Source organism: Desulfuromonas sp., from assembly GCF_002868845.1.
In the GTDB taxonomy this organism is placed as follows: domain Bacteria; phylum Desulfobacterota; class Desulfuromonadia; order Desulfuromonadales; family BM501; genus BM501.
The window spans coordinates 57,672-115,342 of the sequence record NZ_PKUB01000009.1 but is presented as its reverse complement, the minus strand read 5'-3'; the positions used below and the strand labels follow the sequence as shown (position 1 = coordinate 115,342).

General features: G+C 60.4%; 49 protein-coding genes and 3 pseudogenes (2 of these 52 cut by a window edge). 41 read left to right on the top strand and 11 right to left on the bottom strand.

All coding sequences use genetic code 11. The features are described 5' to 3' along the window. The 6 genes from C0617_RS02700 to C0617_RS02675 all read left to right on the top strand — a co-directional run. A protein-coding gene (locus C0617_RS02700) for a GNAT family N-acetyltransferase (RefSeq protein WP_291315480.1) crosses the window boundary here: on the top strand, positions 1–479 show its 3' portion. The gene continues 385 nt to the left of window position 1, outside the view; only the last 479 of its 864 coding nucleotides appear in the window; the start codon falls outside the window, past its left edge; it ends in the stop codon at positions 477–479. 66 nt (positions 480–545) lie between these two features. Then, positions 546–1,460: a hypothetical protein gene (locus C0617_RS02695; protein ID WP_291315479.1), complete on the top strand. Its 915-nt coding sequence runs from the start codon at positions 546–548 to the stop codon at positions 1,458–1,460. A 791-nt stretch (positions 1,461–2,251) separates the two neighbouring features. Beyond that, the gene (locus C0617_RS02690) at positions 2,252–4,204 is read left to right on the top strand and encodes a nucleoside-diphosphate sugar epimerase/dehydratase (RefSeq protein ID WP_291315478.1); all 1,953 of its coding nucleotides are present in this window, start codon (positions 2,252–2,254) and stop codon (positions 4,202–4,204) included. Between the two features lie 102 nt (positions 4,205–4,306). Next, a complete protein-coding gene (locus C0617_RS02685; RefSeq protein WP_291315477.1) occupies positions 4,307–5,107 on the top strand; it encodes an SLBB domain-containing protein in 801 nt (266 codons plus the stop codon). A 51-nt stretch (positions 5,108–5,158) separates the two neighbouring features. After that, positions 5,159–7,447, top strand: coding sequence for a polysaccharide biosynthesis tyrosine autokinase (locus tag C0617_RS02680; RefSeq protein WP_291315476.1), 2,289 nt, complete (start codon positions 5,159–5,161; stop codon positions 7,445–7,447). Positions 7,448–7,943: 496 nt separating this feature from the next. Then, positions 7,944–8,837 carry a selenium metabolism-associated LysR family transcriptional regulator gene (locus C0617_RS02675; RefSeq protein WP_291315475.1) on the top strand — a complete coding sequence of 298 codons (894 nt, stop codon included), beginning with the start codon at positions 7,944–7,946 and terminating at the stop codon, positions 8,835–8,837. 76 nt (positions 8,838–8,913) lie between these two features. On the opposite strand, the gene C0617_RS02670 is transcribed toward C0617_RS02675, so the two are convergent. Further along, a complete protein-coding gene (locus tag C0617_RS02670) occupies positions 8,914–10,299 on the bottom strand; it encodes a sigma-54 dependent transcriptional regulator (protein ID WP_291315474.1) in 1,386 nt (461 codons plus the stop codon). Positions 10,300–10,462: 163 nt separating this feature from the next. On the opposite strand from C0617_RS02670, the gene C0617_RS02665 reads away from it, so the two are divergent. The 3 genes from C0617_RS02665 (at position 10,463) to C0617_RS02655 (ending at position 16,588) form a co-directional block, all read left to right on the top strand. Then, entirely contained in the window at positions 10,463–11,824 is a 1,362-nt protein-coding gene (locus C0617_RS02665; protein ID WP_291315473.1) for a nodulation protein NfeD, read from the top strand. A gap of 46 nt (positions 11,825–11,870) precedes the next feature. After that, entirely contained in the window at positions 11,871–12,638 is a 768-nt protein-coding gene (locus C0617_RS02660) for a slipin family protein (protein WP_291315472.1), read from the top strand. A 497-nt stretch (positions 12,639–13,135) separates the two neighbouring features. Beyond that, positions 13,136–16,588 (top strand): pyruvate carboxylase, encoded by a 3,453-nt coding sequence (locus C0617_RS02655; RefSeq protein ID WP_291315471.1) that lies wholly within the window; start codon positions 13,136–13,138, stop codon positions 16,586–16,588. A gap of 160 nt (positions 16,589–16,748) precedes the next feature. Here C0617_RS02655 and C0617_RS02650 read toward each other — a convergent pair whose 3' ends face one another. The 10 genes from C0617_RS02650 to C0617_RS02605 all read right to left on the bottom strand — a co-directional run bounded on the left by C0617_RS02650 (position 16,749) and on the right by C0617_RS02605 (position 25,060). Further along, the gene (locus tag C0617_RS02650; RefSeq protein WP_291315470.1) at positions 16,749–17,627 is read right to left on the bottom strand and encodes a triphosphoribosyl-dephospho-CoA synthase; all 879 of its coding nucleotides are present in this window, start codon (positions 17,625–17,627) and stop codon (positions 16,749–16,751) included. Further along, positions 17,563–18,102: a citrate lyase holo-[acyl-carrier protein] synthase gene (locus C0617_RS02645; protein ID WP_291315469.1), complete on the bottom strand. Its 540-nt coding sequence runs from the start codon at positions 18,100–18,102 to the stop codon at positions 17,563–17,565. Before C0617_RS02645 ends, C0617_RS02650 begins: the two co-directional genes overlap by 65 nt. Continuing rightward, positions 18,077–19,618: a citrate lyase subunit alpha gene (citF, locus tag C0617_RS02640; protein WP_291315468.1), complete on the bottom strand. Its 1,542-nt coding sequence runs from the start codon at positions 19,616–19,618 to the stop codon at positions 18,077–18,079. The genes C0617_RS02645 and citF overlap by 26 nt, the downstream gene beginning before the upstream one ends. Then, positions 19,605–20,525 carry an aldolase/citrate lyase family protein gene (locus C0617_RS02635; RefSeq protein ID WP_291315467.1) on the bottom strand — a complete coding sequence of 307 codons (921 nt, stop codon included), beginning with the start codon at positions 20,523–20,525 and terminating at the stop codon, positions 19,605–19,607. Before C0617_RS02635 ends, citF begins: the two co-directional genes overlap by 14 nt. 2 nt (positions 20,526–20,527) lie before the next feature. After that, on the bottom strand, positions 20,528–20,998 hold the full coding sequence (locus C0617_RS02630; RefSeq protein ID WP_291315466.1) for a PPC domain-containing DNA-binding protein: 471 nt from the start codon (positions 20,996–20,998) through the stop codon (positions 20,528–20,530). After that, positions 20,999–21,262 (bottom strand): citrate lyase acyl carrier protein, encoded by a 264-nt coding sequence (citD, locus tag C0617_RS02625; RefSeq protein WP_291315465.1) that lies wholly within the window; start codon positions 21,260–21,262, stop codon positions 20,999–21,001. Further along, positions 21,262–22,275, bottom strand: coding sequence for a [citrate (pro-3S)-lyase] ligase (citC, locus tag C0617_RS02620; protein WP_291315464.1), 1,014 nt, complete (start codon positions 22,273–22,275; stop codon positions 21,262–21,264). The genes citD and citC overlap by 1 nt, the downstream gene beginning before the upstream one ends. Positions 22,276–22,576: 301 nt before the next feature. Continuing rightward, positions 22,577–22,952 (bottom strand): 50S ribosomal protein L11 methyltransferase (locus C0617_RS02615; protein ID WP_291315463.1); only part of this gene is annotated, 376 nt, incomplete at its 3' end. 159 nt (positions 22,953–23,111) lie between these two features. Beyond that, the gene (locus C0617_RS02610) at positions 23,112–24,116 is read right to left on the bottom strand and encodes a glycosyltransferase (RefSeq protein WP_291315462.1); all 1,005 of its coding nucleotides are present in this window, start codon (positions 24,114–24,116) and stop codon (positions 23,112–23,114) included. Beyond that, entirely contained in the window at positions 24,116–25,060 is a 945-nt protein-coding gene (locus C0617_RS02605; protein WP_291315461.1) for an AEC family transporter, read from the bottom strand. Before C0617_RS02605 ends, C0617_RS02610 begins: the two co-directional genes overlap by 1 nt. A 217-nt stretch (positions 25,061–25,277) precedes the next feature. On the opposite strand from C0617_RS02605, the gene C0617_RS02600 reads away from it, so the two are divergent. From C0617_RS02600 to C0617_RS02440, 32 genes and pseudogenes are all read left to right on the top strand, one after another. Next, a complete protein-coding gene (locus C0617_RS02600) occupies positions 25,278–26,357 on the top strand; it encodes an ATP-binding protein (RefSeq protein WP_291315460.1) in 1,080 nt (359 codons plus the stop codon). Between the two features lie 39 nt (positions 26,358–26,396). Further along, a pseudogene (locus tag C0617_RS02590) lies at positions 26,397–27,800 on the top strand (sigma-54 dependent transcriptional regulator). 13 nt (positions 27,801–27,813) lie between these two features. Continuing rightward, entirely contained in the window at positions 27,814–29,118 is a 1,305-nt protein-coding gene (locus C0617_RS02585; RefSeq protein ID WP_291315457.1) for a trypsin-like peptidase domain-containing protein, read from the top strand. Positions 29,119–29,134: 16 nt separating this feature from the next. Beyond that, a complete protein-coding gene (locus C0617_RS02580) occupies positions 29,135–29,596 on the top strand; it encodes a PaaI family thioesterase (protein WP_291315456.1) in 462 nt (153 codons plus the stop codon). A gap of 23 nt (positions 29,597–29,619) precedes the next feature. Beyond that, on the top strand, positions 29,620–29,982 hold the full coding sequence (locus C0617_RS02575; RefSeq protein ID WP_365888858.1) for a metallopeptidase family protein: 363 nt from the start codon (positions 29,620–29,622) through the stop codon (positions 29,980–29,982). A gap of 77 nt (positions 29,983–30,059) precedes the next feature. After that, positions 30,060–30,596, top strand: coding sequence for a TlpA disulfide reductase family protein (locus C0617_RS02570; RefSeq protein ID WP_291315455.1), 537 nt, complete (start codon positions 30,060–30,062; stop codon positions 30,594–30,596). Positions 30,597–30,600: 4 nt separating this feature from the next. After that, the gene (locus C0617_RS02565; protein ID WP_291315454.1) at positions 30,601–31,350 is read left to right on the top strand and encodes a cytochrome c biogenesis protein CcdA; all 750 of its coding nucleotides are present in this window, start codon (positions 30,601–30,603) and stop codon (positions 31,348–31,350) included. A 71-nt stretch (positions 31,351–31,421) separates the two neighbouring features. Beyond that, positions 31,422–31,859, top strand: coding sequence for a transcriptional repressor (locus tag C0617_RS02560; protein WP_291315453.1), 438 nt, complete (start codon positions 31,422–31,424; stop codon positions 31,857–31,859). A 65-nt stretch (positions 31,860–31,924) separates the two neighbouring features. Continuing rightward, the gene (feoB, locus tag C0617_RS02555) at positions 31,925–33,889 is read left to right on the top strand and encodes a ferrous iron transport protein B (protein WP_291315452.1); all 1,965 of its coding nucleotides are present in this window, start codon (positions 31,925–31,927) and stop codon (positions 33,887–33,889) included. 183 nt (positions 33,890–34,072) lie between these two features. Then, a complete protein-coding gene (locus tag C0617_RS02550) occupies positions 34,073–34,720 on the top strand; it encodes a metal-dependent transcriptional regulator (protein WP_291315451.1) in 648 nt (215 codons plus the stop codon). Positions 34,721–35,108: 388 nt separating this feature from the next. After that, the gene (kdsB, locus tag C0617_RS02545; RefSeq protein WP_291315450.1) at positions 35,109–35,870 is read left to right on the top strand and encodes a 3-deoxy-manno-octulosonate cytidylyltransferase; all 762 of its coding nucleotides are present in this window, start codon (positions 35,109–35,111) and stop codon (positions 35,868–35,870) included. Positions 35,871–35,960: 90 nt separating this feature from the next. Next, positions 35,961–37,565, top strand: a pseudogene (locus C0617_RS02540) (CTP synthase). After that, positions 37,566–38,402: pseudogene (kdsA, locus tag C0617_RS02535) on the top strand (3-deoxy-8-phosphooctulonate synthase). Between the two features lie 25 nt (positions 38,403–38,427). Continuing rightward, the gene (locus C0617_RS02530) at positions 38,428–39,390 is read left to right on the top strand and encodes a KpsF/GutQ family sugar-phosphate isomerase (protein ID WP_291315449.1); all 963 of its coding nucleotides are present in this window, start codon (positions 38,428–38,430) and stop codon (positions 39,388–39,390) included. Then, positions 39,390–39,911, top strand: coding sequence for an HAD-IIIA family hydrolase (locus tag C0617_RS02525; protein ID WP_363324356.1), 522 nt, complete (start codon positions 39,390–39,392; stop codon positions 39,909–39,911). Before C0617_RS02530 ends, C0617_RS02525 begins: the two co-directional genes overlap by 1 nt. 80 nt (positions 39,912–39,991) lie before the next feature. After that, positions 39,992–40,576 carry an LPS export ABC transporter periplasmic protein LptC gene (gene lptC, locus C0617_RS02520; protein ID WP_291315447.1) on the top strand — a complete coding sequence of 195 codons (585 nt, stop codon included), beginning with the start codon at positions 39,992–39,994 and terminating at the stop codon, positions 40,574–40,576. 17 nt (positions 40,577–40,593) lie between these two features. Further along, entirely contained in the window at positions 40,594–41,070 is a 477-nt protein-coding gene (gene lptA / locus C0617_RS02515) for a lipopolysaccharide transport periplasmic protein LptA (RefSeq protein ID WP_291315446.1), read from the top strand. Further along, positions 41,067–41,792: an LPS export ABC transporter ATP-binding protein gene (gene lptB / locus C0617_RS02510; protein WP_291315445.1), complete on the top strand. Its 726-nt coding sequence runs from the start codon at positions 41,067–41,069 to the stop codon at positions 41,790–41,792. The genes lptA and lptB overlap by 4 nt, the downstream gene beginning before the upstream one ends. A 60-nt stretch (positions 41,793–41,852) precedes the next feature. Then, complete coding sequence (gene rpoN / locus C0617_RS02505) at positions 41,853–43,301, top strand: RNA polymerase factor sigma-54 (protein ID WP_291315444.1); 1,449 nt, start codon at positions 41,853–41,855, stop codon at positions 43,299–43,301. Positions 43,302–43,383: 82 nt separating this feature from the next. Continuing rightward, positions 43,384–43,932, top strand: a complete 549-nt coding sequence (gene raiA / locus C0617_RS02500; protein WP_291315443.1) for a ribosome-associated translation inhibitor RaiA — start codon at positions 43,384–43,386, stop codon at positions 43,930–43,932. 117 nt (positions 43,933–44,049) lie between these two features. After that, complete coding sequence (locus tag C0617_RS02495) at positions 44,050–44,475, top strand: PTS sugar transporter subunit IIA (RefSeq protein ID WP_291315442.1); 426 nt, start codon at positions 44,050–44,052, stop codon at positions 44,473–44,475. 106 nt (positions 44,476–44,581) lie between these two features. After that, positions 44,582–45,556, top strand: coding sequence for an HPr(Ser) kinase/phosphatase (hprK, locus tag C0617_RS02490; RefSeq protein WP_291315441.1), 975 nt, complete (start codon positions 44,582–44,584; stop codon positions 45,554–45,556). Beyond that, entirely contained in the window at positions 45,553–46,419 is an 867-nt protein-coding gene (gene rapZ, locus C0617_RS02485; RefSeq protein ID WP_291315440.1) for an RNase adapter RapZ, read from the top strand. Before hprK ends, rapZ begins: the two co-directional genes overlap by 4 nt. Positions 46,420–46,422: 3 nt before the next feature. Further along, positions 46,423–46,824, top strand: a complete 402-nt coding sequence (locus C0617_RS02480; protein WP_291315439.1) for a PTS system fructose subfamily IIA component — start codon at positions 46,423–46,425, stop codon at positions 46,822–46,824. Between the two features lie 18 nt (positions 46,825–46,842). Then, entirely contained in the window at positions 46,843–47,331 is a 489-nt protein-coding gene (locus C0617_RS02475; protein ID WP_291315438.1) for a PTS sugar transporter subunit IIB, read from the top strand. Position 47,332: 1 nt separating this feature from the next. Beyond that, positions 47,333–48,025, top strand: a complete 693-nt coding sequence (locus C0617_RS02470; protein ID WP_291315437.1) for a PTS sugar transporter subunit IIC — start codon at positions 47,333–47,335, stop codon at positions 48,023–48,025. 7 nt (positions 48,026–48,032) lie between these two features. After that, positions 48,033–48,785 carry a PTS system mannose/fructose/sorbose family transporter subunit IID gene (locus C0617_RS02465; protein WP_291315436.1) on the top strand — a complete coding sequence of 251 codons (753 nt, stop codon included), beginning with the start codon at positions 48,033–48,035 and terminating at the stop codon, positions 48,783–48,785. Between the two features lie 17 nt (positions 48,786–48,802). Continuing rightward, entirely contained in the window at positions 48,803–49,069 is a 267-nt protein-coding gene (locus C0617_RS02460; protein WP_291315435.1) for an HPr family phosphocarrier protein, read from the top strand. Beyond that, positions 49,047–50,834, top strand: a complete 1,788-nt coding sequence (ptsP, locus tag C0617_RS02455) for a phosphoenolpyruvate--protein phosphotransferase (protein WP_291315434.1) — start codon at positions 49,047–49,049, stop codon at positions 50,832–50,834. The genes C0617_RS02460 and ptsP overlap by 23 nt, the downstream gene beginning before the upstream one ends. 264 nt (positions 50,835–51,098) lie before the next feature. Further along, positions 51,099–52,571: an IMP dehydrogenase gene (guaB, locus tag C0617_RS02450; RefSeq protein WP_291315433.1), complete on the top strand. Its 1,473-nt coding sequence runs from the start codon at positions 51,099–51,101 to the stop codon at positions 52,569–52,571. Between the two features lie 17 nt (positions 52,572–52,588). Next, entirely contained in the window at positions 52,589–54,151 is a 1,563-nt protein-coding gene (guaA, locus tag C0617_RS02445) for a glutamine-hydrolyzing GMP synthase (protein ID WP_291315432.1), read from the top strand. A 782-nt stretch (positions 54,152–54,933) separates the two neighbouring features. Further along, positions 54,934–57,671, top strand: the 5' portion of a protein-coding gene (locus C0617_RS02440) for a LamG-like jellyroll fold domain-containing protein (RefSeq protein ID WP_291315431.1). 3,271 nt of this gene lie beyond the right edge of the window; the window shows 2,738 of its 6,009 coding nt (coding positions 1–2,738); its start codon is at positions 54,934–54,936; the stop codon falls past the right edge of the window.

The following is a 57,671-nucleotide window of genomic DNA, read 5'->3' as shown; positions in this document are numbered from 1 at the left end:
AACAGGGTTATGAGGTTTTAATCTCTAACGTTCAGCGCACTGGGTTCGGTAAAGTGCCTACTTACGTTGATTACAAAAAGGATGTAGAGCAGTACTTCATTCACCATCCGGGAGTTCTGATTGGAGGTCTTATTGATGGGAAACTTGCCGGGTACGCTTTTGCCTACGCAATAGGATCGACAGCCTACATAGATTCTTTGTACCTGACAACGGAGAGTCTGTCCTCAAATATTGGAACGGCTATGGTCTTTGAACTTATCCAGATGTTCCGCCGTTCAAATGAAATTAAAGAAGTCATCAACAGTCCACATATTATTGAGAATGCCAGTTTGAGTAAATTTAAGAAGGAGATGGGCTTCTCGGTACTTCATGTTCCAACCAGGAGGTGGTTCGCTCCACCGCTGGAGAAAATTCTTATAGAGGGATACATGCGTAAAAAAAGACCCCACGGATATTATCGTTTGTGCGGCCATTATTGAGTAATTATTGTTGGGGTAAGTGAACTTATCACCATATGCAATCTTTTTGAAGGGACGTGGGATCTTATGCCTGAGTTGGAAAGCGCCAGTGTTTTAAGAGGTTACTGGGGGAGGGGTGAAATAGTGCAGACTCCAATGCGGCCTGCTTTTGACGCGACAATCAAATCCTTGACCGAAGCGGAGATGGCCTTTTGGCTGAAAGAAAGGGGATCGTTTGTCGTCAACCATCGGGGGCGCTACTGGTTGGGAGGCCCTCCCGGGTTTTTTCAGGCAGTCGATTGGCTGGCGAGGATGGATAGCGAAGAGGCCACGCGGCCAAAAGCCTGGTGCTGGGGATTCCGAACCCCCCTTTGTGAAAAGGATGCCCATCTTGCCAACGCTACATTGCCTGTCCATTTGATGAAGGATATAGAAGGCTATGGGATGGATTCCCTCAGTTCACGCCAACGGAACAAGGTGCGCAATTGCCAGAAGAGGGTTGAGTTTGTCCAAATTCTCCAACCTGACCTGCTGCATGAACAGGGGTATGAAGTTGTTCTGTCCGCTCAAAAACGAAACGGCTATGGAAAGGTTTTAACATTAAGACAATACCGAAAGGACATAAGACACTATTTTAACCCTTCTCGCAGTTTAGTTCTTGGGGGACTCATTGATGGAAAACTGGGAGGATATATCGTCAGCCATGCCGTCGGTTCGACGGCGTATGTCGACCAAATTCACCTTGCAACAGAGAGTTTACATACCAATATCGGCTTGGGTTTGTTCTTTGAGTGGATGCAGGTGTGCCAGCGTTCCGGAATTATACGTGAGGTTGTTCACAGTCCGCATGTTCCGGAAAATGCCGGCCTGACTCGACATAAAAAGGAGTTGGGCTTTTCCGTTACCCATATCCCCACCCGAGTTTGGTTTATGCCCATGGCGGAGGAGTTCATTCGAAAACGGCGACCCCATGCGTATTATCGTCTTACTGGGCATGATTAGACTTGGTTAGATCTGAAAAACAACTCCCGCCTTGACGCTTTTTCAAAAACAGATTGGGCATCTAATCTGAGCAAAGTCCATGGATCGCAATCGATGGTTTGGCTCTGCCATGGACAATTCTTTCTGCCCTTACTCCTTTAGTGTGATTACGTTCAGGGAATGGTTGTTTTTAGATTTCTTTCCATTGGGCGTTTCTCCTCGAGTCCGGATAAGAATCCGGACACGTTCTTCGTTTGGGAGGGTTTTGCATAAACCGGGTTCTTCATCTCAGAACAGGTGGGCCTCACAGGCTACCCGATTATCTTCCCAAGGGAATTCCGACCTCTGAAGCAGAAGAATCCAAAACGGCAAAAAGTCTTTTTGCCTAACCGGTTGCCAGGGTGACGATAGTCCATCGGATGCCTAGGTCGTCGCTGTTCGCACCCAGTGGTCCTCTGCTTGGTTTCCCATCATTGATATTCGCATTGTGAAATCGAACCTTGGTTCGCCCGGTTGAAGAACCAGGGTGAATCTCCTGGGGGAGGCAGGGATGCTGTTCTGGGGGCGAGAATTCGATGTTTGCCTCGGTCATCTCTAGCCTTCTGGAACTGGTGACGCGCAAACCCTGAGCAGGGTGGTTTCTGTTTATAAATATTTGATTAAAAAGTCGGTTTTGTTGAGAGACTAAAGTTATAGATTTTTTTTATTTTTTTCATACTTCCAGTCGATTGAAACCCTCCTGAAACCTTATATGCTGGTTGAGAATTAGTGAAAATTTAGCAAAAAAGTCGATTTCAGGGAGGGGCAATTTAATGATAAAGCTTGAGGCTCTTGTAAATAAAAATCGCAAATTCTTCGTTTTATCGTTTGACCTGATTCTTGTCGCTACGGCCTTTTTGCTCGCATTTGCCGTGAGATTCGACCTCAGTATCCCCGGGCGATATTGGACTACTATTGGTTTAGTTCTTCCACTCCTTATGGCCACAAAAATGGCGGTCTTTTGGGGGATGGGGATTTTCGGGGGTTGGTGGAGATATGTGTCGGTATCCGATATGCTGGTCATTTTGAAGGCCAACATTATTGGCAGCCTGGTCTTTAGTTCTTTGGTTGTTTTTGTTTGGCCATTCGGAACGCTTCCCAAGTCTGTACTGATTTTAGACGGAATCTTGTGCTTCTTGTTCTTCAGCGGCGTTCGGATTTTTACCCGAATTTGTCTTGAAAGATACAACGTAAGCCTGAAGGGGAAAACAGGAAGACAAAAGCGGATTCTAATTGTCGGGGCCGGAGCGGTAGGGCAGACGATCGTGCGCGAAGTTCGCCAGTGTCCGAAATTGAAGGGGGAGGTCGTGGGTTTTCTTGACTCGGATCCCCAACGGTTGCGCAAGCGATTCCAGGGGGTTTCTGTCCTCGGCGCTCCTAATGACCTGCAGTCGGTATGGAGAAAGAAGGGCATTGATCTGGTGATTATTGCTCAGCAGGCAGTTGACCCCAAGGATCTTCGGACCATTATGGATTTTTGTCAAAAGACCAAGGTCGAAGCGAAGATCCTGCCTCCGGTCGGGGATATTATCGGTGGGGGCGTTTCGATTCAGCATATCAGGGACGTGGAATTGGAAGACCTTCTCGGGCGCGAACCGGTGCGACTGGATGTCAAGGACATCCAGGAATACCTCAGGGGAAAGAGAATTCTGGTCTCCGGGGCCGGTGGCAGTATCGGCAGCGAAATATGCCGTCAGGTGGCAGGTTTTATGCCGGAAAGCATTGTACTTTTTGATCAGGCCGAAACCCCCTTGTTCCAGATAGAAAAGGAGCTTGCGGAGAATTATAAGAATGTGAAAACGCATCCTACTTTTAGTGATATCCGTGATCGGTCAAGGGTTGAATTTATTTTCGAAAAGTTCAAACCCCAAGTCGTTTTTCACGCCGCAGCATACAAGCATGTCCCGCTGTCGGAACAAAATCCGATAGGGGTTGTGGAAAATAATGTCCTTGGAACCCGCATCCTTGCCGATGCCGCAAACCTCTTTGGCGTCCAGCACTTCGTTATGGTGTCCACGGACAAGGCAGTCAATCCGACAAACACGATGGGCGCCAGCAAGCGTGTCGCAGAAATTTATGTCCAAAACATGGCCAGGCAAGGCCTGACACAGTTTGTCACGGTCCGTTTCGGTAATGTGCTGGGCAGCAGCGGGAGTGTTGTGCCTATTTTCAAGGAACAGATCAAGAGGGGAGGGCCGGTCACCGTGACGCACCCGGAGGTGATCCGCTTTTTCATGACGATACCCGAAGCGGTACAGCTGGTGCTCCAGGCGGGAAGTATGGGGAAGGGTGGAGAGATTTTCCTCCTGGATATGGGGGAGCCGGTCAAGATTGTTCAAATGGCCGAGGAAATGATACGACTCTCGGGATTCCGTTCTTATGAGGATATCGACATTGTCTTTACCGGTCTGCGCCCAGGAGAAAAGCTTTACGAGGAACTCGTCGGTGCCGGAGAGGGGGTATTGCCCACGGACCACGAGAAAATACGCGTGGTGCGCGCGACTTCACATAGTTCTGCCCTTTTGGGTGGGCTTCTGGAGAGGCTTGATCGCGCGATCCAGCTGATGGACAGGGAAGAGGTTCTAAACGTGTTGGAGGAGATTGTGCCTGAATACCAGCCGGAAAGGGACCGTTTGGCTCGCGGCAAGGTTGTTAAGCCCGTGCCAGTGAGGCAGGCCATGGTGGTGGCGATGGCAGGACCCGAAGCCCTGGGTTCAGAACAGTAAAAATATTTGAAGGGTTCAAAGTTACAAGGCGCTTTGAGCCAAAACAAAATATAAGGTCGGGTATTGTTCAGGTCCTTGGCTGGGCCAGGAAAGAACCTAATTATGAAAAATATCGTATTCTTGTCATTGTTTTTGACCTTTCTGCTCTCTGCGGGATCTGCACTGTCGGCTGAGAGGGGTTATCGGGTGGGTGACGGGGACGTTCTCAAGGTTACGGTCTACGACCACCCGGACCTCACGACCACTGCCCGGATCAGCAGTAGCGGTACGATTCTCTTTCCGCTGATTGGTCAATTGCAGGTCGGCGGGATGACCGGTGAGAAGGTCGCTGGGAAAATTTCTAATTATCTGGAAGACGGTTTTATTGTCAATCCCCAAGTTTATGTTTTTGTTGAAGATTTTAGAAGCAACAAGGCGATTATCAATGGACAGGTGAGAAAGCCCGGCCTTTACGAACTAAGTGGTCCAACGGCACTTTCCGAATTGATATCCAAAGCCGGAGGATTGGGGGCGGAGGCCGGGGACACCATCACAATAAAGAGAAAGATCTCTTCGCAGGGCAAGGAGGAGAAACTCCTTTCGGTCAGTTTGAAGAGCCTTATGGGAGAGGGGAATGCCAGCTTGGACATCCCCATAATGGACGGTGACAGCGTTTTTGTTGCGAGGGCAGGAATCGTTTATGTAACAGGGCAGGTAACCAAGCCGAATGCATACACAATGGATGAGAAGACATCGGTCATTAAGGCCATTACCATGGCGGGGGGGTTCTCGGAGTTAGCTGCTAAGGGGAAGGTGAAAATCATCAGGAAAGTAGGGGGGTCCGAGAGGATGTTGGAAAATGTTTCCATGCACATGGCGGTGCTTCCTGAAGACGTGATTGTGGTGCCAGAGAGTTTTTTCTGACCAAGTCGTCTATTTCTTTTTAACTTACGCAACGGAAGAAGGGCGGTCACCATGCGTACAAAGGGCCAAGATCTGCATCTGAGGGATGCACTGAGGGTGGTCAACAAGCGCCTGAAGATTGTGTTGATATTCTTTTCAGTCACTTTGTTGCTGGTGTTGGTCGGGACCTTCTTGGTTACCCCAAGGTACGAAGGGATGACCAAGGTCATGATCGAGAGGAGCCAATCGAGCGACCTGACCTCGCGGTCTCGAGCAGTATCGAGTGATCCGGAGTTTTATGAAACCCAGTTTCAGTTAATAAAAAGCTGGGCGGTCAGTCGGCGAGTTGTGGAGATGCTCTCCCAGAGGGAGAATTACGCCGAACTTTTTTCCGAGGGACAGGAAGGTTTTTCTCTGGTTCAATCGGGTTTGGACTGGGCCAAAGGGGGGTGGTCTGCAGTTCAATCTCTCTTCGGCGTCGATGATGGCGGCACAGAGGGGGAGTCTCTGATTCCCTCGGAGGGGCATTTGGCCGAAACGATCAGTCGGGGGATGAGGGTTCGACCCATCGCAGACAGCAGGATTCTTACCATCAGTTTTCTTTCTCCTAACCCGGAATTTGCTGCCCTTGTCGCAAATACCACCGCCAAGGCTTACATTGATGTCATTCTTAATATGAAAATGGAGGCATCCAAGAGCAGTCTGGATTGGATGACCAATAAAGCTGAGGCCGAGAAGAAAAAGCTGGATGAAGCGGAAAAGTCTTTGCAGGACTTTATGAAGGCAAATGATATCGTAACGGTTTCGAACCGAATTGCGGTTAATCCAGAGAAACTTTCAGAACTCAGTGTTCAACTCGTGCGAGCCGAGTCTAAACGTAAAGAGTTGGAAGCCTTGTATAGCAAGATCAAAAATGGCGCCGAAAATCCTCAGTTTGCATTGACCGTCGAAGCTATCGCCTCGGATGCCACCCTGCGGGTCCTGCGCTCCCAGGTTGTAGAATCTGAAAAAAGAATAATGGAACTTTCCAACAAGTACGGTCCCAGACATCCCGTTATGATCAAGTCTCACGGAGATCTGAAGGTTCTGGAAGAAAAGGTTAAAGAAGAAATCAGGCGGCACGTTCACTCCATAAAAAATGAATACGACTTTTCTTTGGCGAAAGAAACCGGTTTGAAGAAGCAGTTGAGAGAAGCCCGGTCTGAAACAATTGGTTTAAATGAAAAATATGTACAATATGGTGCGCTGAAAAGAGATGTCGAAACTAGTCGCAAGCTCTATGATGCCCTCATGCTTAAACTTAAAGAACAAGGCATTACCGAAGAGAATCGACCGGTTAATCTTTGGATCGTGGAGGAAGCCGGTATACCGACCCATCCGGTTAAGCCCAATAAAGTTCTCAATATGTTTATCGGGCTAATCCTTGGTCTTTTCGGCGGCGTCGGTCTGGCCTTTTTCCTTGATTATCTGGATAACAAAATAAAAGACCCCGAGGAAGCGGAAGCCGCCTTGGGAACGCTTGTGCTGGGTATGATCTCCCTTTGCCGTGGAAAAGACCGGGAAATCGAGGGTATCGAGCTGAAGGAACCGCTCTCCCCTGTTTCGGAGGGTTATAAGGCCCTTCGGACAGCTCTCATGCTTTCCTCGGACCATGATCCGCCACGGAAAATCCTCGTCACCAGTCCATCACCCGGAGAGGGGAAAACGTCTACAGCTGTTAACCTTGCTTTGGGCCTGGCTCAATCGGGAAAACGGGTCGTCTTGATCGATGGTGACCTTCGTAAGCCCCGTGTTCATAAGGTCTTCCAGATCAACCCGGAAATCGGGTTGAGTACTTATCTGGCCGGAGACAACAATGGCGGCATTTTGCAAAAGGGACTTATTTCGAACCTCTCTGTTTTGCCGTGCGGTCCGATTCCATCTAACCCTACGGATTTGCTTGCTTCTTCTCGAATGCAGGCTTTGCTTGAGAAGCTTGAGAGTTCCTTCGACATAATTATCTGTGATTCTTCACCTCTCTTGTCGGTGACCGATTCCAGAATTTTAAGCAAACTTTTCGATGGAACCCTGTTGGTGGTTCGCGGTGAACAGACGACTTACGACATGGCGCAGAGGGCCTTGAAGTCTCTAAAGACTGTGAGGGCCAACGTGCTCGGAATTGTAATTAATGCACTCGATTTCAAAAAAGGCGAAAATTATTATTACAACGATTATTACACTTCATTCGAGGATGAGGACGAAGTTGAGCCGGAAAAGGCGGCAACCTTGACACAGGTGTTTGCTGGAAATTCGGAAACTTTTTTAAAACAGCGCCATGAAGACAGCAGCTCATTTGAGGAGAAATTCCAGCCGAGAATCTAGCTTGAAACGGTAAGCTCTTGGGTTGCTTGTTTCATCCCATAGCGATTACCGCATTTCATACTCAATAATCCTTATCTCATTGAATTTGTGAGGCTGTCCTGAGTGCTTATTCTCATACAGGACAGCCTCATTGTTTTTAAATAAATCAAGTATATTTCAATTGTTGATTGGGCGACGTATTTGGACAGGTGGGGAATTTCTCCGTCAAGGGAAGTCGATTCAATGCAAAGTGTTTCAAACAAGTATCAGAATACAAAGATTCCCCCCTCTTACCGGATATCTCACCCCTTGGGCAACCTTCTGGTATTTCACTCTTTCGCTTAAGGAGGTCTTGCTTCTCCTCATTTCCAATTGGAAAGGAGGTTCCAGGGAGTTCTCGATAGGATGGCAAGGTGAATTTCGCCGGAATATACCCTGTTGCCAGACGCTGATTTTTCTGTTATTTGTGAACCCTGCTATCGGAAAAAGCGATGATTGAGGACTCTCTGGGGGGACGATGGATATCAAGAGGCTTGAGGTATTTTGCAAGGTCGTCGAACAGGAGAGTTTCACCAGGGCCGCAGATGCCGTTGGGCTCTCCCAGCCCACGGTCAGTGAAAATATACGCATCCTGGAGGAGGCTTTAGACGAGAAACTCCTCGACCGGCTCGGCCGCAAGGTGCTTCCCACCGGGGCAGGGAAGATTCTGTACCGCCATGCCAGGCGGATTATCAAAATGCGCGACGAGGCTTTTCAGGCCATTGAAGAATACAAGGGCAACCTCAGTGGCCACCTCTCTCTAGGCGCCAGCACTATTCCCGGGGCCTATATCCTGCCCAAAGTGATCGAAGCCTTCAAGGCTCGTCACGCCGCCATCCAGGTGACGGTCAAAATCGCCGGAACGGCCCGGATCGTTGAGGATCTGCTGCAGGGGAACCTTGAACTGGGGATCGTAGGGGCAAGGCCCAAAGATGCCACTCTGGAGTGCGAGGAGATTTTCTCCGACGAACTGGTCCTGACCGTTTATCCAGACCATCCATGGGCCGGCCGCCAGGCTGTTTCCCCAGAGGAACTGGAGGACCATCCCTTTATTGTCCGGGAGTCGGGGTCCGGGACCCGGACCGTCATGAACCAAACCCTCAAGGGGGTCGGATTCGATCCTGACAGGCTGAGTCTGGTGGCGGAGATGGGAAGCACCGAGGCGGTTCGACAGGGGATCAAGGCCCGCATCGGTGCCTCGATTATTTCCTTTCTGGCGGTCGCCGAGGACATTCATCAAGGCACTCTGGTCACCGTGCCCGTCGAGGGACTTCAGATGTCCCGTACCTTCCATCTCATCCAGCGCAGAAACCGGCGATTGTATCCTCTGGGGCTGGCCTTTCGGCATCATCTTCAGGGGGGGGCGTTTTAGAGGGTGCGAATGTTTCCACTTCAACGCAAAAAGGACAGCCTGCCGGCTGTCCTTTTTGCGTTGAACTCTTCCTTACCTATAGATTCAGACCCAGGCGCTTGATTTTCTCTACCAGGGTGGTGCGGTTGATGGTCAGTAGGGCAGCCGCCCGGGCCTTGACGCCGCCGGCCAAGTCCAAGGCTTCCTTGATCATGCTTCGTTCTATTCCCTCCATGATTCTGGCCATATCGATCCCTTCGGCAGAGACACGGGGGTGGATGATCTGCAGGGACTTCCCATCGGCAGTTTTGCCGATGGGCTGGGGAAGATCGTCTCGTTGGATGGTCTCCCCATCGGTCAGGGCGACAGTTCGCTCAATGACGTTTTCCACTTCGCGCACGTTTCCGGGCCAGTCGTAACCTTCGAGGGCCACCATGGCATCCCTGGAGAGGGACATAAGAGGCCGCGTCATCTCCTGGCAGCTTTTTTCCAAGAAATGACGGCACAGCAGGGCAATGTCCTCACGCCGGTCTCTCAACGGAGGGAGGGCGATAGGGATGACGTTGAGGCGGTAGTAGAGGTCTTCGCGAAAGTTTCCACTTTTCACCTCTTCCTCGAGATCGGCGTTGGTCGCGGAGATGACTCGTACGTTGAACTTGGTCTTTTTGCTCGAACCGACGCGTTCCACTTCCTGTTCCTGCAGTACGCGCAGCAGTTTCATCTGGAGGTGCATCGGCATGGTGCCGATCTCGTCCAGGAAGATAGTGCCGTTGTGGGCCAGTTCGAACTTTCCCGGTTTATCGGCAACGGCCCCGGTAAAGGCCCCCCGGGTGTGGCCGAAAAGTTCGCTTTCAAGCAGTGCGGCCGGGATGGCGCCGCAGTTGATTGCCACAAAGGGTTTGTCTTTGCGGTTGCTGTTGAAATGGATGGCCTTTGCTACAAGTTCTTTGCCCGTGCCGGATTCGCCGAGTATGAGAATGGTCGAATCGGTGTGAATGATTTTCTCCATGCGGGAGAATACCTGTTGCATCGCCAGGCTGTTGCCGATGATGTTGTCGAACTTGTATTTGCCCCTCAATTGTTGACGCAGGTAGAGGTTCTCCGCAACGAGGCGGCTCTTTTCGAAGGCCTTGGAGACGACGATTTTCAGCTTCTCGAAATTGAAGGGCTTGGTGACGTAGTCGAACGCCCCCTCCTTCATGGCCTCCACAGCACTCTCCGCCGAAGCGTTTCCTGTGATGACGATGACGTTTGTGTGGGGCGAATCCTCCTTGACCTTCTTGAGGATGTCGATGCCGCTGACTCCGGGCAGGAAAAGGTCGGTAATGACAACCTCGAAGTTCGTCTTTCGCAGAATCCCCAGGGCGTCCTCGCCGGAAGGGGCTGTTTGGACCTGATAACCAGCATTGGTCAGCAACAGCGAGAGGGCTTCGAGGTTGTGGACCTCGTCATCGATCAGGAGGATCTGGGACAGGGTTTTCATGAGGCGGCTCCCGAAAGGGGGTATGCGTCATCTCATTGACGGAAATTTACCTTAGCATGAGGCCATCGGCAGTGCAAGGGGGAATTTGACCCGCAGGACGGCGCTCGCCAAAGACTCCAAGTGGCTGAATTGACGTGGCTCATGACCCTGCTAAACTCAATCTATGTCGATATGGCGCCATCCTATCACTCTGCCCCTATTTTTGCTGGTCGCCCTGCTGTTTACGGCCCAGGTGTGCTTCGGGGTCGAGGAACTTTCCTCCCGGGACGTGGTACGCGTCGTTCCCGTGGCCGGTGTCATCAACCCTGTGGTTGCCGGGTTCGTGGGTGCGGAACTTGTACGGGCCAATGGGGATGGGTCCCGCGCTCTCCTTATCGAGTTGGATACTCCCGGCGGGCTCGACAGCGCCATGCGCTCCATCATCAAAGAGATCCTCGCTTCCGAGATCCCGGTGATCGTCTATGTCTATCCTTCCGGGGCTCGGGCCGCTTCGGCAGGGGCTTTGGTCACTCTCGCTGCTGATTTCGCCGTCATGGCTCCCGGGACCAATCTCGGTGCGGCCCACCCGGTGGCCATCGGTCCCGGGGCGGGCGGGGGGGACGATGTCATGATGGGGAAGGTCGTGGAGGATGCCGCCGCCTATGCACGCAGCATCGCACAGCAGCGCGGGCGCAATGTCGATTGGGCCGAAAAGATCGTGCGGGAGAGCGTCTCCACCCCCGCCGAGGAGGCCCTCGAGCTCAAAGTCATCGATCTTGTCGCCGAGGACGAACAGGCAATGCTCTTGGAACTCGACGGCCGGCGCTATTTGAGGGGAGGGCAGGAGCGCGTTCTCAAGACTGCCGGGGCGCTCCTGGTCCGGAGTGAAATGACCTGGCGGCAGGAAATCCTCAATACCATCAGCAACCCCAACGTCGCCTACCTGCTTCTGATGCTCGGCATTCTGGGGATCTTTTTCGAGATTTCCCAGCCCGGGGTGATTCTGCCGGGGGCGGTGGGGGCCATCGCCCTGCTCCTGGCTTTCTTCGCCTTTCAGACACTTCCGGTCAACTATGTCGGAGTGTTGCTGATCCTGCTGGCCTTCGTTCTTTTCATTCTGGAGATCACCGTTCCTTCTTTCGGCATGCTGACGGTGGGCGGAATCGTCTCCCTGACCCTGGGATCCCTGATGCTGGTGGAGACCTCCGAGCCCTACCTCCAGATCTCCCGAGTGGTGATCTTCGCCACCGTCGCGGTCTGCGGGAGCTTCTTTGCTCTGGTTCTGTATTTCGTAGTGCGCACCCAGAAGACCCGCTATGTGTCCGGGATCGAGGGGATGGTGGGAGAGCGCGGGGAGGCTGTCAGCGATGTCGGGATAAAGGGAAGGGTTTTTGTGCACGGCGAATACTGGGATGCCTATGCGGAGGTTCCCATCCGAAAAGGGGCGCCCATCGAAGTCGTCCGAGTGGAGAGGAATATGAAGCTGGAAGTCAGAGAATCGGCCATGGAGGGCGAATGGATGGAGGGCGGCGGAGAGAGGTTTTAAACCTGGAGATCGGGAAGTTGGATTCCTTTGTTAAGGAGACGTTGTCATGATACCTGTCGGTCTGGTCGGTTGGGTCGTGGCCCTGGCGCTAGTGGTCAGCATCATCGCCAGTGCTGTTCGAGTTCTGCTCGAGTACGAGCGCGGGGTTGTGTTTCGGCTGGGAAGGTTCTCCGGCGTGAAGGGCCCAGGTCTGCGTTTCATCATCCCGGTGGTCGACAAACTGGTCAAAATCAGCCTGCGCACCGTGGCCATGGATGTGCCGCCCCAGGATGTCATTACCAAGGATAACGTATCGGTGAAGGTGAACGCGGTTCTCTATTTCCGGGTCGTTCAGCCGGAAAAAGCGCTTATCGAGGTGGAGAATTACCTTTACGCCACCGGGCAACTGGCCCAGACCTCTCTGCGCTCGGTTCTCGGTCAGTCGGAACTCGACGACCTGCTGACCCAGCGGGACCGGATCAATCAGCACCTGCAGGAGATCCTTGACCGGCAGACCGACCCCTGGGGAGTCAAGGTCTCCAACGTGGAGATCAAGCATGTCGACCTGCCGGCCGAGATGCAGCGGGCAATGGCCAAACAGGCCGAGGCCGAACGGGAGCGGCGCTCCAAGGTCATTCATGCCGAGGGCGAGTTCCAGGCATCGCAGAAGCTATCCGAGGCCGCCCGTATCATTTCCAGCGAAGAGGGGGCCCTACAACTCCGCTTTCTCCAGACCCTGACCGAAGTTTCGGCCGAGCGCAACTCCACCATTATATTCCCCATTCCTCTGGACCTTATTCGTCCCTTCATGAAGAAAAGGGAGGGGGAACCTTAAGAGACCGTACAGGCCGAGAACCATGATCGGTCGGGAAAGGGGGCGGGCCCCCTTTCCCGGGATGTTCTCGTCTTCTGGCTTGACAAACGGTTAAGACTCTTGTGCTCACCGTTGCTAATCCTTCCGTGAAGCGGCTCTTTCCTTTGTGTCGTCTTTTCTGAGTATTTGAAAATTTATGAGAGTCTCCTTTTCGAAACTGGATGGCGTTATGGCTGCTGATGTCCTGTGTGTGATCGGCTTGACAGATGTGGTAAAGATTATGAAAAAGCAGTTGAAAGTGAGAGTCAAATTGAACCCTTATGAAATAAAACAATATTTTATATTGACATGAGATATCTTGTCTGGTTTGATATGCGTGATCGTGGGTGGGTCGCTAAGTGTTTAAAAAGGTTAAAAATTTTCAGTCAAACTAAAAAAACCAACCTGACGTTATCCGTTTTGTTTTTAAAAAGAATCGTAGTGTCGGCCAGCATGATGAGCCGAACGGAGGAGGTTTGATGGCTGTGAAAAAATTCAAGAAGATTATGGCGGCGAATCGCGGGGAGATCGCCATCCGCATCTTTCGGGCCTGTACCGAGCTTGGGATCAGCACCGTGGCGATCTACTCGGAGCAGGATCGGCTTTCACTGCATCGTTACAAGGCCGACGAGGCCTACCTGATCGGCAAGGGCAAGGGGCCCATCGATGCGTACCTGAGCATTGACGAGATCATCGATCTCGCGCGCAAGAAGGACGTGGACGCCATCCACCCCGGCTACGGTTTTCTGTCGGAAAACCCGGAATTCGCCGAGGCCTGCGAGCGGGCGGGCATTGCCTTTATCGGTCCCACCCCTGAAATCCAGCGCCGCCTGGGGGACAAGGTTTCCGGCCGCCAAGTTGCCAACGAAGCCGGTGTTCCGATCGTGCCCGGCACTGAAAAGCCGATCCAGAGCGAGGAGGATGCGCTGATCTTCGCCAAGGAGGCCGGCTACCCGGTCATCGTCAAGGCCAGCGCCGGCGGCGGCGGACGCGGCATGCGCGTCGCCCACAGCAAGAAGGAGCTGGTCGAAGGGCTCAAGTCGGCGGCCTCCGAGGCCCAGGCGGCCTTCGGCAACGCCGCGGTATTTCTCGAAAAGTACATCGAGAAGCCGAAGCACGTGGAGGTCCAGGTTCTGGGCGACAAGCACGGCAACCTGGTCCACTTCTACGAGCGCGACTGCTCCATCCAGCGCCGCCACCAGAAGGTTATCGAGATCGCGCCCTCGCTCTACCTGACCAAGAAGAAGCGGGACGAACTCTGCGCCTACGCCCTGAAGATCGCCAAGGCCGTCGATTACGTCAACGCCGGCACCATCGAGTTCCTGATGGACAAGGAGGGCAACTTCTACTTCATCGAGGTCAACCCGCGTATTCAGGTGGAGCACACCGTCACCGAACTGGTGACCATGCGCAACCTGGTGCAGGCCCAGATCCGCATCGCCGAGGGGCACAAGCTCTCCGACCCCGAGATCAACATCAAGGGGCAGAAGGACATCGAGCTGCGCGGCTACGCCATCCAGTCCCGGATCACCACCGAGGACCCGACCAACAACTTCGCTCCCGACTTCGGAACCATCAAGGCCTACCGCACCGCGGCCGGCTTCGGGGTGCGCCTCGACGCCGCAGCGGGCTACGCCGGGGCGCAGATCACCCCCCACTACGATTCGCTGCTGGTGAAGATATCCACCTGGGGCCTGACCTTCCCCGACGCCGCCCGCACCATGGACCGGGCTCTGCGAGAGTTCCGCATTCGCGGGGTGAAGACAAACATCGGCTTCCTCGAGCGGGTCATCACCCACCCGGTCTTCCTTGAGGGCAAGTGCGACACCTCGTACCTCGACGAGCATCCGGAGCTCTTCCAGCTGCCGGTGAAGAAAGACCGGGCCAACAAGATCCTCAACTTCATCGGCCACACCTCGGTCAATGGCTACCCGGGGATCGCCGAGGCGAAGCGGCTGCACTTCAAGGACCTGCGTGAGCCGGAGGTGCCGGAGATCCCCTACGGCCAGCCTCACCCCCGCGGTACCCGGGACATTCTGCGGGAGAAGGGCCCGGAAGGACTTGCCGAGTGGGCGCGCAACCACAAACAGCTGCTGATCACCGACACCACCATGCGCGACGCCCATCAGTCGCTGATGGCGACCCGCTTCCGCACCTTTGACCTCGACCGCATTGCCGAGGCGACGGCGCATCTCGGCGGCGGGCTCTTCTCCCTGGAGATGTGGGGGGGAGCGACCTACGATGTTTCCATGCGTTTCCTCTCCGAGGATCCCTGGGAGCGTCTCGACCGGTTGCGCGAGAAGGTGCCCAACATCCTCTTCCAAATGCTGCTGCGCGGCTCCAATGCCGTCGGCTACACCAACTACCCCGACAACGTGGTGCAGGAGTTCGTCGCCAAAGCGGCTGAATCGGGGATCGATATTTTCCGCGTCTTCGACTCTCTTAACTGGACGAAGGGGATGCAGGTGGCCATGGAGGCGGTACGCAAGTCCGGCACCGTGTGCGAGGCTTCCATGTGCTATACCGGCGACATCCTCGACCCCAAGCGGGACAAGTACCCCCTGGAGTACTATGTCAGCCTGGCGAAGGAGCTCGAGAAGATGGGCGCCCACATCCTCGCCATCAAAGACATGGCCGGCCTGCTCAAGCCCTTCGCCGCCGAAAAGCTTATCAAGGCCCTTAAACAGGAGATCGGGATTCCGGTCCACCTGCACACCCACGACACCTCCAGCAACGGGGGCGCCATGCTGATGATGGCCGCCCAGGCCGGATGCGACATCGTCGACGCGGCACTCTCCTCCGTCTCCGGCCTGACCGCCCAGCCCAATCTCAACGCCCTGCTCTCGGCCCTGGAAGGCTCGATCTGGGACCCCCAGCTCGACATGGCCGGCATGCAGAAACTGACAAACTACTGGGAGACGGTTCGCACCTACTACGCCCCCTTTGAGTCAGAGCTGCGCTCGGGGACGGCGCAGGTCTACTATCACGAGATTCCCGGTGGCCAGTACTCCAACTACAAGCCCCAGGTCGAGGGGCTCGGCCTCGGCCATCGCTGGGAGGAGTGCAAGGAAATGTACCGTAAGGTCAACGACATGTTCGGCGACCTGGTGAAGGTCACTCCCTCGTCGAAGATCGTCGGCGACATGGCCATGTTCATGGTGCAGAACAACCTGGAACCCGAGGACGTTTTCGAGCGCGGTCACGATTTGACCTTTCCGCAGGGGGTGGTCGACTTTTTCAAGGGGATGATCGGCCAGCCTTACGGGGGCTTCCCGGAGAAGCTGCAGAAGATCATCCTCAAGGACGAGAAGCCCCTGACCCATCGCCCCGGCGAGCTGCTCGAGCCCGTCTACCTCGACGCCAAGAAGGCGGAGCTGGAGAAAAAACTCGGCCACGTCGTTTCCGAACGGGACGTTCTCTCCGCTGTCCTCTACCCCGGGGTTTTCGAGGAGTTCGACCGTCACCGCCAGGAGTACAGCGACACATCTTTTCTCCCGACGCCGGTCTTCTTCTATGGCCTCGATGTTGGGGACGAGGTGAGCATCGACATCGAGGCGGGCAAGACCCTGATTATCAAGCTTAACGCCATTGGCCGCGTCCACGAGGATGGAACCCGTAACATCTATTTCGAACTCAACGGCGAGCCGCGCCAGGTGAAGGTCACGGATCTGTCGGTCGAGACCGAGGAGGTCAGCCATGTCAAGGCCGACCCTGATGATACAAAGCAGGTCGGGGCGCCGATGCCCGGCAAGATTTTCAAGATGCTCGTCAGCGTAGGCGACGAGGTCAAGGAGGGTGAAACCCTCCTCTCCACCGAGGCGATGAAGATGGAGACGAACGTCAAGGCCAAGAGGGACGGTGTTGTCAAAGAGATCTTTTTCAAGGAGAGCGATCAGGTGCAGCAGGACGACCTGCTGGTGACTCTCGATTGAATTTTGTCGATTGAAATAGGAGAGAGGCACAAGAGCCGGGTCCCCAGGGGCCCGGCTCTTGTGTGTTCAGGCGGCAAGGCCTCTTGGCCTGGAAAAGCGTGGATGGGGGTTCACGCGCTTTTCAGATGCGCGCGGACAGGGGCTGGGAGACGCCCCTCGTTCAGGTTGCACCTGGGGGGCGGCCGGCGAGAAGAACGGCGGGGACGGGCCGGGAAAGGGTTGCGGATGGGGCTTCCAGGTGGTCGAGGGTGGCGAAGGTGAGGCCGAGAAGGTCGGCGACCCCCCCCATGGTCAGGTTCATCCGTCGGTAATCGGCATTGAGGTGAAGAAGAAGCGGCACAGGGGAGTCTCCCTGCAGCAGCACCGCTTCCAGGCGGCGGCCGTCGTCCTGCAGGCGGGCCAGCCCCGCTTCGCCGCAACGGTGCAGGGCGGTTGTGTCCTCCACGCTTTGCATGAGGCGGCTCATGACGAGTAAGGCGGCCTTTTCGTGACCGAAGCCCAGTTGCTTACCCTGGTGGTATGCCGGCATGGCCACGTCGAACAGAGCTGGCAGGCCTGCGAGGCACTCGCCGCGGATGCCGGACGCCCCGAGTTCCCGCCGGGCTCTCTCGCCGTTGGTGCCCTCCGGGGCATGGAAGGCAAAGAACTCGCTGGCCACGGCGCGCACCGCGTGGCGCAGCTGCTCGGGAGAGTCGCCGGCGCACCGGGCCCGGGCGCTCAGCAGCAGCCCTCCGAGAAAAATGCCCCCCTTGTGGGTGTTGCCGCCAAAAGCGGCCAGCAGGCGTCGCTCCGCGTCCCTGCCGATGGCGACCAGCCTCGGAAGGGACTCCCCCGCACAGAGGGCGGAGGCCATTTCCCGAAAAAAGTCCCCCACCATCTTCACGGAGGCGAGCATCCTGAAGAAGGAGAGATCCCGGTGGGAGCCGCTGTCGAGCAGGTCGACCAGGCCGGGCTTGGGGGTGAGCCGGAGCTCCTTACGCAGCCCCTCGGTCAGGGCGGCGCACAGCTTTTCCAGGGCGAAACGGCGCGAGCAGGTCATCGATCCTCCTCTGCAGGGCAGGCTGGTCGTGGCTGCCGGTGCGGATGCACTCCTTGGCCGGCCGGGAGCAGGCCAGGCAGGTTCGCTGGGACAGCCCCAGAAGGGCGCGGTCGATGGGGCGGCCGAGGCGGTCGAAAACGTCGAGGTCGAGGAGCCGGGCGGCGGGGCGGCTTTCTTCCAGTGCCAGGCAGCGCACCTTGGCGAGGAGGGGGGCGGTTCCCAGCAGGAAGAGGGCGTAATGGCCGGCCGCATCCTCCCCCCCTTGAAACTCCACCAGGCCCGAGAAGGAGCGTTCGAGGCGGTCGCGTCCCCAGCAGAAGAGTTCCGCGCTTCCGGTAGGGGTTTTCCCCTGCCCCGGGATGTTCAGGGCGAGGGACAGGACCGCCGGTGTCCGGACCGTAAGGGCCCTGAGCAGGGCCCGGTGGCGGCTGTCCCGGGCTTCGAGAAGCTTATTCCTGAACGTGACGAACAACATCGATGATGGTCCCGTCCCGGTACTCGATGAGGGCGGCGATCTGCTCCGAAAACTCCAAGGGGCGGGGCCGCCCGGTGACCTGGAGGATCTCCCGCTGCAACGCGCGGATGTCCTTGACCGGCATCTTTCGTTTTTTCAGCTCCCTTTTCAGGTCAGGGTGACGTTCGCTGACGGCGATGCCCCGTTCGGTGACCACCACGTCCACTGTCTCGCCGGGGGTGGTGACCGTGGTCACCGCGTCGCGGACGATAGGGAGGCGGCCGCGGATGGAGGGGGCGACGATGATGGCCAGGCTGGCCCCGGCCGCGGTGTCCGAGTGCCCCCCGGTGTTGTGCAAAAGGTAGCCGTTGGACTCTGTGTTGACGTTGACGTTGAAGTCCACGTCGATCTCCGTGGCCCCGAGGATGACGCAGTCGAGGCGGTTGACCACCGCCCCGGCGTTGAAGGGGTTGGCGTACATGTCGGCGCTGATCTCCAGGTGGCCCGCGTTTCGGCCGATGGAGGCGACGGCCTGAAGGTCGAAGCACTGCACGTCGAACAGGGCCTGGAACAGACCCTCCTCGAGCATCTCCACGAAGTAGCCGGTGATGCCTCCGCAGCCGAAGCTTCCCATGATTCCCTGCTCGCGCATCCTCCTTCGGACCTGATCGGCCACGGCGAGGGAGGTGCCGCCGCTGCCGGTCTGGAATGAAAAACCGTCCCTGAGCAGGCCGGCGGCCTCGATCACCTCTGCGGCGTAACGGGCGATCTGCAGCCCGACGGGGTCGGTTGTGATGCGGGTTGTCGTCGAGACGATCTTTGCCGGGTCGCCGAGGGTGTCCACCTCCACCACGTAGTCGATCAAAGTCTGGTCGATGGCGATGGGGGTGGCGGGGTAGGGGACGAGGTTGTCGGTGACGGCCACAACTTGGCGGGCATGCAGGGCGTCGGTGTGGGCGTAGCCGAGGCTGCCGCAGGCGCTCGGGCCCCGGTGCCCGTTCATGTTGCCGTAGGCGTCGCAGCAGGGCGCCGCGATGAAGGCGGCGTCCACCGTCACCTCCCCGGTGATGAGGGCGCGGGCGCGGCCGCCGTGGGTGCGCACCACGATGGGGCAGGACAGTTCCCCCCGCGAGGCCATCTCGCCGATGGGTCCGTTGACCCCGCACTCGAACCGGGTGATCGTCCCCTTCTCGATGAAGGGAACCAGTTCGGCGTGGACCGGGTGAATCGAGCTGGAGGCGATCCCGATATCGCGGATGCCTAGAACGTCGATTTCCCGCACCAGGGCGGCCAGGAGGGCATCGCCGTTGCGCAGGTGGTGGTGGGTGGCCACGGTCATTCCGTCCTTCAGGCCGACCGCGGCGATGGCCTCGCGAAGCCCGCCGGCGAGCAACTTGTCCGCACCGGGATTGACCCGGCGCAGGGGGCGGGTTGCCCGCGGGCCGTCGGGCTGTCTGGAAAAGGGTCCATCGTAGGGGAGGATGTTCTTTCCGTGGTAGGACCCGGGAAGTTCCCGGCCCAGGCTATTCCTTGCCATAGACCACCTCTTCGTCGAGTTCGATGTCGGTCAGGCCGTGAGCGCGGGCGGTCTTGAGGACCCGCACGGCCCGTTTGACCACTGGGGCGTCGACCATTTTCCCCTCCAATGAGATGACCCCGGTGCCCATCTGGCGGGCCTTGCCGATGGCCTCGACAACCTGCAGGGCGTAGTCGATCTCCTTCTGTTTTGGCGCGAAAACCTCGTGGACAGCCTCGATCTGGCGGGGATTGACGAGGGACTTGCCGGTGAAACCGAGTTTTTTGATCAGTTCGGTTTCGACCCGCAATCCTTCCATGTCGGCGGTGTCGGCGAAGATGGTGTCGATGGCCTGGATGCCGGCGGCCTTGGCGGCCCAGACGATGCGGGTGCGGGCATGGAAGAGTTCTTCTCCCCCCCTGGTGCGCTCGATCTCCAGGCTGGCGGTGTAGTCCTCGGCCCCGAAGGCCAGGCCGATGAGACGCGCGGTGCTTCGGGCGATCTGGACGCAGTTCAGGACCCCCGCGGCACTTTCGATGGAGGGCAGAATCGTGAAGCGGCCCACCTCCAGTTCCAGTTCCTCCTCGTACTCGGTAAGCAGGGTGTCCAGGGTCTCGACGATCTCGGGGGTGTCCGCCTTGGGCAGGCGGATGCCGTCAGGCAGGGCCGGCAGGACTTCTTTCAGGTCGGCGTAGCCGCGGGGAGAATCGAGGGGGTTGATCCGCACCAGGACCTCCTTGTCCCGCTCCCGGTAGTCCCGGAGGAAGTTCCGGACCAGGCCCCGGGCCGCATCCTTCTCGCTCAGGGGGACCGCGTCCTCCAGGTCGATCATGACCGCATCACAGCCGAAGATGGGAATGTTCTGCAGCATCGAAGGCATGTTTCCCGGGACGTAGAGCAGGCTGCGGCGCAGCTGGAATCCGGCCATCGCTATCGCTCCTCGATAAAGAGGGTCGGCACGCCGCCCCGTTCAGAGGTGTGGCGCTCAACCCCCTCGACCAAGACCTCGGTGATGAGAATCTCGCAGGACGCGAAGACCTCCGCGTCGAAGAGGTGGCCGCCGCAGACCTCTCCGGAGGATTTGCTCACCAGGATGTGAAGGTGGTGGTCATTGCGGCCGTTTTCATCGGGGAAGAGATTTCCCTCCAGGCCGAGGAGTTCCAGCGGTCCGGCCAGCTCGTGCAGTTGCATGCGCGGAGGGGTGATGGGGCGCTTGGCCCCCGCCTTGATCCCCCGGAAAAGCACCTTCTGCACCGACCCCACGGCGGAGACGATGACCGCGTTCTGGACCCGGGCGGCCTCGCCGAAGGCGGCGAGCTTTGAGGTGATCGACTGGCCCGGTTCGATCTTGAGGACGAAGCGCCGGCCCTGGACCCACTCCTTGAACCAATAGCCTTCCATCTAAACCTCCTTGTCCCTGCGGAGGGCCGTCTCCAGGCGCGCCTCGATGGCGTAGTCGAGTGCGCCCCGGTCGGATATCCGGACCCTCCCGCTCTCGACCCCGTAGCGGGCCAGCACCGTCTCGATCCGCTCCCGGATGAGGTGCTCGAACTGCCTCTTGACCGTCGATTCGACCAGGATCTCCAGCCCCTCGGCCGGCTCGAGAAAGACCATCAGGTCGCTCGACTGGAGGGTCCCGGCCTGTACCCTGCTGCGGATTTCCATCAGTGCCTCCTCTCCTGACCGCTGAGCCGTCTTCGGACGGCACGACCTGCCTCGGACATGATGAAATCGAAAGTGGGTGCGGGAACCATCCGGCGCACCGATTCGAAGGCCTCGCGGCGGATGGCTCTGCGCACCTGCGAGGCGCTTATCGGCTCGCCGTTCAGCATCTTGCGTTTCATTACCACTGCCTCTACACCGTAGGGGGGAAGAATGTCCTGCATCGTCTCGTTGTACAGCCGGGTGGTCCGGCAATGGGGCTCGGCGGCTACGAAACGCCTGGCGATGGAGAAAAAGGGCGCGATGTGCCTGCCGAACAGAGTCAGGTCGATCTCCATCTGAAGCCTGGCGGCGCTTTCTTCCGCTTTGAGGAAGTATGCGGGAAAGGTCACCGCGCTCACCGCGTAGTGGGAGCTGTCCAGTACGATCACATTTTTCAGATCCTGCGTCCCCTCGCGGACCAGGCGCAGGCGGTCGGCGAAGGGGAAGGCGGAGCGCTCCTCGCGAACCACGAAGAGGTACAGCGTGTCCACCCGGCAGGCCGCCTCCTCGACGAGGTAGCGGTGCCCAAGGGTAAAAGGGTTGCAGTTGGCGACGACCGCGCCGTTTGTGCCGGGGCGCACCCGGTCTCGGTGCCGGCCCAGGTAGGTGGCGATGCCCTCGCCGTACTCCAGGAGGACCGCCGCGGGGCGGGTTGCGAGGGGGGCGAAGTTGAGGGCCCTGAAGGAGGCTGCATTCTCCGGCCGGGTGAATACGAAAAAGGTTTCTATGCCGGCCCGGCTGCCGCTGCGGATCAGTTCGGTGACCAGTTCGCCGAGCAGGGATCCGTGTTGCAGGTCGGGCCGGATGACCAGCATTTTCAGGATGTTGCCCCGGCGGGCACCGACCCCGGCGAGGCGACCTTCCTCGAAGGCCCCGACCAGGTCGTCCACTTCGGGTTCGAAGGAAAGGCCGTTGTTTTCGACGAGGAGCCGGGCCTGATCGACCTCTTTTCGAGTGACCAGTTGCGTGACCATGTCTTGAGCCTACCACATGGGATGCAGAGGCCAACATGCCTGTGAAAAAAGTGGTCGTATACGCAGGGAAAGCGGTTTCCCGCAAGGATATCCGGTTCCGGGGGTAGTGATGGAAAGGGCGGGGGAAGGCTAGGCTTTGTGCAGCAGGAGGGTGCTGAACTCCTCCAGCATCCGGTTCTGGGAAATCCGGCAACCGAGACGTTCGTACTTTTGGCGCACCGGAAAGTTGTATTCCCAGAGCATCCCGGAGAGGAGCAGAGGGGCGGCCGGGCGGGCGAACGCAACCAGGTTTTCGGCCACNATCCCTCGCCGACATCGTCGAGGGTGCCGCACATGTGTTCGACCCTTTCCTCGACGCCGTTGATTTTGCAGTTTTCCCGGCAGGCCTCCACGGCGGACGCTTCGATATCTATGCAGAGGGCGCTTTTTGCGCCGAGCTTGAGGGCGGCGATGGTCAGGATGCCGGTGCCGCTTCCCAGGTCGAGAACCCTTGCACCCTGGACCTCCGGCATGGTCTCGAGGATCTCAAGGCAACTGGCGGTCGTTTCGTGTTCTCCGGAACCGAAGGCCCCGGCGGCCATGACGAGGTCGAGGCGGCTGTCGCGGGAGGGCCCCCCCTCGGGAGGGGTGATGCGAAAACGATGGCCAACGGTAAAGGGTTGAAAGGTTCTTCCCATGGGACGTATCCTTGGTCGGGTAAGTAGGTGTGTATGTGTGCGCTCGTTGGGTTTGTGGCCGGCCTCGTCTGAGTGCTTAAAAAATTAGCTAAAAACAGCCATTTAGGCATAAGCTTCTCGCCTGAAACATGAGGTCGGAGGGGGGCGAGAAACATTGTACTAGGTGACGCAGACGAAGTCTTTCCCTTCCTTCAGGCCCAGGCCTTCAGCCCGTTCGCGGACCTGCTGCCGGGCCCCCCTGGCGCCGATGGTGACGAGGACCTTTCCGGATCCAGGGCGCAGAGCATCGGGGGTCACAACTGCGGCACCGTGAATGGTCTGGCCGATTTTGCGCGGGTCGATCTCCACCCATCGGTCGACCTTGATCCCTTCGGCCTGCAGGGCCTTGCGCCAGGCCTTTCCCTCGATTCCAGCCCCCCAGAGAGTGACCTCTGCCTCTCCCCGCAGATAGTATTTTTTGAGGTGATGCACCTTGCAGTCGCGGAAGGCCTGCGGTGAACAGTGGGGTGCGGTGCGGGTCAGGCGCTCGGGCCGGTCGCGCCAGTAGAGGAGGGTCTGCGGCAGGCGGCCGAAGCGGGCCCCGTGGCGGGCCATGCGCAGCCACAGGTCGTAGTCCTCGGGCCAGCCGAGATCGCGGTAGCCGCCGGTTGCGAGGACCGCCTTCCGGCGGAAGAGGACGCTCGGGTGGGCGAAGGGGGATTCCACGTAAAGGTCGCGGGCGATCTCTCCGTGGCAGAGGAGCCCGTTCAGCCATCGCTCGTAATATTGCATCCCCTCCTGAAGGGTCGGACGGGGAAAGTGGCGCACTCCGCAGGCGAGCAGGTCGAGGGCCGGGTTCTTCCGAAGGGCCTTTTCCTGGAGGGCGAGGCGCTGGGGGTGGCAGACGTCGTCGCCGTCCATGCGCGCGACAAGGGGGGCCCGGCAGGCTTCGAGGCCGGCGTTGAGGGCGGCGACAAGCCCCTCGGGGGGACGGGAGAGGACCCGTACCCGGCGGTCACGTCGGGCGGTCTCGGCGAGGATGGCGGAGGTGGCGTCGGTGGAGCCGTCATCGACGGCGACCAGTTCCCAGTCTGTCAGGGTCTGGCGCTGCAGGGAGGCCAGGGCCGCCGGAAGGAAGCGCGACTCGTTGCGCACCGGCAGAAGGACCGAGACCGCGGGGAGCATCACAGCCCCGCGGTGCGCAGGATGAAGAGGGCCAGCGTGTAGCTGAAGGCGGACAGGGCGGTGGACATCATGACGATGGAGCCGGCCAGTTCTGCATCGCCCTTCATTTCATGGGCCATGATGTAGGTCGCGGTGGCGGCCGGGGTTCCGGCGAAGAGGACGCCGATGGCCAAATCCATGCCGCCGACTCCGAAGAGCCTCAGCAGCAGCGCGGCGATGAGGGGCAGCCAGACGATCTTGATGCCGGTTGCGAAACCGGCCCGAACCAGGTCGCCCCGAAGTTTTTCCAGGGAGAAAGAGCCGCCGATGGCGATGAGGGCCAGGGGCAGGGTCATGCCCGTGGCGATATTCAGGCTGCGTTCGAGGATCACCGGCATCGGCAGAGCCAGAAAACTCCATGCGATGCCCGCAAAAGAGGCGAGGATGAGGGGGTTGAGGGCGATCTGGCGGACCCAGAAGCCGGCCCCCCGGGATTCGCCCGTATGGCGCTGGGGCAGCATCAGGGCGAGGATGGCGAAAAAGTTGAGCACCGGCACCAGGAAACCCATGAGGATGCCTGCGCGGGTGAAGCCCTCTTCGCCGTATGCGTTGAAAACGATGGCCAGGCCCACATAGGCCAGGTTTCCGCGGAACGCTCCCTGGCTGAAGGCGCCCCTGGCTCCGGGAGGGTAACGGCGCAGCGCAGCCCAGCCGTACGAGAGCAGAAAGCCGGCGGCGATGGCGGTGGCGCTCGCGGCGACCAGGGCTGCGTTGAAGTTGGCGAAGAAGTCGGCGCTGCCGATTTTGTAGAAGAGCAGCAGGGGTAGGCAGACGTAGTAGACCAGGCGGTTCGTCTGGAAAAGGAAGGTGGCGTCGATCAACCCCAGCTTGCGCAGCAGAGTGCCGAGACCGATGACCAGGAACACCGGCAGGACGATGATGAGGATGTCGAGGAATAGGGCCATGGCAGCTGTCTTTGAAGGGCTATGGGGCGGAGCATAACCTGAGCCCGCGGCGGCTGTCCAATGGAATCTTCCCTTGGCGCTTCCCATTTATTTCCGAAATTGATAAAGTTATTAAAAACTTAAGGCCAATCCGGCCGGGGAGGGCGGGGCGACGGACAAGGAAGCTGAAAAAAAGGAAATTTCCAAAAGGCCCGAGGCGGGGTGGCGTCTTGCAGCGGTGGCCCTGCTGGTGCTGGGGGTGACCGCTCTGCACTACCTGACGACCACCCAGCGGGTCGAATACCATGACATCTTCCGCCGGCTCTACTATGTGCCCATCGTCCTGGGAGGCCTCTGGTTCACCCTGCGGGGCGGGCTGGCCACGTCGGTCGTCGTCTCCGCTCTCTACGCACCCCACGTCATCTTCCAGTGGGGTCACCATCCGGGCATCGCCCTGGAGCAGTACCTGGAGATCGTCCTCTACAACGTCATCGGTTTTCTGACAGGCTTTCTCGCCGAGCGGGAGCGGATTCAGACCGTTCGCGCCCGGCGCGCCGCCCAGAAGCTGGAGCGCAGCTACGCCAAGCTTCGGAATCAGGCCGACCAGATTCTGGAGGTGGAGGCTCAGCTGCGGCGGGCCGACCGGCTTTCGGCCCTGGGGGAGCTGGCCGCTGGGATGGCCCATGAAATCCGCAACCCCCTGGGGTCGATCCGTGGCACGGCGGAGATCCTTCAGGAGGGGGTCGATCCGCAGGACCGGCGATACGAGTTCGGCCGCATCCTTCTCAAGGAGGTCGACCGGCTGAACAAGGTGGTCCAGAATTTCCTCGATTTTGCCCGGCCGTCCGAGCCCGAGCGGGAGCGTGTCGACGTCAACGAGACACTCCGGGACGTATTCGCCCTGACCCGCCAACCGGCAGCCAGGGACGGCATCGAGGTGATCTTCGAGGCCGGGGACGTCGCCTCCGCAACGGGAAGCGCCAAGCAGCTTCAGCAGGCGTTTCTCAACCTGGTCCTCAACGCCCTGCAGGCCATGCCCCGAGGAGGGCGGCTGAAGGTGACCACCGCGCAGGCGGCGGGGGAGGTCCGGATCGTTTTTGCCGACACCGGCCACGGGATCTCCGGGGAGGACCAGGACAAGGTCTTCAATCCCTTTTTTACGACTCGCCAGGAGGGCACGGGGCTCGGCCTGGCCATCACTCACCGCATCGTCCAGGGCCACGGCGGGCGAATCGAGGTGAAAAGCCGCCCGGGAGAGGGGACGGATTTTACAATGATCCTGCCCTGCGCGGGTTCCGGCGGCGGCATCCGGGCTTGAGTAGAAAGTGTTGCGGCTGCCATCGTGAAGGAGTTTTAGGTGTCCCGTAGAGCGGTTCTGGTCATTGACGACGACGATTCTCTTCGCAGGGTGATTGAATTCACCCTGGAGGAGGCCGGACACGCCGTGCTCACGGCTGCGGACGGTGAGACCGGTCTGCGCCTGTTCGAAGAGAACCGCCCGGCCGTGGTCCTCACCGATATCCAGATGCCGGGACTCTCCGGCTACGAGGTTCTTGAGAGGATCAAGGCCGACCGCCCCGATACGGTGGTTGTGGTGATTACCGCCTTCGGCACCGTTGAGCAGGCGGTCGAGGCGATGAAAAAAGGGGCATTCGACTACCTGACCAAGCCCTTCGGTCGGGAGGAACTGCGCCTCGTCGTGGAGAAGGCCTTTGCCGTCTGCGGACTGCGCGAGTAGAACGCCCGGTTGCGCGAGGAGCTGGCCGAACGGGTCGATTTCTCCCACATCGTCGGCATCTCCGACGCCATGCGGGAGGTTTTCGACGTCGTCCGGCGGGTGGCCGCCAGCGAGGCGACGGTCCTGGTCACAGGGGAAAGCGGGACCGGCAAGGAACTCATCGCCCGTGCCATTCACAACGGCAGCGAACGCAGGGAAGGGCCCTTCGTCGCGGTCAACTGCGCCGCCATCCCGGCAGACCTCCTCGAGAGCGAACTCTTCGGCCACCGCCGGGGCGCCTTTACAGGTGCCGTTCATGACCGCCAGGGAAAGATCGCCCGGGCCGAGGGCGGAACCCTTTTCCTCGACGAGGTGGGGGAGCTTCCTCTGGAGCTTCAGCCCAAACTGCTGCGGGCCCTTCAGGAAAGGGAGATCGAGCCCGTAGGAGGCAACCCCCAGAGGGTCGACGTGCGGGTGGTCGCCGCCACCAATCGCGACGTGGAGAGCGCCCTGGCCGAAGGCCGCTTTCGCGAGGACCTCTATTACCGGCTGGCGGTCATTCCCGTCGAACTGCCCCCCCTGCGCCAGCGGCGCGAAGACATTCCCCTCCTGATGAGGCACTTTCTCGATAAGCACGCCGACGGGGCGACCATCAGCATCTCCGATGCCGCTCAGGAGTCCCTGGTCGCTTACGACTGGCCGGGCAATGTGCGGGAGTTGGAGAACGCCGTGGAACGGATGGTGCTCCTGCGCAGGGGAGAGACCATTGCCGAGTCGGATCTGCCGGCCAAGGTCCGCGGCGAAGGGAGCCGGACCGGCGGCGGGGTGCTTCGTCTGCCGGCCGAGGGATACCCTCTTGAAGACTTGGAGAAGGAGGCGGTGACCGAGGCCCTGCGTCGAAACGGCTGGAACCAGACCAAGGCCGCCGTTTTTCTTCGCGTGCCGAGACACACCCTGATCTACCGCATGGAAAAGTACGGAATCAAGAAGAAGCCGGACGCAAAGAGCATGGAGGAGGGCGGTGAAAAGGACGCGGACGTTTAGTGCGGGAAGGTTTTTGTGGTCGGTCGTTGCGGTTTTCACGATCGCGGCCGCCTGGGTGGAGCCCGCGGCCGCCGCCGGGCGGCGAACCCCCGTGGTGGAGGCCGTGGAGAAGGCCGGACCCGCAGTGGTCAACATTCGTACCGAGCAGACGGTCAAACGGAGCTCCTCGCCCTTGTTCGGCTTTGCCGACCCGTTCTTCGAAGAATTTTTCCGGGGCCTGGCGCCCCCGAAGGTCTACAAGACCGAGTCTCTCGGCAGCGGGGTGATCATCGACGGGGCCGGGCACATCCTGACCAATGCCCATGTCATCGAAAAGGCCTCGCACATCTATGTCGCTCAACCCGGCGGTGAAAAGGAACTGGAGGCCCGGCTCATCGGCAGGGACGAACTCCTCGACCTTGCGGTTCTTCAGGTCGAGGGGGGAAGGGACCTCCCTTACCTGCCTCCGGCCCGTTCCGACGACCTGATGGTCGGAGAGACGGTCATCGCCATCGGCAACCCTCTCGGGCTCGGGCATTCCATTACTACCGGGGTGGTGAGCGCCAGGGACCGGCGCATACCGACCGGGGAAGGAAATTTCTCGGTCTTCATCCAGACCGATGCGCTGATCAACCCGGGCAACTCGGGGGGACCCCTGATCAATATCGAGGGCGAACTGATCGGAATCAACACGGCCATCGCCCGGCAGGCACAGGGGATCGGCTTCGCCATCCCCATCGACACCGCCAAACGGGTGGTGGATGATCTTATTGCCTACGGAGGAGTGCGTCAGGCCTTTCTCGGGGTGGTCCCGGGACCGGTCGGAAAGGCTTTCGCCAGGGCCCAGGGGCGGGCGGGAGTGCTGGTCAACCGGGTCGAGCCGGGTTCGCCGGCGGCAACCGCCGGTCTGGAAGTCGCCGACGTCATCGTCGCCATCGACGGCAACCCGGTCGGTTCCCCCGAGGAATTTCGCGCCCTGCTTCGCACCTATACTCCCGGTGATCGGCTGCAGGTCAACCTGCTGAGGGGGACAAGGGAAACCGAGGCGATCGTCCGACTGTCCAGCGTGCCGGACGGGTACGGTTTGAGTTACGGGGAGCGGGTGTTCGGCCTCGTCGTTCGAGGCGGCCGAGAGGGCGTGGTCGTCAGCCGGGTGGTGCCCGGGTCTGGGGCCGACGCCGTCGGTATCCTTCGGGGCGACCTGGTCGCGGAGGTGGCCGGAGAGCGGCTGGCTGCAGTGGAGGATTTCGACCGCCTGGTGGCGAAGAATGCCGGGCGGGAGCCCCTGGAATTTCTTATCGTCCGAGGAAGCCGGGGATATTACGTAAAACTGCCCTGAGAAGGAGGAAGAGGACATGTCGAGGCTGTTGGTGGACGGGGATGCGCTGCGCAGGGAGGGCGAGTCCCAGTTCGAGATGGAGGCCTGGGTCGATTCCGCCCCGTTCGAGGTCCTGCTGGGGATGACCATCGAGGAGGCGAGAGAGGGCCGGGCGGTCCTGACCATGCCCTTTCGGGTGAAGCTGGCCATGGGGGGCGGCTACATGCACGGCGGGGCCCTGACGGCGCTGGCCGACACGGCGGTGGCCATGGCCATCAAAAGCCTGCTTCCGGCAGGGACGGTTTTCGCCACGATCGAACTGACGAGCCGCTTTCTCGCACCGGTGAAGGAGGGGACGGTCACCGCGACGGCTTCGGTCACCGGTCCCGAGGAGCGCACTTTTCGGGGAGAAGCCGTCTTGGCCGATGAGGGCGGCCGCGAGGTCCTTCGGTTCACGGCTCTCTTCAAGGTCGCCCGCGGCCAGGGGATCGGCGAGTGAAGCGGCGGGATTTCTAGCGGCACCTGGAACGGACCATCGCCGCTATCCCTCCCGAGTTCCTGGCGCAGATCGAGAACCTTTCCTTTCAGGTGGAGGACTGGGCCGAACCGGCCACCCTCGAGGAGGTCGGCCTCGAAGATCCCCGGGACCTTCTCGGCTACTACAGCGGATGGCCGCTGTCCGAGCGGACCCACGACTACGGCAGTTGCCTTCCGGATGTCATCATCATCTTCCAGCTGGCGGTGGAAAACCACATGGAGGAGACGGGCGAGCCCCTGGCGCGGGTTCTGCGGGAGACCGTCGTGCACGAACTGGCCCACTACTTCGGCTTCTCTGAAGAGGAAATGGACGAGGTCGAACGTCATTGGGCCGAGCAAGGCAAATGACGGCTGGTCCTTGACTTTTTCCAGCCCACGGTTTAGAAAGAGCTTTAGAGTACAGCATTTCTGAAAGGATCTCTTCCATGCGTCGCACCCTGTTTCTCCTGGTCATACTCCTTCTTCTGGGCGGATCCCTCTACTGGGTCTTCGCCGCCGGTTCCAGGCCCAAGGAACAAGCCGCCCAGCCGGCTCAGAGCCAGGCGCTGGCGCCCGACTTTACCCTCAAGGACGTACAGGGCCAGGACGTCACTCTGTCCCAGTTTAGGGGCAAGGTCGTGATACTCAACTTCTGGGCCACCTGGTGCCCCCCCTGCAAGGCGGAAATGCCTTCCATGGACCGCCTCAACGAGATATTCGACGGACAGGATTTCGTCATGCTGGCGGTCAACGTGGAGGAGGGCGACGGCGGGCCGGTCAAGGCTTTTTTGAAGAGCAACCCGCACTCATTTACTGTTCTGCTCGACCCCGCCGCCAAGGCCCAGAACCTCTTCAAGGTCTACCGCTTTCCCGAGACCTTTATCATCGGCAAGGACGGAGCCGTGGTCGACAGGGTGATCGGCGCCATCGACTGGGCCGAACCGGAAACGGTCCGCTACATCCGGGCCCTGGTGGAGAAATAGCGGAATGGGGGCGGGCGGCGACATAACTTTCTGGATCGCCTTCTCGGCGGGTATCCTCTCATTCTTCTCGCCCTGCGTCCTGCCCCTGATCCCCTCGTACCTGACCTATATCACCGGCCTTTCCTTCGGCCAGCTCCAGGAGGCCCACCCCGGCGCCAAGGTGCGGCTCACCGTCCTCTTCCACTCTCTGGCCTTTATCGCCGGTTTCTCCGCGGTCTTCATCAGCCTTGGCGCCCTGGCAGGGATTGCATCCTCCAACTTCCAGGACCACATGCGGGAGGGGATGGTCTGGGTGCAGCGGGTCGGCGGCGTCCTGATCTTCCTCTTCGGCGTGCACATGAGCGGCCTCTTTCACTTCGGCGTTCTGCTCGGCGAAAAAAGGGTCCAGATTCACAGCAAGCCGAGCGGTTTTGTCGGTACTTTCCTGGTCGGCCTCGCCTTCGCCGCCGGCTGGACCCCCTGCATCGGACCGATCCTCGGGGCGATCCTCGCACTCGCCGCCGGAACCACCGGCAACGCCGCCAAGGGGGTGATGCTTCTCGCCGTCTACTCGGCCGGCCTGGGGGTTCCCTTTCTCGTCTCTGGCCTCCTCTTTCACAGTTTCCTCGCTTTTTTCAACCGCTTCCGCAAGTACATCCGCCTGATGGAGATCTTTACCGGCGTCCTTCTGATGGTCGTCGGGGTGATGCTCTTCTTTAACCTGTTCGGCAGGCTGTCCGGCTACCTCTACCAGTGGCTGCCGGTGACCGGTTAGGATCTCGAACGTCTTTTACGCCTTGACACGGAACCTCCCTCCTTGTTAATTTGAAATCCGATTTCAAAACCATGCCGACAACTCGAAACAAAAAGACCTTTCGGGACTTCCTGGCAGAGAAGGGGCTCAAGTCGACCCGGCAGCGGGAGATTATCCTCGACGAGTTCCTGCGCGCCTCATCGCACCTCTCCACCGAAGATCTCTACCTGCGGCTGCGCAAGAAGCATCCGAGCATCGGCTATGCGACCGTCTACCGGACCCTCAAGCTCTTCGCCGAGTGCGGGGTGGCCGACGAGTGTCACTTCAGCGACGGCCAGACCCGCTACGAGGCCAGCACCAGCGAAGAGCACCACGACCACTTGATCTGCACGGGCTGCGGTGCGATCCTCGAGTTCGAAGACCGCCGCATCGAGGAGTTGCAGGAGCAGGTGGCCAAAGAGCACGGGTTCCGGATCGCCAGCCATCGCCTCGAACTCTACGGTCTCTGTGCCCGTTGCTGCGCCGACTGAGGTCCAATCTCTTCTAATGGGTTAAAGATGAAAATGATAGTCAATCTTAGTTAGGGGGCTGCCGGGTGACCGATTCGAGCCAATCGTCCTCCGGGGCGCCCAAGATCATCCTGGTCGGCAATCCCAATGTCGGCAAGAGCGTGCTGTTCAACGCCCTGACCGGCGCCTACACCACCGTCTCCAATTACCCCGGCACCTCGGTGGAGGTGTCGCGGGGGCATTGCGATATTGCCGGTCGGCGCTACGAGGTTCTCGACACGCCGGGGATGTATTCCCTGCTGCCCATTACCGAAGAGGAACGGGTGGCCCGTGACATCCTCCTGCAGGAGACTGCCGGGGTGGTCCTCCACGTTGTCGACGCCCGCAATCTTGAGCGGATGCTCCCGGTGACGCTCCAGCTCGTCGAGGCGGGACTCCCCGTCGTTCTCGTGGTGAATGTCCTCGATGAGGCCGAGCAGCTCGGCATGGTCTTCGACTTGGACCTGCTGCAGGAGAAGCTGCAGATTCCGGTGATCGGCACCGCCATGGCGCGTCGCCGCGGTCTGAAAGAGCTGCGCGGACTCCTGGCCGCCTACAGCGTCGAGGGGCGTCCGGTCTTCGCCTACGCCTCAGATCTTGAGAGGGACATCGCCAAGGTGGCGGCCCTGCTGAAGGGCGATTATCCACTCGACCGCCGGGCCCTGACCCTGCTTTTGTTGCAGAAGGACGAGGGCGTGGGAGAGTTGGTTCGCCAGACCGAAGGGGAGGGCTACTCCCGGGTTGAGGAGGCGGTCAGGACGATTGCTTTTGAGCGCCGGGTCGATCTGCACCTGCGCATCAGCCTGGAGCGCAAGCGGGTCTGCAAGGTGCTTCTCGAGGGGGTCATTGCCCAGAGAGAGCGGGGCGGCCCGACCGTCGCCGAGCGTCTTTCCGCCTGGAGCATGAACCCCTGGACCGGGGTACCCCTGCTGCTGGCGGTGCTCTATTTCGGCCTGTACAAGTTCGTGGGCGGCTTTGGCGCCGGAACGGTCGTCGACTTTCTGGAGGGGAGCCTCTTTGAAGAGCACATCAACCCCTGGGTTATCGGCCTCGGGGAGCGGCACATCCCCTGGGAGTGGCTCAACGAGTTGCTCGTCGGAGAATACGGCATCTTCACCCTCGGCGTGCGCTACGCCGTGGCCATCGTGCTGCCGATCGTCGGCACCTTCTTCATTGCCTTCTCAGTCATCGAGGACACCGGGTACTTCCCGAGGCTGGCCATGCTCGTCGATCGAGTCTTCAAGAGAATCGGCCTCAACGGCCGGGCGGTCATCCCCATCGTCCTCGGCTTCGGCTGCGACACCATGGCCACCATGGTGACCCGGACCCTCGAAACTGTGCGGGAGCGGATCATCGCCACCGTGCTGCTGGCCCTGGCCATCCCGTGCAGCGCCCAGCTCGGAGTGATCCTCGGTCTGCTCGCGGCGACCCCCGGGGCGTTGGCGGTCTGGACCGCCTGCATGACCCTCGTCTTCCTGATCATCGGTTTTCTCGCGGCGCGCCTCGTCTCCGGCGAGCGTCCCATGTTCTACATGGAGATCCCGCCCCTGCGCCTGCCCCAGTCGCGCAACGTGCTGGTCAAGACCCTGACCCGCATGCAGTGGTACTTCCTCGAGATATTCCCCCTGTTCATCATCGCCTCGGTCCTGCTCTGGGCCGGGAAGATGACCGGCGCCCTGGCTTGGCTGGTCGGCGTGATGGAGCCGGCGATGTCCGCTCTCGGCCTGCCGGTCGAGGTCGCCGCGGCCTTCATATTCGGCTTCTTCCGCCGGGACTTCGGCGCCGCCGGGCTCTACGACCTGCAGACCGCGGGCCTGCTCAGTCCGGTCCAGCTCACCGTGGCGGCTGTGACCCTGACCCTCTTCGTCCCCTGCGTGGCCCAGTTTCTGGTGATGAAGAAGGAGCGGGGCTGGAGAGTCTCCCTCGGGATCTTCGTCTTCGTCACGGCCCTGGCCTTCGGCACAGGCTGGCTGCTCAACCGCATCCTGCTCTTCACCGGGGTGTTGTCGTGAGGTGCGGCTACTGCAACAAGGAGATCCCCGAGGATGCGATGGAGAATCAGGAGAGTTGCGGCAGCTGCCCCGGTGGGTGCCGCAAGGTCCACTGCCCCCATTGCGGTTATCAGAACCCGGCCCCGCCGAAATTGCTGCGGCGCCTGTTGAAAAAGAACCAAGAATAATAGGAGGATCGACCCCATGAAACTGTCCGAAAAGGCCGAGGAGATACTCGAGGCGCTATGGATCGCCACCGAGGAACAGGGGGATAATGCCGCCCTGCTGGAGACCCTTGGGGTCGGCCCCGGGGACGACGCCCTGCTCGAGCTCGACCGTCTGGCTTATCTCGAGATCAAGGGGGAGAGGGTCTACCTGCGAGAGGAGGGACGGCCTGCGGCCCGCATGACCGTGCGCCGCCACCGCCTCGCCGAGCGCCTGATGATGGACATCCTCGACATCAAGGGGGATACGGGCAATGCCAAGGCCTGCGAGTTCGAGCATCTGCTTTCTCAGGGCGTGGACACCAAGCTTTGCACCCTTCTCAATCACCCCACGACCTGCCCCCACGGCAAGCCGATCCCTTCCGGCGAGTGCTGCGACGCCGCACGGGTGCGCGGGGAGGTCGGGGTCGTTGCCCTCACCGAACTCAAGGCGGGGCAGAAGGGGGAGATCGCCTACCTCTCCACCGCCGACCCGAAAAAGATGCAGAAACTGATGAGCATGGGGGTGCTGCCCGGAAACACTCTTTCCCTCGGTCGAACTTTCCCGACCTACATTTTCAAGGTCGGGAATTCCGAATTTGCTGTCGATGAGGAACTGGCCCGGGAGATCTTTGTGCGCAAGGATTGAATAAGTCCGGAATCGGGGGGGAGTGATCGACCGATTGGGGAGCCGTTTGGCTCCCCTTTTCGTTTGCTGCAGAAAAGGGTGAGCCCCTGGGGTATAGGGGGACCCAGGGGCTCGGGGGGTAAAGAAATGAAGAAGGTGGAATCAGACTATCAGAAAAATTATATATGTCAATAGAAAAATTCTTGAATAGGAGGGCGCCGGCGGTATTGTCGCGCAGCAACCAGGGAGGAGATCTCCCACGGGTTCTCGCGGGTGTTTCCTGATCGTCCTGGAACCGTGTTCCGATCTCCTTTTTCTGTGCCTTGCGACGCCTCTTCCTCCGCTTGACATCCCCTCCCGGTTTCATTACCCTACGGTCGGTTTTGCCATCCTTCGCGAAAGGTCTGTCATGCGCGTTACCGCCGTTATTCCCGCCCGCTACGCCTCTACCCGATTCCCCGGCAAGCCCCTGGCCGACATTCTCGGCAAGCCGATGGTACAGTGGGCCTATGAACGCACCGCCCGCTCCGCCACCGTCGACCGGGTCATCGTCGCCACAGACGACGAGCGGATCGCCTCTGCGGTGAAGGGGTTCGGCGGGGATGTGCAGATGACCCGTGCGGACCATCCCACCGGGACCGATCGTCTAGCCGAGGTGGCTGATCGCCTGGACACCGACCTCGTGGTGAACGTGCAAGGGGATGAACCCCTTGTCGATCCGCGCATGATCGACCTTGCGGTGGAGCCTCTGCTTCGCGACCCGGCAATCCCCATGGGAACCCTGAAGACCCCTCTCGCTTCGGTCGAGGAGTACCGCAACCCCAACGTGGTCAAGGTCGTCACCGATCTGCACGGCTTCGCCCTCTATTTCTCCCGGGCGCCGATCCCCCATCCACGCGATTTCGAGGGCGACCTGCAGGAGCACCTGTGCCGGGTTCGGCCCTGCAAGCATATCGGGCTTTACGTCTACCGCCGTGACTTCCTGCTTGCCTACCCGGCACTGCCCGCCACTCCTTTGGAGGAGTTGGAGAAACTCGAGCAACTGCGGGCCCTGGAGCATGGGCACCGGATCCGCGTGGTGGAGACGGATCTGACCTCTCAGGGGGTGGATACCCCCGAGGACCTGGAGGCCGTTCGAAAGTTGGCGGCCGGTTCCATGGGGGCCCGATAGGGGGCCTGAGGGGGTTTCCTTTTGGAACGCTTCCGTGTAAGATTGCGCCTTTAGTTTTTAGCAATTGTCCAGTTCGCACAAGGAGTCTCGATGAAGACCAAGTTTCTGTTTGTCACCGGCGGGGTGGTCTCTTCCCTGGGGAAGGGTCTGGCGGCGGCTTCTATCGGCGCGTTGATGGAGGCCCGCGGGCTTCGGGTCTCGATGCAGAAGATGGATCCCTATATCAACGTGGACCCGGGGACCATGAGCCCGTTTCAGCACGGTGAGGTCTTTGTCACCGACGACGGCGCCGAGACCGATCTCGACCTCGGGCACTACGAGCGCTTCACCACTGCGCTTCTTTCGCGCAAGTCCAACTTTACCACCGGGCAGGTCTACGACTCGGTGATTCGCAAGGAACGCCGGGGCGACTACCTCGGGGGCACTGTTCAGGTCATCCCGCACATTACCAACGAGATCAAGAGCAAGATCCTGGAGAATGCCAAGGATGTCGACCTGGCCATCGTCGAGGTCGGCGGCACCGTCGGTGATATCGAATCGCTTCCCTTCATGGAGGCGATCCGCCAGTTTCGCACCGACCGCGGCCACGAGAACGTCCTATACATCCACCTGACCCTCGTTCCCTACATCCCCACCGCCGGGGAGTTGAAGACCAAGCCGACCCAGCACAGCGTCAAGGAGTTGCGTGAGATCGGCATCCAGCCCGACATCCTGCTGTGTCGCTGCGACCGGGAAATCCCGCGCGACATGAAGGCCAAGATCGCCCTGTTCTGCAATGTCAGGGAGGAGGCGGTGGTCACTGCCCGCGATGTAGCCTCCATCTACGAGGTGCCGATCGTCTACAGCGAGCAGGGGCTGGACGAGCGGCTCGTCGACTATCTGAACATCTGGACCAAGGCTCCCGACCTCTCCGCTTGGGAGCGGATCGGCAAGCGCGTCAAGGAGCCGGGCGGGGAGACCACCATTGCCATCGTCGGCAAGTACGTGGAGCTGACCGAGAGCTACAAGTCCCTCTCCGAGGCCCTGACCCACGGCGGGATCGCCAACGATTGCCGGGTCAACCTCAAGTACGTCGATTCGGAGAGCCTCGAGCGCCATGGCGTCAACGGCACCTTCGACGGCGTGGACGGCATCCTGGTGCCGGGCGGTTTCGGGGAGCGGGGCAGCGAGGGGAAGGTCGCCGCCATTCGCTACGCCCGGGAGAACAAGGTGCCCTTCTTCGGCATCTGCCTGGGGATGCAGATGGCGGTGGTGGAGTTCGCCCGCAACGTCTGCGGCATCGAAGAGGCCTATTAGGCCGAGTTCCGCGAGGACGCAAAGAATCCGGTCATCCACATCATGGAAGGCCAGAAGGGGGTGACCCGCAAGGGCGGCACCATGCGGCTCGGGGCCTACCCCTGCACCCTTCAGGAGAAGACCCTCGCACGGCGCCTCTACGGCAAGCAGGACATCAGCGAGCGCCACCGCCACCGCTACGAGTTCAACAACGGCTACCGGGAAACGCTGCAGGAGACGGGCCTGCTCCTCTCGGGGGTCAATCCCGAGGCCGACCTGGTTGAGATCGTCGAACTGGCCGACCACCCCTGGTTCCTGGGATGCCAGTTCCACACGGAATTCCGCTCCCGCCCCATGGCGCCGCACCCCTTGTTCGAGTCGTTTGTGGGTGCCTGCCTCAAGCAGCGGGGCAAGAAGTAGATGGTTCGCGAAATTACTGTCGGGAACGCCGTCTTCGGGGGTGACCGGCCCCTGGTTCTGATCGCCGGTCCCTGCGTCATCGAGGACGAATCGGTCACCCTGCGCATCGCCGAGTTCCTCAAGGCACTTGCCGCCGAGCTCGGCATCGGACTCGTATTCAAGGCCTCCTTCGACAAGGCCAACCGGACCTCGGTGACCTCCTTCAGGGGCCCGGGGCTGGCCGAGGGACTGCGCATCCTCTCCAGGGTCAAGGAAGAGCTTGACCTGCCCGTGGTCTAGGATATCCACGACATCTCCCAGGTGGCCCCGGCCGCCGAGGTGCTCGACATCCTCCAGATTCCCGCCTTTCTGTCCCGCCAGACCGACCTCCTCGTGGCCGCCGCCAAGACCGGAAAGGTCGTTAACGTCAAGAAGGGTCAGTTCCTGGCCCCCTGGGACATGCAGAACGCCGTCGGCAAACTCGAAGCTGCAGGCACCGATCAGGTGCTGCTCACCGAGCGGGGGGCTTCCTTCGGATACAACAACCTGGTGACCGACATGCGTTCGCTGGTGATCATGCGCGAGACGGGGTGCCCGGTCATCTTCGATGCCACTCACTCGGTCCAGCTGCCCGGCGGGTCGGGCGGCTCCTCGGGTGGGCAGCGCCAGTACGTCGGGGCACTTTCCAGGGCTGCGGCGGCCGTCGGCATCGACGGATTGTTCTGGGAGGTCCATGAGGACCCGGAGCAGGCCCTCTGCGATGGCCCCAACTCCCTTTATCTGAGCGATGTTCGCGGTATGCTGGAGGAGATCCTCGCCATCGACGCCATTGTCAAAAAAGGAACAGTCCGCCCCTGAAGGCCAGGGCAGGCAGAGGTTTTTCATGATAGATATTGCAAAAAAGGTCCTTCAGGTCGAGGCCGATGCGGTTCTGGCCCTGGTCGATCGCCTCGACGGCGCGTTCACCCGGGCCGTTGAAATGATCCTGGCCTGCCAGGGGCGGGTGGTCATCACCGGCATGGGCAAGTCGGGCCTGATCTGCCAGAAGGTCGCCGCAACCATGGCCTCCACCGGGACCCCGGCCCTTTTCCTGCATCCGGCCGAAGGGATTCACGGCGACCTTGGGATGCTCATGAAGGGAGACGTGGTCGTGGCGGTCTCCAATTCCGGAGAAACCGAAGAGATTTCCCGGATCCTTCCCGTCATCAAGCGCATGGGGCTGCCGCTGATCGCCATGAGCGGCAATTCCCAGAGCGTTCTGGCGCGGGCCGGGGACGTCTTCCTCGACATCTCGGTCAAGGAGGAGGCCTGCCCCTTGAACCTGGCTCCCACCGCGAGCACCACCGCCACCCTCGCCATGGGTGACGCCCTGGCCGTGGCCCTTCTTGTCCAGCGTGGTTTTCAGGAGGAGGATTTCGCTCTGTTTCACCCCGGGGGAGCCCTCGGCAAACGCCTCCTGCTGCGGGTCGAAGACCTGATGCACGGCGGCGAGGATATCCCCATGGTCGAGGAGACGACCCCCCTCAAGGAGGCCCTGTTCGAAATCACCAGCAAGAAACTCGGCATCACCGGGGTGGGAGACGGCAACGTCGGGTTGGTCGGCGTCTTTACCGACGGCGACCTGCGGCGCTCCATGGAGGGGGGACTTGACCATCTCGACCGGCCCATCGCCGAGGTGATGAGCCGTCACCCCAAGCGCATTCTCCGCACCAACCTGGCGGCCAAGGCTCTGCAGAAGATGGAGGAGCATTCGATCACCTCCCTGTTCGTCTTCGAGAGCGATACGGCGCGGACCCCCGTGGGGATCATCCATCTCCACGACCTGCTCAAGGCGGGGGTGGTCTGATGGAGGCGCGCTTGCGGAAAATCCGCCTCCTGCTCCTCGACGTGGACGGGGTGATGACCGACGGGCGGATCGTCTACGACGGCAACGGGGTCGAGTCGAAGGCCTTCGACGTCAAGGACGGTCATGGTCTGAAATTGCTGCAGCGAGCCGGGGTCCGGGTCGGAATCATCACCGGGCGCAGCTCGGAGGTGGTCGCCCTGCGGGCCGCCGAACTCGGTATCGACATCCTGTACCAGGGGGCCAAGGACAAGTTGGTGCCGTATCGCCAGATCCTTCAGGACCTGGGCCTTCATGACGAGCAGGTGGCCTATGTGGGAGACGATCTGGTGGACTTGCCGATCCTGAACCGGGTCGGTTTTTCCGCCACGGTGGCCGACGGGGTCGAGGAACTCAAGCCCCTTGTCCACCATGTCGCTTCCCGGCCCGGCGGAAGGGGGGCGGTGCGGGAAATCTGCGATCTTCTGCTCAAGTCCTCCGGCCAGTGGCGGGCCGTCACCGATCGCTATTTCGGGGAGGGGTAGCCGGCGCATTCAATTCCCATGCCAACCTTGCCAGATTCGGCTTTACACCCCCTGGTCGTGGTGCTATACTGGACACTCATATGGCTGGAAGATGGAACGCCCGCAACGCGCTTGCGCTGATCATTCTCTGCCTTGTCGCAGCCCTGACTTTCATGGTTGCGCGCAACTTTCAGGGAGACCTGGCCGAGGAGATCGTCGATGTCCTGCCTCGGGACGTGGACCTGTCCTTGAAGGGCTTGAGTTACACGGAGACCCGCGATGGGCAGCGCCGGTGGTTTCTTGAGGCCGACTCGGCGGCGTACAAAGCCGAAGAGGCGACGGCCCGCATCGAAAACATCCGCATGACCTTCTATGGGCACGAGGAGCTGGGCGACCTGGCTCTGACGGCCCTCAGCGGGGCCCTGAACAGGGAGACGCGGGAGGTCGAAGTCCAGGGGGACGTGAAGGTGCGCAGCGAACGGGGCGACGCCTTCTTCACGGAAAGCCTGCGCTACCGGGAGTCGGACCGGATTCTGCGCACCGACGATCCCGTACGCGTCGTCTCTCAGAACTTGGAAGTTACTGGCAAGGGGTTGCGGATGAGTGTGCAGGACCGCTCCTTTGTGCTCCTCTCCCGGGTCAAGGCCCGCTGGGAGGGTTTGACGGACGGATCAGGGGAGCAATGAGGCGTTATTCGATAATTGTGCTTTTGTTGCTCGCCGCGACCGCGGCCTTCGGTCTGCCCGGGGCCGAAGGGGCCCAGGACCTCGACCTGAGTCGGCAGCCCGTGCAGATCACCGCGGACCGGCTCGAGGCCGACGGCATCGCGCAGCGGATGACCTTCTCCGGGCACGTGGTCGCACAGCAGGGCGACGTCACGATCTATGGGCAGGCTTTGACCGTTTTTCTCCTCTCCGGCAACCGTGAAATCGATCGGGTCGAAATCAGCGGCGACGTAAGGATCGTGCAGGGAGAACGGGTGGCCACGGGGCAGAAGGGGGTTTATTTCCACCGCGAGGGCCGGATCGTTCTCTCCGGCTCCCCCAGAGTCCACCAGGGGGCAGACTTTATAACCGGGGACGAAATTTCCGTCTTTCTCAACGAGGACAGGAGCGTGGTCAGCGGGCAGGAGGAGGGGCGTGTCAAAGCCGTCCTGCATCCCCAGGAGAACGGGCAGTGACCCGAAGGCTCTGCGCCAACGACCTGTCCAAGGCCTACCGGGGTCGGCAGGTGGTCCGGGGGGTCGATCTGGAGGTCTCCTCCGGCGAGGTGATCGGACTTCTGGGACCCAACGGGGCGGGGAAGACCACTTCCTTTTACATGATGGTCGGCCTGGTGCGGCCAGACCAGGGGCGGGTTTTTCTCGACGACAAGGAATTGACCGACCTGCCCATGTACCAAAGGGCGAGATCAGGGATTTCCTACCTGCCCCAGGAGGCTTCGGTTTTTCGGCGCCTGACGGTCGAGGAGAACCTGCTGGCGATTCTCGAGACCCTCGGTATCTCCGGGGCCGAACGCCAGGAGCGCAAGGAGCGGTTGCTGGAGGATTTTCGGCTGAGCCACGTGGCTAAATCCCACGGTTACGCTCTGTCGGGGGGGGAGCGCCGGCGGGTCGAGATCGCCCGGGCCCTCGTCATCGAGCCGGCCTTTATTCTGCTCGACGAACCTTTTGCGGGGATCGATCCGATAGCCGTGTCCGACATCCAGAATATCATCTTCGGGTTGAAGGAACGAGGCATCGGGGTCATGATTTCCGATAATAATGTGCGTGAAACCCTCGGGGTCTGCGACAAGGCCTACATCCTTAACGAAGGGGAGATCCTCGAATTCGGGGAGCCGGCCCGCATTGCCGAAAGCCCCCGGGCCCGTGAGATCTATCTCGTGGAGAGTTTCCAGCTTTAACCGGCACGCCCGTCCCGGCGGGGGCCGCAACGCAGCAAGGGGCAATGCCCCAGGAGAACCATGGCTTTAGAGCTTCGCCAACAACTCAAATTGAGCCAGCAGCTGGTGATGACCCCCCAGCTGCAGCAGGCGATCAAGCTCCTCCAGCTGTCTCGGTTGGAGCTGGTGGACATGGTTCAGCAGGAACTTGAGGAAAACCCCGTTCTCGACGAAGGCCAGGACGAGGGCGAAGCGAGAGAAGGCGTTCAGGAGGCCGAAGGGATCGAGGAGCCGAAGGCTTCGACCGAAGAGATCAAGGAGGTCGCCGGGGAGAGCGAAGGGCTCGGCGATATCGACTGGCAGACCTACCTGGAGGGCTACAACCTGGGGGGAGGGTCTGCCGATTATTTCGAGGAAGACGACGATCGGCCTTCCTACGAGAACCTGCTGACCAAGAAGGGGACCCTTGCGGATCACCTCAGCTGGCAGTTGAACCTCTCCCGGTTCGACGACGTGGAACGCAGGGTGGCGGCCGAGATCATCGGAAATCTCGACGATAACGGCTTTTTGAAAGCCACTCTCGAGGAGATCGGAACCCTGACCGAGGTCGACCCGGCCAAGGTCGACCAGGTGTTGGAGAAGGTCCAGGAATTCGACCCTCCCGGGGTCGCCTCGCGCAGCCTGCAGGAGTGCCTTCTCAAGCAGGCCCTTCTGCTCGGCATGGAGGGATCCCTCGTCGAGGCGATTCTTCGCAACCACATATCCGAAATGGAGTCCCGCAAATATCCGGTTATCGCCAAGGCTCTCGGGGTGTCCCTCGATGAGGTATTCGGCGCGGCCAAGGTCATTGCGGGTTTCGACCCCCGGCCCGGCAGTGCATACAGCCAGGAGGATGTCCATTACATCACCCCGGATATCTTCGTTTACAAGGTCGCCGAGGACTACGTGGTAGTGCTCAACGATGATGGTTTGCCCAACTTGCGGATCAACGCCTTTTACCGGAACGCCCTTTCCGGGACGGCTGGCATCGACGAGAAGGCGGGAGAATACATTCAGGAGAAGATGCGCGGGGCTCTGTGGCTCATCAAAAGTATTCACCAGAGGCAGAGAACCATTTACAAGGTCACCAAGAGCATTGTAAAGTTTCAGAGAGATTTTTTCGACAACGGTATCGAGCACCTCAAGCCCCTTGTCCTGCGCGACGTGGCCGAGGATATCGAGATGCACGAATCGACCATCAGCCGGGTGACCACCAACAAGTATGTGCAGACCCCTCAAGGGTTGTTTGAACTGAAATACTTCTTCAACAGCGGCATCAACACCAGCGGGGGCGAATCGATCGCTTCCGAGAGCGTCAAAAACAAGATTCGTGAAATCGTCTCCGGGGAGAACCCCAAAAAGCCCTTCTCCGATCAGAAAATCGTGGAACTCCTTCACCTGCAGGGCGTTCACATTGCCCGCCGCACGGTGACCAAGTACCGCGAGATGCTCGGAATCGGCTCTTCTACGGAGCGCAAGCGTCTTTTTTAATCCCTGTCAAGGATGGCTAACCCGTGGTGTGGCGTTATACTTAGACCAACGGTTGCTTATTAAAATAAGGAGGTTCGAAAACATGCAAATTGCCGTTACGTTCAGACATATGGAAACAAGTGAAGCCGTGCGGACCTATGTGGAAGAAAAGTTCACCCGGGTGAAGAAGTACATCGAAGAGCCTATCGACGCCCAGGCGGTCCTTTCCGTGAACAAAAAAATCCGGCACAAGGCCGAGGTCAGTCTGGTGGCCAAGGGGATCACCATCAAGGCTTCGGAAGAGACCAACGACATGTACGCGGCCATCGACTCCGTGGTCGACAAGATGGAACGGCAGCTCAAGCGCTACAAGGAAAAACTCAAAAAGCACAAGCCCTCGAGCGGCCGTGAGCGGCAGGTCGAAAAAACGATCCTGGCCGCCGAAAGCATCGACGAGAGCGGCGCTGAGCCCGTGATCATCCGCAGTCGCAGCTTTCCCATCAAGCCGATGTCGGTGGAAGAGGCGGTGATGCAGATGGACCTGTTGAACAAGGAATTTCTGGTTTTCACCGATGACTCTACCGAAGAGATCAACGTGGTCTATCGGCGCAATGACGGCAACTACGGCCTCATCGCCCCCCAGGGCAAATAGGGTCAGCCTCGTCTTTTCCGGGGGAGGGACGACGGTCCTTCCCCCGGACTTTATTGATACCTCCGGATTGTAACGAAAACTATGAATATTGTTGATCTTTTAGGTCCTCTTTCGATTGTGGCCGATTTGAAGGCGACGGACAATGACGGCGTGCTGTCCGAATTGACGGACGCCATGATGCGGACGGCGACCAGCCTCAACCGCGAAGAGGTGCTCAAGGTGCTGCAGGAGCGAGAGCGCCTCGGCAGCACGGGGATCGGCGACGGTGTGGCCATTCCCCATGGAAAGCTTAAGGATCTCGATAAGCTTCTGATCTCTTTCGGCCGCAGCCGTGCTGGGATCGATTTTGATTCCATGGACGGCAAGCCGGCCCAGCTCTTCTTTCTTCTTGTTGCACCCGAGGAATCCGTCGGAGTGCATCTGAAGACCCTGGCTCGCATTTCCAAGCTCTTGAAAAACCCCGGTGTGCGGAGGCGCCTCGTCGAGGCCGCCAGCGGCGAAGACCTTTATCGGATCATTGCCGAAGAAGAAGATCAACTCTGACCCCTTCCGCTCATGGTCCTCCGCTTTCCGCATAGCCAATCCGTGCGTCGGATAGGCAGCAGGGGGCTCTGCGTGCTCGGTGTGTGCCTGACTTTTCCGGTGGGATATGAATGGACTGAGTGTTCAAGAGTTGCTGGGTGAAAAAGAGGCCGGACTCGATCTGGAGCTTTTGGCCGGTGAGAGCGGCCTCGCAAACCTCATTCAGGTCCCCCGCATCCAAAAGCCGGGATTGGCCCTGACCGGCTACACCACCAACCTGCACCCCGACCGGATCCAGGTGATCGGCTCCACCGAGTTGAGCTACCTGAACCAGTTGTCCCCGCAAAAAGCCCAGGCCAACCTTCGCAAGCTCTGCGCTCTCGACGTCTGCTGTTTCATTATAACCAAGGGACAGCATCCCCCGGAGTTCCTCGCCCGGGAGACCGAAGAGCAGAACACTCCCCTGTTGCGCACCAACCACCAGAGTTCCACTTTTATCTCGCTGATCACCCGGTTTCTGGAAGAACGGCTGTTGCCGTCCACCATCGTCCATGGCGTCTTGGTCGACGTGCTCGGGGTCGGGGTTCTCCTGCTCGGCAAGAGCGGCATCGGCAAGAGCGAGTGCGCCCTCGACCTGGTCCTTCGGGGGCACCGTCTCGTTGCCGATGACGCGATCAAGGTCCGAATGAAGCTTCCCGCCGTTCTCTTCGGCGAAGGCATGGACCTGCTCCATTACCATATGGAAATTCGGGGCCTTGGCATCATCAATATCAAGCATCTCTTCGGAGTAGCGGCGATTCGCGAGCGCAAGAAAATCGACCTGGCGGTGGAGTTGGTCGATTGGGAAGACGGGAAGGAGTACGACCGGCTGGGGCTTGAGGAACTTAATTACCCCCTGCTGGGACTGGAGGTCCCCTTCGTGAAGATCCCGGTTCGCCCTGGCCGCAACATCACCACCATCGTTGAGGTGGCTGCGAGAAACCAGCTTCTCAAGGAGATGGGGTATCACAGTGCCCAGGAGTTCCAGGACCGGCTCGAAAAACGGATGGCGGAGACGGCCCACCTCCACGCCCATTCGATTATCGGGGATAATCTTGAATGAGCAGGAAACGGGTAATCATCATCACGGGCCTGTCCGGTTCCGGCAAGACTTCGGCAGCGCGGGCCCTGGAGGACGAGGGCTTTTTCGTCGTTGACAACCTGCCGCTGGCCCTGCTTCCCCAGTTTCTCGATTTGGCCGAGCAGGGCGTTCGTTTCACCGACGACCTGGCGGTGGTCATCGACGTGCGGAATCGGGATTTCCTGGCCGAGTACCAGGCCACCCTGGAGACGGTCAGGGAGGGGGGGTACGCTCTGGAGGTTTATTTTTTCGATGCCGCCGACGAGGTCCTCATCCGGCGCTATTCCGAAACCCGCCGCCGCCATCCCCTGGCCCTGAGCGAGGGGCTTGCCCAGAGCATCGGGGAGGAGCGCAATCTTCTGGCGGGGTTGCGCGACCTGGCCACCGTTCTTATCGATTCTTCCTGGTTCACCCCAAACCAGTTGCGGGCCAAGGTCGTTCAGACCGCCCGCGGCAGGGACGGCATTCTACCCCTTGAGGTAAAGGTGCAGTCTTTCGGCTATCGTTATGGGATCTCTCCCGGAACCGACCTCGTCATGGACGTGCGCTTTCTCCCCAACCCCCATTTCGTCCCCGACCTCCGGCCGCTGACCGGTCTCGATTCCGCGGTCAGTGACTATGTGCTTTCCCAGCCGACCTGCCGCGATTTTCTGGAGCGTTTCAGGGGGCTTCTCGGGTTCCTCCTTCCCCAGTACCAGAAGGAGGGCAAGAGCTATCTCAATATCGCCATCGGGTGCACCGGCGGTCGTCATCGCAGCGTGACTGTTGTTGAAGAGTTGCGCTCCTGGTTTGCCGACCAAGGGGTCACGCCTCAGGTTCTCCACCGGGACATCAGCAAGGGGTAGACAATGGTAGGACTGGTCATCGCCACCCATTCGAGGCTTGCCGAGGAATTGATCGCCGCATCGGAAATGATTATCGGTCCGGCCCAAAATGCCCGCTCGGTTTGCATTACCAGGGAGGACAGCGTCGAGAGCATTCGCCTTGGCATCTCCCGCGCGATCGAGGAGGTGACGGAGGGGCGGGAGGGAGTGGTCATCATGACCGATATGTTCGGAGGCACGCCGGCAAACATCAGCCTGTCTTTCCTCGAACCTCAAAGGGTGGAGGTCCTGACAGGCGTCAACCTGCCGATGGTCCTCAAATTCTTCAACAGCCAGGAGGGGCTCTCCCTCGGCGAGTTGGCCTCCATGCTGAAGGCCTACGGCCAGCAAAGCATCTCTCTGGCCAGCGAGATTCTGGCCAAATAGGGCGTCCGGATTCAACCTATGAGCATCGTATTGGCCCGCATCGACAACCGACTTATCCACGGTCAGGTCCTGGAAGCCTGGGTTCCACACGCCCATGCAAACTGTATTGTCGTGGCGAACAACGAGATCGCAGAGCATCCCTTCCAGAAAACCCTCATGGAGGCCGCGGTCCCCAAGGGGATCCGGGTCGTGATCGTCAGCGTCGATGAGGCGGTCACGATCCTGAACTCCAAGGATCTGGAGAGGAGCCGTGTGCTGCTGCTGTTTGCCAATTCCGGGGACGCTCTCAAGGCTCATCGTCTGGGGATGGGATTCAGTCGACTCAACCTCGGGAACATGCATGCCGGGGAGGGAAAAAGGCGGTTGAACTGTACCATCTCCCTCGATCAGAGCGACGTGGAGAACCTCGCTTCCCTGGAAAAGGACGGCGCCCGGATCGTCTCGCAGTGCATCCCTTCGGATCGTGAACAGAACTGGAGGAAGTTGATGAAAGGCCAGGTCGGATAAGATGGTCTTCGCCGATTACCTGGTGGCGGGTGCGGTCGCCGTTGGCATGGGGATCGACCGGACCGCCGCCCTGCAGCTCATGGTTTCGCGGCCTATCGTGGCGGCTCCCCTGACAGGGTGGTTGCTGGGTGATCCCATTGTCGGGCTTCAGGTGGGGTTCCTGGTCGAACTCCTCTGGATCGGACGCCTTCCGGTCGGCGCCGCGATCCCGCCCGACGACACCCAGGTGGCTGTCGGCGGTACGCTTCTGGCCGTGACGGTCGGAAAGGCACTGGCCCTGGTCGGAATGCCCTTTACCGTCCTCTGTGTTCTGGTGGCCATGCCTCTGGGCAAATTCGGGCAGACCTTCGACCGCGGCGCCCGGCACTTGAACGGCAGACTTTTGAGCCGGGCCGAGGCCGCCCTGGCCGGTGGGGACCTCAACGCCGTGGAGCGGAGCCATCTCATCGGCCTCGGACATTTTGCCCTTTCCTCCCTTGGCACCTACGTCGTGATCGTGACCGCCGGTTCCCTGGTCCTCTTTTCTCTCGCCCCCTATCTTCACGAACCCTTGGTCGGGGCGGCTGACTGGGTGAAGCTGGCCTTTCCCCTCGTCGGGGTGGGCGCCATCCTCGGGACCATCAATGTCAGTCGCGCGATGACCCTGTTCGGGGCATCCTTTGTCACGGCCCTTCTGATGTTGTGGCTGGTGTGAGGCGGTGATGGAAAAGAAGATTGTCTCGCGCATCACACTGGCCAAGGTTTTCTTGCGTTCCTTTCTGTTCCAGAGCAGCTGGAACTTCGAGCGCCTGCAGAACATGGGGGCTCTTTACACCATCGCCCCGGCTCTGCGCCAGCTCTACCGGGGCAAGGAACTCGCCGATGCCTACCGGCGGCACCTCGACTATTTCAACACGCATCCCTTTTTGGCCTCCCCCGTGCTGGGGAGCGTCATCGCCCTCGAGGAAGAGGCGGCCCGGGGCGAATCGGCCGCCCTTTCGGTGCAGGAGTACAAGGGGATGATCATGGCGCCTTATGCGGCCATCGGGGACGCCCTTTTCTGGGGCGGTCTGAGACCTCTGGCCGCCGGGATCTCCCTCTTCTTTGCCGCCAAGGGCTCCCTGTGGGCCCCTGTCGTTTTTCTGCTCTTTTTCAACCTGCCCCATCTCTGGTTTCGGACCGTCGGTCTGTTGCGGGGATACCGGCAGGGGATGAGGATCGTGGAGGTCATGCAGCGTCGGCGCCTCCCGGACCTGGCTATCCGCCTCAAGGAGGGGACGGTGGTCCTGCTCGGGGGGCTGTGCGCCTACCTCGCTTATCTTCAACTTGAAGGCGAAAGCCTTTCACCCGGCTGGGGGCTTTGCATTCCTTTGGTTGTGTCGCTGTTCGGGTGGCTGGTTCGCAGGGGGACCTCGGTTCTTCTTCTTGTTTTGGCGGTTGCGTTCGGGATGGTGATGTTGGGACAATTCGGTTAACACATCGTGGTCAGGGTATGGATAAAAAGGAATTTGTCATAAAGAACCGGCTTGGCCTGCACGCCCGTGCCGCGGCACAACTGGTGCAGACCGCCAATCGTTTCCAGGCCGACGTCTTCATCGAGAAGGACGGCATGGAGGTCAACGGCAAGAGTATTATGGGCATTCTCATGCTGGCCGCCCCTCAGGGGTCGCAGATCGCCGTTGCCGTCAGCGGCGCCGATTCAGGTGAGGCTCTGGCGGCCATCGGAGAGTTGATCGATGATGGATTCGGAGAAGATTAACATCGCCGAAGATACTATCCTGGTCGGGATAGGCGCCTCCCCCGGCATTGCCATCGGGGAAACCTACCTCCTGAAGCGGGATCCCATGGCCGTGGCGGAGATGCGCATCGATCCCGGGGACGTCGTCTCCGAGGTGCGCTCGTTCTGCGATGCGGTCGAACGCTCCAAGGCGCAGCTTGAAGAGGTCAAGGCCCGGGTGGCCGACCGGGTCCTGGTCGAGCATCTCTACATCATCGACACCCACCTCCTTATTCTTGATGACGAGATGCTGCTGGAGGAAACCAAGGCGGCCATCGAGAAGGAACTTATCAACGCCGAGGGCGCCCTGATGCGCACCCTGCGCAAGTTCCGGGCGGCCTTCGACAGCATCGAAGACGAATACCTGAGAGAGCGGCGCACCGACATCGATTCTGTCGGGGAGCGACTTCTGCGCAACCTGGCCGGCAAAGAGCAGCCCTCTCTGGAAGAGATCGAACGCAAGGTCGCCCTGGTGGCCCACGACCTCTCGCCGGCCGACACCATGCAGATCGACAAGGAGAAGATCCTCGGGTTCGTCACCGACGTGGGGGGACGGACCTCCCACACCGCGATCCTGGCCCGGTCCCTTGGGATCCCGGCGGTGGTCGGCCTGGAGACGGTGACCACTCTCGTCCCAGGCGCCGTGCCGGTCATCATTGACGGAACCATCGGGACCATCATTCTCAACCCCTCCCAGGACACCTTCCGGGAGTACCTCAAGAAGAAACAGTCCTACGAATACCTTGAGAACGAACTCCTCTCTTACCGGGAACTGGCCTCGGAGACCCTCGACGGCCACCGGGTGACCCTGCTCGGCAACGTGGAACTGGCCGAAGATGTGCCCATGGCGCAGGCCCAGGGGGCCGAGGGGATCGGCCTGTACCGTTCCGAGTTCCTGTTCATGAACCGCTCCACGCCGCCCTCCGAAGAGGAACAGCTGGAGGCCTATCGGGGCATCGTGGAGACGATGTCCCCCTTCCCTGTTACCATCCGCACCCTGGACGTCGGCGGCGACAAGTTCGTGCCGGAGTTCAATCTCTCCGACGAGGCCAACCCTGCCATGGGGCTGCGGGCGATTCGCTTCTCTCTCAAGGAAGGGCGGCTGTTGAATGCCCAGTTGCGGGCCATTCTGAGAGCTTCGGTCTACGGCAAGGTCCGACTCATGTTTCCCATGATCTCGGGGGTGGCCGAAATCCGGGCCTGCCAGGCGAGCCTTGCCAGGGCCAAGGCCGAGTTGACCGCCGAGAACATCTCCTTCGACACCGACCTTCCGGTGGGGATCATGATCGAGACCCCCTCTGCCGCCCTGATTGCCGACAAGCTTGCCCGGGAGGTCGACTTTTTCTCCATCGGGACCAATGACCTTATCCAGTACTGCCTGGCGGTGGATCGCGGCAACGAGCACGTGGCCTACCTCTACGAGCCCCTTCATCCCGCCATCCTCAGGGCGCTGAAGATGGTCTGCGACGCGGCCAGGGAAACCGGCATCGAAGTCGGGATGTGCGGGGAGATGGCCTCCGAACCCTTGTACACCCTGGTTCTGCTCGGTCTCGGTTTCGGGGAGCTGTCCATGAACGCTCCCTGCATCCCGAAGCTGAAGCGGATTCTGCGCCAGGTGCGCAGGGACGACGCCGAGCGCTTCCTTGCGGGTCTGTTCGACCTGACGACCGCCCGGGAAGTGACCATGAAGCTCGAAAAGGAGATGGCCCGGCGCTTCCCCGAGATCTTCGGTGCGCCGGCCATTTAGTGTCCGTGCGGCTGATTCTATGCATTTATTCCGACCCTTTTTCCCCCTGTCTGCGTTGCGCCTCCTTGGCTTAACGCATGGCGGGCCAACGTCGGCGGCGCTTTGACAGTGACCGAAGTGCCTCAGAATTCACAGATACAACGAACCGCTCGGGACACCAGGCCGCTCCATTTTGGCGGCTTTTAACTTGACCCTTCTTCCCTACAGCTATATATTCACCGATTAATATTTTCCCCTTTCCGACCCCTCTTAAAGGAGATGGCCATGCTGGATAATGAGGTCCAAGAAGGGCTGACCTTCGATGACGTCTTGCTGGTTCCCGCCCATTCCACGGTCCTTCCCAAGGAGGCCGACCTGACGACCGCCCTGACCCGGAAGATCCGGCTCAACATTCCTCTGCTTTCGGCCGCCATGGACACGGTGACAGAATCCCGTACCGCCATCTGCATGGCCCGCGAGGGAGGGCTCGGGATCCTGCACAAGAACATGACTCCCGCCGAGCAGGCTCTCGAGGTGGATCAGGTCAAGAAGTCCGAAAGCGGCATGATCGTCGATCCTTTCACCATGAATCCCGAGCAGAAGATCTACGAGGCTCTGGAGCTGATGAAGCAGTACCGCATCTCCGGGGTCCCCATCACCGAGAACGGCAAGCTGGTCGGCATTCTCACCAACCGTGACCTGCGCTTCGAGACCAAGCTCGACCAGCCGATCGCCAACGTCATGACCAAAGACAAACTGGTCACGGTTCCGCCTGGCACGACCCTGGAGGAGGCCAAGCATCACCTTCATCAGCACCGCATCGAGAAGCTGCTCGTGGTGGACGAGGATTACGTCCTGAAAGGGCTGATCACCATCAAGGACATCGAGAAGGTGCGCAAATACCCCAACGCCTGCAAGGACGAATTCGGGCGTCTGCGGGTCGGGGCGGCGATCGGTGTCGGCCCCGACCGGGAGGAGCGCCTCGAGGCGCTGGTGCGGGCCGGGGCGGACCTGGTCATCATCGATACGGCCCACGGCCATTCCCAGGGGGTCATCGACGCGGTGGTCGATACCAAGAGAGCCTATCCCGATCTTCAGCTGATGGCCGGCAACATCGCCACCGCCGCCGCCGCCGAGGCCCTGATCAAGGCGGGAGCGGACGCGCTCAAGGTCGGTATCGGACCCGGCTCCATCTGCACCACCCGGGTTGTTGCCGGTGTCGGTGTGCCTCAGATCACTGCCATCGCCGAGGTCGCCCGGGTCACTCGCAAGGCGGGAATTCCCCTCATCGCCGACGGCGGCATCAAGTACTCGGGGGAACTCCCCAAGGCGATCGCCGCCGGGGCCGATATCATCATGATCGGATCCCTCTTCGCCGGAACCGAGGAGTCCCCCGGGGAGACAATCCTCTACCAGGGGCGGACCTACAAGTCCTACCGCGGCATGGGGAGCCTCGGGGCGATGAAGCAGGGGAGCAAGGACCGCTATTTCCAGGGTGACGTGGAGAACGACGTCAAGCTCGTTCCTGAAGGGATCGAGGGGCGGGTGCCCTTCCGCGGCAGTCTTTCGAGCAACATTCACCAGCTGATCGGGGGCCTGCGCGCCGGCATGGGCTACACCGGCTGCGGTACCATTCGTGAACTGCAGGAGAAGGGGCGCTTCATGCGCATCACCAACGCCGGCCTGCGCGAATCCCACGTGCACGACGTGGCCATCACCCACGAGGCGCCCAACTACCGGACCGAGCGGGGAAGCTAGAAGGAAGAGACAGCCTCATGATTCAGGACATCCACCAGGAAAAAATTCTCATCCTCGATTTCGGCTCCCAGTACACTCAGCTGATCGCCCGCCGGGTGCGCGAGGCCCATGTCTACTGCGAACTGCATCCCTTCGACATGGATCTGAAGGCGATCAAGGCCTTCGCGCCCACCGGCATCATCCTCTCCGGCGGGCCCAAGTCGGTCTACGACGAGGGGGCTCCGGCGATCGAGGAAGAGCTGTTCGAACTCGGCGTGCCGGTACTCGGCATCTGCTACGGCATGCAGCTCATGAGCCGCCATTTCGCCGGCGAGGTTGTGCCCGCCGGCAAGCGCGAGTACGGTCACGCCGATCTCGAGGCGATGGGCCAGCCGGGACCGCTCTTCGACGGGTTCTTCGCCGACGGCAGGAGCCCGGTCTGGATGAGTCACGGCGATCACGTCGAGACGATGCCGCAGGGCTTCGAGACGGTCGCCCGCACCGCCAACGCCCCGGTTTGCGCCATCCAGAACCTTCAGCGCAACCTCTACGGGGTGCAGTTCCACCCCGAGGTCAACCATACGCCGCGCGGCGAACTGCTGATCGATACCTTCGTGCGCAAGATCTGCGGCTGCAGCGGCCAGTGGACGCCGGGGCAGATCATCGAGGACGCCGTCGCCCGCATCCGCGAGAAGGTCGGCGACGAAGAGGTGATCCTCGGCCTGTCCGGCGGCGTCGATTCGTCGGTGGCCGCCGCCCTGATCCATCGCGCCATCGGCGACCAGCTGACCTGCGTCTTCGTCGACAACGGCCTGCTGCGCCTCGGCGAGGGGGACCAGGTGATGGCGACCTTCGGCGAGAACCTCGGGGTCAAAGTGATCCGGGTCGACGCCGAAGACCGCTTCCTGGCGGGACTGGCCGGCGAGACCGACCCGGAGAAGAAGCGCAAGGTCATCGGCAACCTCTTCGTCGATATCTTTGAAGAAGAGTCGAAAAAGCTGGCCAATGCCAAATGGCTTGCCCAGGGGACGATCTACCCCGACGTCATCGAGAGCGCCGGGGCGAAGACCGGCAAGGCGCACAACATCAAGAGCCATCACAACGTCGGCGGCCTGCCCGACTACATGACCCTCAAGCTGCTCGAGCCGCTGCGCGAGATGTTCAAGGACGAGGTGCGCGCCGTCGGCGAGGAGCTCGGCCTGCCCCACCGCATGGTCTGGCGCCACCCGTTTCCCGGACCGGGGCTGGGGGTGCGCATCCTCGGCGAGGTCAAGAAGGAGTTCTGCGACATCCTGCGCCAGGCCGACGCCATCTACATCGAGGAACTCTACGCCAGCGGCCACTACGACAAGATCAGCCAGGCCTTCGCCGTCTTCCTCCCGGTCAAGAGCGTCGGCGTCATGGGCGACGGGCGCACCTACGAGTACGTCGTCGCCCTGCGCGCCGTGGAGACGAAGGACTTCATGACCGCCGGCTGGTACCCGATGCCCTACGAGGATTTGGCCCGCATCAGCAGCCGCATCATCAACGAGGTCAAGGGGATCAACCGGGTCACCTACGATATCTCGAGCAAGCCGCCCGCGACGATCGAGTGGGAGTAGACCGCAAGGGGGCAGGTTAACGGTTGGACGTTGCCGGCCCGGGATCAGAACAAGGTGTACTTTGTGAGCCGTCGATTATTTCGACGGCTTTTTTTTGTCTTTTTGGTTCCCCTGCGAAAGCCGCGGCGCGGTATCGGTTTCGAGCAAGCTCGTGCAACTAAAGAAGTCACGATCTGGGAGACAGAGGCCGTCTCGGGATATGATCTTGACTCCGGCGCTCCTGGACAGTCGTTTTCATTAAGGGGCCGCCGTCTCACATCTGATAGCAGGGGGAACCTTTGACCGTTCCTGATGACGGGATTGGCGGTAGGGTGAGGAGGCCCTCTCGAAACTCTTTCGAGTAACGGCCGTATGGGCCTCTTTCCCCCTGGACGCCTATGTTGAGGGTTCACTTTACGATTGGCGTCACTGTTTTTAACCCCACCTCGCGTGCTGCCCCTCTTGGATTCTCCTTGCCTCGTTCATCCGACTCGCTCTGCGGAACCATTGCTGTGTTGGGGCATTTCCCCCCTCCCTTCGGGGTCATTTGCCCCGCTGTGTCTGAAAAGCTTTCCCCGGATTGTTCTGCCCGGCGGAAAAGAGCCGACCAATTAACTACTTCCAATCATGTTCGAAATCGGTACCGGTTTTTGCATCCGTTGTTTAAGGTTTTTCCATGAGCGGGTGCAAAGGTGGGGTCTGGTCACCGTGTCCCGATTCTCGCAAAGATTTCGTCGGCTTGTCGGCTGTCATTTTTTGAGGTGCGGCGAACCTGTCATGCAAATGAATCCAGGAGGTAGGTAATGAACCCCGAGAAAATGCGTTTTGCTTTGCTGGTCACCTTTTTGCTGCTCGTCTTCGACATCGGTACCGCGGCCGCCTTCGTGACGGGCAATGATTTTTCTTTTGTCGCCGTCGGAACTCCCCAGACCGAACAGGTCAATGTGACGCTTCACGACGACTGGACGGTCGAGTTGACCGCCTCCGGGGCCCTGAGCGGTCCGATGAAGATCGATCGCGGCCGCCGGGTCTTTATCGGAAGCGGCACCTACGAGGGCTGGTCGTACCGCAAGGCGCTCTACGAGATTGACGGCTACGCGGGGGAGATCTACCAGGTGTGCAACGGCAGCCAAGGCTGGGGAGCGCTTACCGGGGACCTCCACGGGGTGGCCGCCTTTGACGGTACGGCGCGAACACTTCACCTGACAAGCATCGGCGGGGTCAAGGCATCCGGCACGGTCGCCCTGACGCTCGACAACGTCATTAACGGCACCACCAGCGCCCTGGCCGACGTCCCGGTCAGGATCAGCACCAACACCATCGCCGGCATGGCCTCGGGTGTCTGCAACGGTCTGATCGAAAGCAACGGCACCGCGGTCCTGATCCAATCCCTCGAGAGCGGGTTCGTGCTGCGCGACTACTCGGGTGACTGCGGCCCGGGGTCGACCTACCTCTACGCCGACCAGAGCATGGTCCCCGATGTCATGCCCCGCATCGGCATGAGCGATGGCCCCCTGTTCGGCATGCACGAGGCGACGGTCTACGGCCCGGTCGTTCTCGGCTCTGCCGGCGAGGGCAGACTCGAGCACGTCTTGGCCGCCTCCCCCTCGACCATGGCGGGCAGTATCGGATCCCTGGGGCAGGTCACCCCGCCGACAGACAGCTACGCGGTCACCGCCGTCGGCAGCCGGGTTTATGTTGCCGACGGCCACAACGGGTTCCGGATCATCGACGCCGGCGAACCGGCCGCCCCCGTGGAGATCGGCGCCATAGACCTGGAGGGCTGGACCGCCGGGCTCGCAGCGGCTGGCGATTACGTCTACGCGGCGACCGGCTCTGACGGTTTGCGCATTGTCGACGTCAGCGACCCCACGCAGCCGGTTGCGGTCGGCTTCCTCGACCTGACCGAGGCCCGGGCGGTCCGCGTGGTCGGCTCTCGCGCCTATGTCGTCGGTTACGAGGGCCTGCACATCGTCGATGTCAGCGATCCGGCAAACCCCGCCGTCATCGGTTCCGTAGACGCGGAAGAGGCGTCTGACCTGGCGGTCGCCGGCGATTACGCTTACCTGGCCCGGGAGATGTACGGTGTGACGGTCATCGACGTCGCCGACCCGGCCCATCCCTACGAGGTCCAATCCCTGGGGGGCGGCAGGAGCGCAGCCACCTCCCTGGCCATCGAGGCGCGCGGCGACTATCTATATTTCGCCAACGCGTCTGCCGGTCTCTGGATCTACGACCTCAGCGATCCCGCGAACCCTGTCCGGGTCAGCACTCTTTCGATTCCGGGATACGTTTCGGGTCTGAGCCTCTCGGGCGACATTGCTCTTGTCGCCGGGGACCGCTACGGCCTCTGGGCGGTCGACATCAGCGACCCGGCCCTGCCCGAAATCATCGCCAACCTCGACACCCCTTCCGCGGCTTTCGACGTTGATGCCGCGGCCAGCACCGCCTATGTGGCCGACTACGACTCCCTCCAGGTCGCCCATTTCGATTTCGCCGACATCTCCGGAACCCATATCCTGACCATGGATGTCACGGTCGACCAGTGCAGCGATATCACCCTGACTGAAAACACCGACCTCCTCGTGCAGGAAGGTTCCGATCCCATGTCGATGCCCACTACGGGGGCCATCACCGGGACATCGGAGGTCACCGTCGCCAGGCAGGTTTCGTTCCTGACGGGCAGATCGGAAGGGAGGGGGTATTCCCGCAGCGACTGGACCCTGACCGAGGCGGGCACGGGCAAGGTCTACCGCTCCACTCTCTACGGGGTCGGCTTGGCGCCCATCGGCCTGCAGTTCGGCGGATCGGTCGGGGACATCAACGGCACCTTCGAAGTCGAAGGCGGCTCGGTCCGGCTCTTGATCACCAGCGTCGAAGGCGAACAGGCAGGCGGGGAACTGGTCCTTCCCGTCTCGGTCCCGACCACTTTTGCCCAGAGCAGCACCCTGCTTGCCACCCCGGTCCATTACATTTCCGGCTGGCAGACCTCCGGCGCCGCCAGCGGCGCCGCCAGCGGGCCCTTCCTGCAGATCGTTGATGAAGAAATACAGGTTCCCGCGCTGGCCCCGGGAGACTCGGGCTTGATCATGACCACCTACTGGGTCGGAGAGCCCGTCGAGGAGAACGAGTCGCGAGGGATGATCTATATCGATGGCGGAACGGGCATCCTCTTCGGCACCCACGGGCCGCATCGAGTCATGGCCGCGAGCCCCGTTCCGGGCCCTTGCAGTCCCGGGAACCAGCATGTTCTCACCGCCGAGATGGTGCTGCCCGGTTCGGATCCGGTCGACAACGGCGTCGTGGCGTACTATCCTCTCGACGGCAACGGCCTCGACGCGGGAGGCAACGGCCTCGACGCCGCGGTCCACGGCGCAGTCCCCGTTGCCGACCGTCTCGGCGGCGCGGGCGCCGCTCTCCGTTTCGACGGGAGCGACTACGCGAGCATCCCCGACCATGTCGATTTCAACATCGCCGGGGACCTGACCATCGCCGCCTGGGTCCGCGCCGAGAACCTGACCGATTCCAAACACATCTTCAG

Bases quoted from the DNA above. Each gene is read 5' to 3' on its own strand.
- C0617_RS02695 (WP_291315479.1), top strand. From the start codon at position 546: ATGCCTGAGTTGGAAAGCGCCAGTGTTTTAAGAGGTTACTGGGGGAGG.
- C0617_RS02690 (WP_291315478.1), top strand. From the start codon at position 2,252: ATGATAAAGCTTGAGGCTCTTGTAAATAAAAATCGCAAATTCTTCGTT.
- C0617_RS02685 (WP_291315477.1), top strand. From the start codon at position 4,307: ATGAAAAATATCGTATTCTTGTCATTGTTTTTGACCTTTCTGCTCTCT.
- C0617_RS02680 (WP_291315476.1), top strand. From the start codon at position 5,159: ATGCGTACAAAGGGCCAAGATCTGCATCTGAGGGATGCACTGAGGGTG.
- C0617_RS02675 (WP_291315475.1), top strand. From the start codon at position 7,944: ATGGATATCAAGAGGCTTGAGGTATTTTGCAAGGTCGTCGAACAGGAG.
- C0617_RS02670 (WP_291315474.1), bottom strand. From the start codon at position 10,299: ATGAAAACCCTGTCCCAGATCCTCCTGATCGATGACGAGGTCCACAAC.
- C0617_RS02665 (WP_291315473.1), top strand. From the start codon at position 10,463: ATGTCGATATGGCGCCATCCTATCACTCTGCCCCTATTTTTGCTGGTC.
- C0617_RS02660 (WP_291315472.1), top strand. From the start codon at position 11,871: ATGATACCTGTCGGTCTGGTCGGTTGGGTCGTGGCCCTGGCGCTAGTG.
- C0617_RS02655 (WP_291315471.1), top strand. From the start codon at position 13,136: ATGGCTGTGAAAAAATTCAAGAAGATTATGGCGGCGAATCGCGGGGAG.
- C0617_RS02650 (WP_291315470.1), bottom strand. From the start codon at position 17,627: ATGACCTGCTCGCGCCGTTTCGCCCTGGAAAAGCTGTGCGCCGCCCTG.
- C0617_RS02645 (WP_291315469.1), bottom strand. From the start codon at position 18,102: ATGTTGTTCGTCACGTTCAGGAATAAGCTTCTCGAAGCCCGGGACAGC.
- citF (WP_291315468.1), bottom strand. From the start codon at position 19,618: ATGGCAAGGAATAGCCTGGGCCGGGAACTTCCCGGGTCCTACCACGGA.
- C0617_RS02635 (WP_291315467.1), bottom strand. From the start codon at position 20,525: ATGGCCGGATTCCAGCTGCGCCGCAGCCTGCTCTACGTCCCGGGAAAC.
- C0617_RS02630 (WP_291315466.1), bottom strand. From the start codon at position 20,998: ATGGAAGGCTATTGGTTCAAGGAGTGGGTCCAGGGCCGGCGCTTCGTC.
- citD (WP_291315465.1), bottom strand. From the start codon at position 21,262: ATGGAAATCCGCAGCAGGGTACAGGCCGGGACCCTCCAGTCGAGCGAC.
- citC (WP_291315464.1), bottom strand. From the start codon at position 22,275: ATGGTCACGCAACTGGTCACTCGAAAAGAGGTCGATCAGGCCCGGCTC.
- C0617_RS02610 (WP_291315462.1), bottom strand. From the start codon at position 24,116: ATGCTCCCCGCGGTCTCGGTCCTTCTGCCGGTGCGCAACGAGTCGCGC.
- C0617_RS02605 (WP_291315461.1), bottom strand. From the start codon at position 25,060: ATGGCCCTATTCCTCGACATCCTCATCATCGTCCTGCCGGTGTTCCTG.
- C0617_RS02580 (WP_291315456.1), top strand. From the start codon at position 29,135: ATGTCGAGGCTGTTGGTGGACGGGGATGCGCTGCGCAGGGAGGGCGAG.
- C0617_RS02570 (WP_291315455.1), top strand. From the start codon at position 30,060: ATGCGTCGCACCCTGTTTCTCCTGGTCATACTCCTTCTTCTGGGCGGA.
- C0617_RS02565 (WP_291315454.1), top strand. From the start codon at position 30,601: ATGGGGGCGGGCGGCGACATAACTTTCTGGATCGCCTTCTCGGCGGGT.
- C0617_RS02560 (WP_291315453.1), top strand. From the start codon at position 31,422: ATGCCGACAACTCGAAACAAAAAGACCTTTCGGGACTTCCTGGCAGAG.
- C0617_RS02550 (WP_291315451.1), top strand. From the start codon at position 34,073: ATGAAACTGTCCGAAAAGGCCGAGGAGATACTCGAGGCGCTATGGATC.
- kdsB (WP_291315450.1), top strand. From the start codon at position 35,109: ATGCGCGTTACCGCCGTTATTCCCGCCCGCTACGCCTCTACCCGATTC.
- C0617_RS02530 (WP_291315449.1), top strand. From the start codon at position 38,428: ATGATAGATATTGCAAAAAAGGTCCTTCAGGTCGAGGCCGATGCGGTT.
- C0617_RS02525 (WP_363324356.1), top strand. From the start codon at position 39,390: ATGGAGGCGCGCTTGCGGAAAATCCGCCTCCTGCTCCTCGACGTGGAC.
- lptC (WP_291315447.1), top strand. From the start codon at position 39,992: ATGGCTGGAAGATGGAACGCCCGCAACGCGCTTGCGCTGATCATTCTC.
- rpoN (WP_291315444.1), top strand. From the start codon at position 41,853: ATGGCTTTAGAGCTTCGCCAACAACTCAAATTGAGCCAGCAGCTGGTG.
- raiA (WP_291315443.1), top strand. From the start codon at position 43,384: ATGCAAATTGCCGTTACGTTCAGACATATGGAAACAAGTGAAGCCGTG.
- hprK (WP_291315441.1), top strand. From the start codon at position 44,582: ATGAATGGACTGAGTGTTCAAGAGTTGCTGGGTGAAAAAGAGGCCGGA.
- rapZ (WP_291315440.1), top strand. From the start codon at position 45,553: ATGAGCAGGAAACGGGTAATCATCATCACGGGCCTGTCCGGTTCCGGC.
- C0617_RS02480 (WP_291315439.1), top strand. From the start codon at position 46,423: ATGGTAGGACTGGTCATCGCCACCCATTCGAGGCTTGCCGAGGAATTG.
- C0617_RS02475 (WP_291315438.1), top strand. From the start codon at position 46,843: ATGAGCATCGTATTGGCCCGCATCGACAACCGACTTATCCACGGTCAG.
- C0617_RS02470 (WP_291315437.1), top strand. From the start codon at position 47,333: ATGGTCTTCGCCGATTACCTGGTGGCGGGTGCGGTCGCCGTTGGCATG.
- C0617_RS02465 (WP_291315436.1), top strand. From the start codon at position 48,033: ATGGAAAAGAAGATTGTCTCGCGCATCACACTGGCCAAGGTTTTCTTG.
- C0617_RS02460 (WP_291315435.1), top strand. From the start codon at position 48,803: ATGGATAAAAAGGAATTTGTCATAAAGAACCGGCTTGGCCTGCACGCC.
- ptsP (WP_291315434.1), top strand. From the start codon at position 49,047: ATGATGGATTCGGAGAAGATTAACATCGCCGAAGATACTATCCTGGTC.
- guaB (WP_291315433.1), top strand. From the start codon at position 51,099: ATGCTGGATAATGAGGTCCAAGAAGGGCTGACCTTCGATGACGTCTTG.
- guaA (WP_291315432.1), top strand. From the start codon at position 52,589: ATGATTCAGGACATCCACCAGGAAAAAATTCTCATCCTCGATTTCGGC.